Consider the following 57,671-nt stretch of genomic DNA (forward strand, 5'->3'; position numbering starts at 1 on the left):
AGTAACCGACACCCTCGCCATTAATCCCAATACGTTTGATTGTTATAGGAAAGGATTGGCCTACCTCTAATTTATTTGTTAACTGATTGCTCATATATACAACTCCATTATTCTATGCTCTTCCAAAGATAAAGGGCCGCGTAGCTTCCAAACGGAGAAACCTGCTCCTTTACATAATCCATTATTTCTTTTGAAGGCTTTTCATCTAAATTTAAAAGCTTTTGAAGTGCGATTTGAATTCCAACATCACCAACCGGGAAAATATCTTTTCGACCTAGACCAAATAATAAGAAGTTTTCAACTGTCCAAGGACCGACTCCCTTAAGCTTGATTAACTCCTTTGAAATTTCCTCTGATGATAATGTTCGATAATCTTGATGACTTAAAACTCCTTCACTCCAAGCTTTAGCAATTCCAATCATATATTCAGCCTTTCTAGTACTAAGCTGCAAATCTCTTAACTCATCTATTGTTAAATTAGCAATTATTTCAGGAGATGGAAAAAACCACGAATTACCAATTCTTTCACCATACATTCGAACAAATCGTTTTGTTACTTGGATTGCAAATGTACGCTGTATTTGTTGATGAATAATACATGTAATTAAACAGGCAAAAGGATCATTTGAAACGGTAATTGGTGTATGTCCAAAAAGGTCAATTAGAGGAGAAATTGTAGTTTGTCTTAAATGATGATGTAGTTCTTCAAATTCTGTTTGCCATTGCAAAATAGTAGCAACTTCTTCGAGAATTTTCTCTTTATTTTCATGTTCACTAATGACTTCAAACTGAACCGGAGCATCATTTATTTTCTTAACCTTTACAACTGCTTGATCCCCATCAATATACAGTGGAATGCTTAACCGCTTTTCAGCAGAATGCACTGTAAATGTAGGCTCATGCTCTAATCTCTTTAAAACTTCTTCCCATTGATATGGTGTTTCTAAAGCAACCTCTTCCTTCCACATTCACCCGTTCCTCCTTAATTACTCTGAAGTGTATTATAGCATAACAAGTACCGCTTAAGAAAATTTGTATGAAACGCTAAAAAACTAGAGAATAATCTCTAGTTAAGGTGTACAAATAATGTTCCCAAAATTAATTTTCAGACTGATTGTAAGCGCTTGTCTTTCGAGGCGCGAAGCCTGGTGAGGAGCGGAGTTACCTTTGACGGTAATGAGCACCACAGACAGGCGAAGCAACGAAGAAAGCGAGCGTTTGTCAACAGTCTGAAAAACGCAAAAAAAGCTTGGGGACTAGTCAAGCTTTCTTTGACACATAAATTTTAAGGGAATGGGGAAACTTTCAAGTCCAATCAGGTTTCAAAACTTATCAAATATCGCTACGGCGGTGTTGATATTTGCTATACTTAAATGATAACGATTATCATTATCAAAGTCAAGTATTGAATAAAAATAATTTGAATCTTTTTTATCATTAATTTATAGTAGCTACTCTCTTCTCCCTTAAAATCTCTATAAATAATTAGAGATAACAGTGTAAAGACAAATAACTAAAAACTTGATTATCAGACTGATTGCGAGCGCTTGTCAACAGTCTGATATCTCTATTAATAATTGGAGATAATACAAGTACGATACCTACTTACCATTCGTAAATTATGTTCTTTCGAAGACGCATTAGGTTATAATTTATGATAAACTATTTAATTGAAAGTAGAGACTAGTGAGGTAAGACTATTATGGAAAAAGCAAAAGTTAGTGTAGTCGTTGTTGCACATAATCATGAAGATGTCTTAAAAGATTGCCTAAACAGTATTCAAGGTCAATCATTAACTGATATTGAAACGATTATTATAGACAACGGTTCCTCTGATAATAGTAAAGAAATAATTGAGAAGTATTCAAATTCACATAAAAATATTCGCTTCATATCATTAGAGCTAATGGCAAAAAACAAAGCACTAAACATAGGTTTACATGAAGCCACTGGAGAGTTTGTGGCATTTATCGATGCGGATGATATTGTAAATCCATCAGCCTATGAAAATTTATATAACAATGCAATAAAGGATCATACTGATATTGCTTTAGGAAATATACAATTATTCAATGGTACAAGAAAATGGGAGCACCATGAATTAAAATCAATCATAAAAAAAGATTTACCAACATTACGAGAGTTTCATAAACATCCAGAACTTCTGTTAAATCCTTCTATTAAAAATATGATGATTAAGAGAAGTTTAATAATCGATAATCAATTGCAATTCAATGAGCTTTTAACAGAACAACAAGATTTATTATTTACTCAACAATGTTTTATTTGTTCAAATAAAGTTTACGTAACTTCAGATATCGTCATAAAAGTGAGAGATTTAACAAACAGTGATGTTATTAAACAAACTAGTACTTTAGAATTTTTTGATAACCTTCTCGTTACTCAAACTGAATTAATAAACTATTATAATCTGAAAGATATCACCTCTCATTACTCGCATGTTGAGAAAAAATTATGGGATTATTATTTAACGTCTTTACTGACAAAGGCATATTATTTCCCTTCTGAACAGTACAATGAACTTTTAAGGATTTCATCGGATTTTGCTAAAAACTTATCTGAAAATCTAATGGAAAATAATACTTCTAAAATTAGTAAAGTATTTTATACTATTTTTCTTAATCAAAATCCAGAAGAATTTCATTTATTGATGAGTCTATTATCAGATCGTACCCTACAAAAAGGAGCAGTGATGATAGAGGGAAAATATTATCATTATTTTGCAAAGTATTTTCCGAAATATAAAGAATACCTAGAAATTAAGGAATTCAATTTACATCAAAAAATTGAAATCCTTTCGTTACGAGGTGACCGCTTGCAAGTTGGTGGCTTCGCATTTATCGAGGAAATTAATAATTTAGATTCTATTAAGGAATTACAGTTTAAAAATAAATCAAATGGTCAGCTAATTACAGTTACACTCGAAACTCTTGAGCGTTCTGATTTGTCCTATCTTTTCTCAAAAAATAGTATCAATTATAGCGATGGTGGCTATAAAACAACTACAATTGAGCTAAGTAAAATATTACCTGATGGCGATTATGAAGTGTTTATTTCTGTAAAAGTTGGCGATATTTCATTAAAGAAACCACTTCATATTTTCTATTTTTCAACAAAGGCAAATTCAAAACCAGCAACAACTAAAACACATAGTATCGTACCCTATTTTCCAAAGAAAAATTTACACATTCGAATCAAAAAAACGGGTCTTCTTGGAAAATTAAAAACAAAGATCCAAAAATCATTCCGTGATATCGTCTATGAATTTGGGTTACTTGTATTAAGAAGAGAATGGAAATCATTCCTTATTTTTTACCTTTACCGTTTAACCCAAAGATACTATCGAAATAAGCATATTTGGTTAATTGGAGAACGAAAAGATACAGCACAAGATAATTCATACCATTTATTCAAGTACATTCAGCAAAATAAAATAAGAGATAACTGTTACTATTTGATTGATAAAAAGGCAAAGGATTACGAATATATAAAAGAATTCGGAAACATTGTACAATATGGAAGTTTAAAGCACACACTTTACTTATTAACTTGTGATAAAACAATTAATGCCTATTCAGAACGTGCCAACATGTACACACACGAGTATTTACAAGTCTTAAAATGTCATCCTGAGTGGCAGCAAAATCAAAAAATCCTTATTCAACATGGCGTGATTGGAGTTAGTCGTGTAAATCATGTACTGAATAAGAATAGAATGGGCTATTCATTATTTATCGTTTCATCTGATTTTGAAAAAGATCATATTGTTAATGAATTCGGTTATGCTGAAAATGAAGTGGCCGTTACAGGATTAGCTAGATGGGATGCGCTTGAAAATACAGGAAATGGCAAAACCATTTTAATCATGCCGACATGGAGAAACTGGAATAAAAGTACTCAACAATTAATGAACTCTGAATACTTTAACCGTTATTTTTCTTTACTTAGTAATCCCGAGTTACACCAAATCTTAGAAAAAAATGATTTAAATATCATTTTCTATCCGCACTACCAGACTCAAATTTATATGAAGGATGTTCCAGATTTCCATAAAAGGATAAAAGTAATCCGTCAAGGTGAAGAAACCGTTCAATCTCTATTAAAAAGATCAGATTTATTAATCACTGATTATTCAACAGTTTCATTTGATTTCTCATATATGGAAAAACCAGTTATTTTCTATCAATTTGACTATAAGCGATTTTATTATGAGCATTACAACCAAGGACCAATTACACAAGATTTACTTTTTGGAGAAGTTGTATCTGAAGAAGAACAAGTTCTTAACGGAATAAAAAAATTCGCTAATAAAGATAAACAATTCCTAGAAAATACAGTCGAAAATCCATTTGTAATTAAAACACCAAAGCAACATGCTAAACTAAATTACGAAGCAATCGCAAACCGTTAAAGAAAACTCGTCCTTAAAGTGTAAAAAAGCTAATGATTTAAGCAGTTAATAAAACTACTTAATCATTAGCTTTTTATTTTTTAGGTAGATAAAAGCTCGGATCAAATCCGCTTCTCTCCATCATTAAGTCATCTAAACTTTTAAATTGATACCCTCGTTTATGTAAGCCAGTAATAATCGCATCCATCGCTTCTGCATTATCCTTCGATACAGTATGCATTAATATAACTGCTCCAGGATGAATCATTTTCATCACATTATCATAAGCATATTTCCAACCTCTTTGTTGATCAACTTTCCAATCAACATATGCCAATGACCAGAAAATATTTTCATATCCCTGTTTATTAACTAGTTTCAATGTACGTTCGCTAAAAACACCTCTTGCAGGTCTGAAATATTTCATTTCTGTTTTGCCAGTCAATTCCTGGTATGCCATTTTAACTTGTTCCAATTCCTCAATAATCTTTTGATCTCCAATCGTTGTCATATCAGGATGACTCCATGAATGGTTTCCGACTATATGACCCTCATTAACCATTCGTTTCACTAATTCAGGATTTTCCTTAATGTAATGCCCGGTTATAAAAAACGTCCCGTGAACACCATGTTTCTTTAAAACATCCAAAAACTTTGGTGTAAAGCCGTTTTCATAACCATTGTCAAAAGTTAAATAAACATCTTTTTTTGTAGTATCCCCTAAATAAACTGACCCCGTATTTGATAATAATTTATTAAGTTGCTCACCCGCATCAGGTGGAGTCTCATTTTTCGCAGGAACAATCCCCCAGCCGTGTGACGCATTACTATAAGCAAATGTTGTACTAGGAAATACTAAGAAGAAAGTAAGAATATATACAATAATTTTTTTCAATTCATTCACCTCACTTAAAATTAGTATCTGTAAATAAATTAGAAATATGAATAGAATTGGTGTACTTTTGAAATAAAACTAAATTTTTCTAAAAGGATTTTTGATGAAAAGGAATGCTGATGCGTTGTTCGATTTGAACTGAAATTTTTTGAACTCAGGACCATTAATTTACCCTAAAATTAGACTTTTTCTTCATGATTTAACGACTTATTTGTACTCTAGGCGGGGTTTATTTGCAGTTTTCATTTATTTAATTGCAGATATGAATTTTTTATTTTCAGTTTTTGTATTTTTAATTGCAGATATGATAATTTTAATTGCAGTTTTCATAATATTATTTGCTGAATCAGGACGCTCAACCCAAAACAAAAAAAGCAATGCCAAAAAAATGACATTGCCCATAAAGCCCAACTATTAAAATACCTTCTCAGCCATAGTAGCCAATTTCTCAAGTGAACTCTTATCTACATCTTTATGCAATGAATTACCATGAGAATCCATTGTTACTACTGCTTTGAAGTCTTCAACTTGTAAGTGCCACATAGCTTCAGGAATACCAAACTCTAGGTAGTTTACGTCTTTTACTTCTTTAATACATTGTGAGTAGTATTGTGCTGCTCCACCAATTGCATTTAAATAAACACCGCCGTGTTCTTCTAGTGCTTTTAATGTTTTTGCACCCATTCCGCCTTTACCGATTACAGCGCGAATGCCAAATTTTTTCATGATATCGCCTTGGTATGGCTCCTCACGAATACTTGTTGTTGGACCAGCTGCTTTAATGTGATATTTGCCTTCTTCATCTTTTAATACTACAGGTCCACAGTGGTAAATAATTTGACCATTTAAATCGACCGGACAATCGTGGTCTTTTAAATGATGGTGGATTGCGTCGCGTCCAGTGTACATCATGCCACTAATTGAAACTACATCTCCAACTTTTAAATCACGGATTTGTTCTTCTGTAATTGGAGCAACTAATTTCACTTCACGAGGTGCTTCAGTCGTTTCATCAGTTTCATTTGTAAAGCTAATTTCTTCGCCCTCGCGATATAACCATTCTGAAATATCACCAGTTTCAGGATTGATTTTCATTCCTAAACGGCGGAATGCCCAGCAGTTATAAGCTACTGATACGAAGAAGCTCGCAGGTAGACGGTTCATTACACCAATTTTACAGCCAAGTAGAGTTGTTTCTCCACCAAAGCCCATTGTTCCTACGCCAAGCTTGTTAGCATTTTCCATAATATAATCTTCCATTGCTTTAAGCTCTGGAATTGAATTTTCATCATCAGATAAACGGAATAATTGATCTTTCGCAAGCTCATAACCGCTAGTACGGTCGCCACCAATACCAACTCCGATGAAACCTGCGCTACAGCCTTGTCCTTGCGCTTGGTATACGCTGTGTAAAATACATTTACGGATACCATCTAAATCACGACCTGCTTTTCCAAGTCCTTCAAGTTCGCATGGTAAGCTGTATTGGATGTTTTTATTTTCACATCCGCCACCTTTTAAGATTAGGCGAATGTCAATATAGTCACTCTCGTGTTGCTCAAATTTAACAACAGGAGTACCTGGTCCTAAGTTATTTCCGCTGTTTTTACCAAACAAAGAATCTACAGAGTTAGAACGAAGCTTACCATCTTTTGTAGCTTGTTCAATTGCAGCATAAATTGCTTCTTTTATCACAAGTTGGTTTACCCCAACTGGCGTTTTCACTTTAAAAGTTGGCATACCAGTATCTTGGCAAATTGGTGAAACATCGCCTTCAGCCATCATAATATTATTTGTAATCGTTTCCAATGCGATGGCACTTCTTGTACCTGCAGTTTCACTTGCTTTAGCTTGTCTGATTGCTTTACGTACGTCTTTTGGTAGATTTGTTGATGTTTCTACAATTAATTGATAAATACTTTCCTGTATGTGTTGCATTCATGCTCCCCCTTAAAACCCTTTATAAAAATACTGAATGTTCCCCTCTTCATTATAATACAATTTTTAATAAACGGAATAAAAAAAGCCCTCCAGAATTAGTTTCTGATTTGGGCAAATATTTAGCTACTTCTATTGTTAACAATTACTATCCAATAAAAAAAGCCCATTACAATGGACTCAATCTGGGCGATTAACTTCACGACATTTACTTTCTAAGTCATCTAGAACTGATAATAATTGATCTAGCTCTTCTAAGCTTACTTCTTCAGCTTCTAATGATTCGATTGTTTCCATTACTGAATTAAAACGTTCTTTAATATAGGATAATTGTTCTGTGTTTGACATGAAATGATCGTCCTTTCTAATACAATTGCTAATAATATTATACCCTTATTCTCCTATATATCGTAAACTTTCGACATTTTTTTAAATTTTAGGAAGTTATTCCTATACAAGGTTTCACTTTCTTTCTTATAATAGTTGAGGAAAATTAAATTAGTCTAATACTTACGGGTGCAGTTTTGTGCCTAAAGGAGTAATCACATGAAAAAATTATTACAACAAATAACACCTACATATGATCCTTGGGAAGCATATTTAGATGTTGAAGAGTATGGTAAGAACATACTTACAAATGTAGAGTTTACGACAACAACGATTTGTAATATGCGCTGTGAGCATTGTGCTGTCGGTTATACTTTACAACCTAAGGATCCAAATCCACTACCTATTGAGCTAGTTTTAAATCGCTTAGAAGAGATTGAAAAGCTTCGTTGTATAAGTATCACTGGTGGAGAACCGATGCTTTCAAATAAAATGTTGAACGGATATGTTGTGCCTTTATTGAAATATGCACATGAACGTGGCGTACGTACTCAAATTAATTCAAATCTAACATTAGATTTTGAAAGATACGAAAAAATAATTCCTTATTTAGACGTGCTACATATCTCTCATAACTGGGGAACTGTTGATGAATTTGTAGAAGCAGGATTTGCGATGATGGAACGTAAGCCGACATATGCGCAGCGTGCGAAATTATTCGAAAACATGATCGAAAACAGCCGACGACTAGCTGATGCTGGTGTTATGGTATCCGCTGAAACAATGTTAAACAAACGTACTCTTCCATACTTAGAAAAAATCCATCGTCAAATTATAGAAGAAATGAAATGTCAGAGGCACGAAGTTCACCCGATGTATGCCAGCGATTTCGCTAGTACATTAGAAGTCCTAACAAAATCAGAGCTTCGCGAAGCAATTTCAACTTTACTTGATGTACGTGATGAAAATATTTGGATGTTATTTGGTACTTTGCCATTTTATCCATGTAGCGATGATCAAAACGATTTAGACATCATTCAGAGATTATATAATAGTAAAAATGTAACATTACGAAATGACCCTGATGGTCGTTCTCGCTTAAATGTAAATGTATTTGATGGTAGTATCATCGTTACTGACTTTGGTGATGTACCTCATCTAGGAAATATTCAAACCCATACATTACAAGAAGCATATGATACTTGGACATTATCAAAAACTGCAAATGAATTAAGCTGTCATTGTCCAGCAGTAAAATGCTTAGGACCTAATATTCTTGTAAAAAACAGCTATTATCCTGAAACTGATTTTTCGAATAGAAGTACAAAGATTTTAAAGGGAAATTAAATCCTTAAAAAAGAGCATGTCATATTAATGGCATGTTTTTTTGCACATAAAACAAAAAACCACAAGGAAAATGATCTACCTTGTGGGTCTCTCTATTATCTAGGGTGTGGCGAAGCGAAATAACCAAATGAAACATAATCCTGAACAGGAATCCATGCACCTACACCTTGTGATACTACATTTTTAACTTGTAGAGTTCTTTTATTACCTTTTAGGATTAAATACACTTCTCCAAATGTAACTTTTCCTTTTTCATTAACTGCAGGAGCATAAGCATATAAATAGCCGAGTTGCTTTGGTGGTACATTATATACTCTCTCGTTTTTAGTTCCAGCTCCAACTACTGTTTGGAATGCAAGTGGGAGAGTTGTTTTCTCTGATGCATCATGCATCATTAAATTAATCACATCATCCGCATTCCTTACTTTAGCAGTTAATCCACCTTTAACAATCTGTTGCGAATTTTGGTAGTATTTTATTCGTCTGTAAGCTTTTTCTCCTCTATTATCTAAAAAGTTGGTATTAATTTTTTTATATTGCCAATTGATTGTTGTCTCATTTGATTCGTAATTTAACGGCCAAACTCCTAAGAAAATTTTCGCATTATAGCCTACTGCAAATGGTGCTTTACTGACAGAGGATTCATTAAACATACGAATGAGATTTGGATTCTCAATTTTTACATTTGATGAATCTAATAACTGCTTAGCTAATCCGCCTGGTTGAAGTTCTGGCAGGTCCTGAGTTGGATTAGGGTAAGTATTCTCTTTTGTCACATTAGCAGCCGAGCGTGGGACTTTAATATCTGAATTAGCTGCAAAAGTTGTTTGTCCATTATTTAAAGAAATAATTAAAATAGCTATATTAACAAGAACGAATGGCTTAAACCATTTAGACATATTCATGCCCCTTTCACAAATAAGGAAATTATTACTCTTAGCATGAACATTTTATGTAAATATATGTATTCCTTAAAATGAAAAATTTTGCTATGAACTCAACTTAATATATAGTTTCTCAATTGGACCTCTTAATTTCTGTAAAATAGGTCCAATACTGAATGTAATTAAAACGGTTCCGATTCCAATTGGACCTTTTAGAAGAAATGCCAAAACTAAAGCAAACACTTCACCAATCGTTTTTGCCACGCCTAAACTTACTCCGAACCGCTTATTTAGCGAGATCATTAAATCATCTATTGGACTTAACGGAAACTTTGCTTGCAAATAAATCGCAATACCTATAGTCATACTTAAAATAGCTAGTACTAATTGAATATATCTAGTGACTATATTTGAATCAAATAAATGCTCAGACTCTACAGTTAGCCAAAAATCTAGAAATCGTCCAATTAAAATAAACGTAATCACAGCAAGCCAATCCGGTCTTTTCTTTTGTAAAAAAGCATTTACGAACAACAGTATTGATGAGTTAATGATAATCCAATTTCCAACAGATAAGCCAAATGTTTTCGACTCACCAACAGCTAATGCATCCCATGCACTAGCTCCTAGTCCAGCTTTAATCGCTAAACTAATTCCTAAAGTTAAAAATAGTAATCCAATTAAATAAAATAGAATTCTTATTATTATTTTCAAGTATTACCCCTTCAATTTTTGTTTTTATAGTAAGTAGAAACCGATCCCCATAATCAAATAAGCAGCTAATAAGGTTAACCCTTCAAACCAGTTTGTATCTCCGTCATTCATAATCGCAATTGTTAAAAATACGGAAGTGATCATCGAAATTAATTCCGGCATAGAAAATATTAATGGCATTCTTTCTCCAATAAACAATGAACAAATTACTAATACTGGCGCTACGAACATAGCAATTTGTAATGATGAACCAACTGCAATTTCTACCGAAACCCCTACTTTATTTTTATATGCCATCACAATTGCAGACGCATGTTCAGCGGCGTTACCAACGATTGCAACAACGATTATACCGATAAATAATTCAGTCCATCCGAACTTATCGCCTACTGTCGTAAACGTGTGAACTAGCTTTTCTGAAACATATCCAACCGCTACAGTAGCTAACGCTAAAATAATCATGGCCTTCCCCGTTCTCCACTCAGCTTCTTCATGCTCTTCTACAATATCTTGATTTTTAGCTACGTAAACCCCTCGATGTGTAACTAATTTAAAGTAAAGTGCTGCTAAGTATAAAACCATTAAAACAATCGAAACGCCTACACTAAGTGTCATCTTATCATTTGCAGTCATTTTAACTGAAAAAATTTCAGGAATGACAAAGGCTAGTACTACTGCAAAAATCAATAATCCTGAATTATGTCTCGCATCATAAACATTAAAGCTTTGACGTTTATATTTTAATCCTCCAATAAAAAAGGATAGTCCACCTACAAGTAGTAAGTTTCCTATTACAGAACCTGTTAAAGATGCTAACACTACTTCCGATAAGCCATTTTGTAATGCAAAAATCGCGATAATTAACTCTACCGCATTCCCAAATGTCGCATTTAAAAGTCCCCCAATTCTCGGGCCAGCTGCAATCGCTAAACTTTCAGTAGCTCTTCCCATAATGCCAGCTAATGCAATAATCGTTACACAGTAAATGATAAATAATAAAATCTCGCTCCAATGCATCAAGCTCCCAATTACCGATAATGGTACACCGATAAATGTAACAATAAAAAACAAACGATGAGCCATAATTACCTCCTAAATAAATATCCTTATAAATATCATATGCAAAAGACTTAAAAAAATAGGTTTAAATGTAAAACAATTAACAAACACTTAAAGTGTTGATGGCAAAATCATCGATCAGTTTGATAAAAGTTTCGTTTTTGCTTATATTGCTCAAAGGATTATGACCTTGAGAACTAGAATAACTTATGTTGGAGATTCGGTTGGTAGAAAAGATTTCTACCTTCTCTTCTTCTGAACTAGGAGGGAGTTTATAAAAATGATTCAACAAGATATTTTGAAAGTGCTTAAAGCGAAACAATTAGGTCTATTTACAACCATTCGTGAAGACTTTCCGCATAGCTGTTATATGGTATTTTTCTTTAAAGGCTTAACACCTTATATCGCTACAAATAAGAATTCACAAAAGGTAGAAGATATAAAAAAGAATCCAAACGTACATATACTACTTGGTCATGATGGTGACCGATTAGATGATAACTTTGTAGAGATGTTTGCAAGAGCTGAAGTAATTGAAAATGCAGTTCCTGAAGAGAAGGTATGGACTGAGGAATTGTCTAGATGGCTTGAAGGTCCCGAAGATCCTAACTATGTATTGATTCAAATGAATCCAGTTAAAATCGGTTATGTAGAGAAAGCAGGTACAGAACCTACTTTTATAAAGCTTTGAAAAACGAAATCTTATCTAATTTAAATTTAGATAAGATTTTTATATTTTGTTGAAAAAATAACCTTGGCAAATAAGGAAAATAATAACTAAAATTTTCGTAAAAGGAGTTTAGTGTTGTTGATTTCCACTTCGAGATGCTCGCTTTCCATGGGGCGAGATTCTTGAGCCTCCTCGGCTAGCCTGCGGGGTCTCAGCCTTCCCGCTAATCCCATAGGAGTCGAGCATCCCTCCGTTCCAATCAACTTATTCTTCAAAATAAGTCAACATAAAAAAACTATCTTAATATCCTTTACTTAGAGTGATAACAGTTCATTAACCAATTTTTACTTTTTATCGAACATTAACTTATTAACTAATCATTTGAAATTATTTAAAATTAGTTCTTAATATTTAAATATCGTACCCATAAACAATTACTAGAGTTTTTTCCAAAACATACAAATATTTTAAATCATTTACTAATCATCAAAAAAATATTTAGCATCAATAACGTTCACTTAATTTAATTTTTCTAAATTGACCGTTTATTTATTTCATCACTTTGGAAATGGTTTGTCTTTTTATCGACTATCTTGCTACCGTTTATTATTTCATACAAAAAAATCCATTCGATTAAACTCGAATGGATTTTTGAACTTTTGTTTTAAGCTTCTTACTTATTAATAAAAATAAAGATGCCCCTATTAGTGCTCCGATCGAATCGATTACTACGTCTTGAACTAGCGGAGTTCGGTTTGCTGTGAAGGATTGGTGAAATTCATCTGAAGCTGCGTATAGGATTGAAAAAATTACGCCTATTAAAAAGGCTCTGTTTACATAAAGTTTTGCTAATCTTGTAGCAAAAAAGGCAAGTAAAAGATAGATTGTAAAATGGGATAGTTTTCGAATAAAGAATTCTGTAAATCCTGCTACTCCAAGCTCTTTAATACTTACTTCATGTCCAGCATAGTTAAAGTGGACAAAGGTAAAATTCTTCATTAGATCATATAAAAATGTAAAATGACTTATTTCCGGTCTTATATCTTGTTTTTCATACGGGGTTGCTGATGAATAAAAGATAATACCAGCTATAAGGATAACAGGTATCCAGTAGTTAATAAACGTTTTAAAAGTACTAGAATTTTTCATTCTAAGTAGTCTTTTAGTCTAATTCATTAATTTTTTGTTTTAAATAGTCTAATAAGTCATCTTTTAAATCATCACGTTGAAGTGCAAAATCGATTGATGTTGTAATAAATCCTAATTTTTCACCGACATCATAGCGCTTACCTTCAAAGTCGTATGCAAATACTCGTTGAATTTTATTAAGCTTTTGAATTGCGTCAGTTAATTGAATCTCTCCACCAGCTCCAACTTCTTGTTCTTCTAGGAATTCAAAAATTTCAGGAGTTAATAAATAACGGCCCATAATTGCTAAGTTTGATGGTTGAGTTCCTTTTGCTGGTTTTTCAACAAAGTTGCGTACTTGATAAAGTCGACCATCTTTCTCAACTGGATCGACTATGCCATAACGATACGCTTCATCCTCAGGAACTTCCTGTACACCAATTACTGAAGAATGAGTTAACTCGTATTGTTGAATTAATTGTGCAACACCAGGTACGTCTGCTTGAATAATATCATCACCAAGTAGTACAGCAAATGGCTCATCTCCAATAAATTTACGAGCGCACCAAACAGCGTGTCCTAATCCTCTTGGCTCTTTCTGTCTAATATAATGGATCTCTACTTTTGAAGGCTCTTGTACTCTCTCAAGTATTTCATATTTCTTTTTCTCTAATAGATTTTGTTCTAATTCGAAAGAAATATCAAAATGGTCTTCGATTGCTCGTTTACCTTTACCAGTTACGATAATGATGTCTTCAATTCCTGCTTCAATTGCTTCTTCAACAATATATTGAATTGTCGGTTTGTCTACGATTGGCAACATTTCTTTTGGCATTGCTTTTGTAGCCGGTAAGAAACGAGTACCTAATCCCGCTGCTGGGATAATGGCTTTACGTACTTTTTTTATTTTGTTTTCCACAATTTATCACCTAGTATTTTTAATTTATTTATACAATTTCTCTATAGTTTTTAATGTTTTTAATCATTTATAAAAAGTATTATTACATTCAATACAAGGAAACCTAAGTTACATAACTTAGGCATCCTTAAAAGTATAATTAATTATGTTGCATATTTTTTTCACGATCTTTTGCACGTTCTGCAGGTGTTAATTTATTATATTCATTTAGGAAATTTTGATAGTTATCGCATACTTCGTTTATTTCACCATACTCAACTAATTTTCCATAGTGAATCCATAAACCTTTTGTACAGAAGCTTCTAACTTGACCTAATGAGTGACTGATAAAGAAGATAGTTTTACCTTGTTCTTTAAAATCATTCATTTTATCTAAACAACGTTTTGTAAAGGTAGGATCACCAACAGATAATGCTTCATCGATTACCATGATGTCTGGGTCGATATTTACAGAGATGGCAAACCCTAGCCTCGATCTCATACCACTTGAATATGATTTAACTGGTTGATTAATAAATTTTCCAATTTCCGCAAATTCAATAATATCAGGGGTGATTTTTTCAATTTGCTTAATCGTAAGACCCATCATCAGACCTTTAAGTCGAATATTTTCTAAACCAGTCAATCGGTTGTCTAATCCAGCTTGAATGGCAATTAGTGAAGCAACTCCATTTACTTCAACTTCGCCATCATTTGGCATTGTTACACCAGCAATTAAATTAGACATTGTACTTTTACCTGAACCATTTAAACCAATGATCCCTACAATTTCACCTTGTTCAATTTCAAAGGAAATATTTTTTAACGCATGAAAATATTCTCCGCCTCTTCCACCAAAGAATAAATCCTTTAGCTTGTCAGTCGGTTTATTATAAATTTTAAATTTTTTTGTAACATTTTTAAAAACAACTTTTTTTGTCATTCAGTTCACCTTCTATAGGAAATCAACAAACTGCTTCCTGAATTTAACATGAAAAATCGAGCCGATAATGAAAAAGGCTAGCAATACACACCAAAAGTAAATAGTAATTTTAGAAAAAATCAAATTAGAATGTCCATATAATAAGGCGCCACGATATCCTTCTATAATATAGTAGAGTGGATTTAACTTCATTAATTTAGTTAAAATATTTGCACCCTTAGGCTCCCATAAAATAGGTGACAAATATAAAAGCATTCTAGTTAAAGATTGTATTAATAAATGAACATCCCTAACCATTGTTGATAAAGTAGATGTCAGTAATGCAAGTGCGATATTAAATAGTAAGCCCACAAGCATAAAATAAATTAGTGCAAAAATATTTATATGTTCGATTCCTCGATTTATAATTACACCGATTATTAAGACTGCCATCATAAATAAATGCGTATTGAACCTAGATAAAACTACATAGGATGGAATGATACTTAATGGAAAATTCATTTTTGATACTGTACCGATTCGGTTAAAAATAGAACTTGAACCTTGCATGATTGCTGCACTAATAAAGAACCACGGAATTATACCACAAAGCATCCAAATAAGAAACGGTATACCATTTACTGGTGCTCCATTTCTTATCCCCGTTCCGAATGTTATCCAGTAAACAGCAATTTGAAATAATGGGTTTAAAAATACCCAAATTACGCCAAGTTGGCTATCTGCATACTCTTTACGTGTTTCATAAGATGAAAGACGAAAAATTAATGATAAGTTTTTAGCATGTTCCTGTAAAACTGTCTTTATACTGTTCATAGATTTACCACATTCTCTTTAATTACTTGGTTTAAATTACCATAGTTTACATATATTATTTTTGAATCTTTATTAGGATTAACACAGTTTCTAGTATCAAAAACGATTGGATTTTTCATTAATGGTGCAAATTCTTCAAAATCCATCACTTTAAATTCGTTATGGTCAGTTAATATTAAAATTAAATGAGCATCTTTTACAGCTTCTTTTGCAGGAAGGAGTGTGAATTTTTCTGAACTAGCAACATGTGGATCATGAGCAGCAACATTAATTCCTTCATTACGTAATAATTTAATAATATCCATTGCTGGACTTTCACGCATATCATCAACGTTACCTTTATAAGTCACACCAAAAGCTGCAACTTTAGGATCCTCAACATCGCCTATTAATTTTTTTACATTCTCAACGACATAACTCGGCATAGAAGAATTTGTTTCGCGAGATAGATTTATAATATTTGCAAGGTCAGGTGTTTTTGCAACAATAAAATAAGGATCTACCGCTAGACAGTGTCCCCCTACTCCTGGGCCTGGCGAATGAATATTAACTCGTGGGTGCTTATTAGCCATTTCAATTACATCTAATACATTAATATCAAGAGTATTACAAATCTTAGTTAATTCATTTGCTAATGCAATGTTTACATCACGGAACGTATTTTCCATCAGCTTTGACATTTCAGCTGTTTTTGCATCCGTACGTATGATTTCACCTTTTACAAATGTACTATAAACTTTTGCACCCGCTTCTGAACACATTGGAGTGATTCCACCAACAATACGGTTATTATTAATTAATTCAAACATAATTTGTCCCGGTAATACTCGTTCTGGACAATGAACTAAAAATAAATCTTCACCAACTGTAAAGCCACATTCTTCTACTAAAGGTTTAACAAAATCATCCATGCTGCGAGGCGCAATAGTAGATTCTACAATTAAGACATTTCCTTTTTGTAAGAAAGGAATCGTTGATTTAACAGCATTTAATACGTATGTTAAATCACAAGATTTGTATTCATCGTCATTATTCGGTGTAGGTACAGCGATAATAAACGCATCTGCTTCTTCCGGCGTTAATGACGCTTTAAATAACCCCTTTGAAACCACATCTTTTACAACTTCAGCTAAACCAGGCTCTTCTATATGAATTTCCCCAGCATTCAATTTATCAACAACACTTTGATGGATATCTACACCTACTACTTCGACACCATGTTTTGCAAACATTGCTGATGTAGGTAAACCAATATATCCTAGTCCGATTGTACAAATTTTCATTTAGAAACTACCTCTTTCAGTATTTTAGTTGATTTTAAAATCAAGAATCAACTGTCAGATAAGCACTCACTATTGTAAATGATTATGCAAATAGTTACAACTTTCTTGATGAGTGTTAATTAATTTTCCATATTTTTGCTCAAGCTCTGATGTAATTTTAAAGTTAGATTTTATTGAACTAACGATTGATTCAACTACTTCTTCTTCATTTTGATAGAATACTTCTGGTAACATTTCATTTATATCTTTTTCATTAACAGCATAATCACCAATAAAATAATCAAAACCATACATTACAATTGGTTTCTTTAGAAAAATGAAATCAAATAATATACTCGAATAATCTGTTATTATCATACTACTGCTTTCAATGTAATCTTTTACATTTATTTCAGTGAATTTTTTTAGAATTATATTTGGGTGTTCAGCCTCAAGTAAATCTACATATTCTACCATTCTCGGGTGTAATAAAATAGTTAAAGTTACATTGTTTTCCATTAAAGCCGTTAATAATTTTTGATTATTAAAAAGACTCTTCAAACGATGATAATATTCGCTTGATAAAAATTCATTTCGACTTCCAATTGATGGTCTCCATGTAAATGTTAACAGTATATTTTTGTCCTTAACGTTATTATTTAAAATTTGAGTTCTAGGCAAACCCGTAATAAATAACTGATCTTCGTTAAAACCAAAATGATTCATAAATATTTCTTTTTCTAACTCAGAAGCACAAGCAATTGAATCAACAACATCTATTCTAGCATGATAAACATGTTCTACCTTTTTAAAAAGTGTAACCCCATGTCCTACAAAAATTCGTTTTGCATTTCTTAGTGGACGAATATTGGAAGGTAATAGCATATTTACATTATCAGTACTTACAATATATTTTGCGTTCATACTATAAAACAAATGTTTAAGGCTATAAAACGGAATGACATTTCCAAGTTTCTTTACTTCCTCATAATCTTTTGAACTTTTCTTAATTAAATAATATACATCTTCATTTGGATGGTTTTGACGACAATATCTAAAATAAGCTGCACCATTATCATTAAAAGTGTCGCCTAATTTTTCACCAACTAAAATCACTTTTCTACCTTTAAAAAATGGTCTAGATAATTCCTTACAAACCGTTGCAATAGACAATCTGATTTTTTTACCTTTATCTATTCCACGATTTTTATTTATCTCTTTAATAGTAGATAATTTCTTGCGAATATTATGTTTAACTTTTGAAATTCGTAATTTCAACTTACTTCCTGAATTTAGCCTAAATGCAAATAAATTCTTAGGTGCTAAAATTAGTTCATAGTTTTTATGATTCATTTCAAAATAATAATTTCTACATTTCAACTTAAATGTTCTCGTTGGACCAGTAATTTTTCTAGTTTTTACTTTTCCAAAACAAGTTGTTTCAAGAAACAAATCGTATCTTCCTAAATCGTTTATTTCTAATAAATTTATACTGAAAGAAAAACCACCATTATGATAATCAGAGATTGCAGTATTATATCTATTTGTATATTTTCTTTCAGCTTTAATAATGAAACGATTTTTAGTATTACGATTAACTAGTACTAATTGATGAGAAATATCTTTGTTTGAGGATAAATTAATATTTTGAAAAAATCCTATGCCATCAAGTTTAAGGGTAAAATTTTCAAATGAGAAATTCGTTAAATGTGTGATTAATGGTATATGCTCAAAACATTCTGTGATATCGACAGAGACACTTTTTTCATTATAATAGAACGAAAAAATGATCTGATCGTTTTCATTTGAAATATTAATATCTTTTTTACTAACAGCAGATTTGTATCGCTTAATTTCTTCAGTTAAATTCGAGAAGGCTATCGCTTCATCAAACTTATTCTGTATTGCTAGATCAATTAAAATAAAATTAAATAAATTTAATTTAGAATAATTTTCTATACTTAAATTTCTAAAATAAGATTCATTTAATAATTCAATTACTCTTTTTTTCTCAGCATCTGGAAATAAGCGTAACTGTTCAATAAATGTCTTTCCTATTTTCATTCGATAAATGGCGATTTTTTGATAAAAATCATCTAAATCATCTATATTACCTTCATACTTTTTAATTACTTTATCGATTGCGTATACACTTTCATACGCATCTTGGACTATTTTTAAGCTTCTTTCACGTGTTGTCGAATTAGTTCGACCTCTGTAAAAATACACAAATTTATCTAAAACAACCGTTTTTTTAGATTTGAAGAATGAATCAATAGAAAATAAGTGGTCTTCGCCATATTTTATTGATTCATCAAATGTAATATCTTTAATTAAATCAGTAAGATATAATTTTGCACAACAATTTGGCATTTGGTATAATACTGGATTCTCTGAAATATGCGTTACATCATAATGATTTATTGACTTAAAATATGCTGCTCTCTCCGAATAGTTAGGATTTCTAGTAAATGTTTCAAAAAACCTATTACCAATAAAACTCATCATATTGGCTGCTACAATATCACTATTTTCTTTTTCAGCAATATTGAACATCATCTCACATGCGTTTTCGTCTAGATAATCATCACCATCTAAGAAAGTAATGTATTTTGCATTTGCCATTTGAATGCCAATATTTCTCGGCCTTGATGGACTTCCACTATTCTCTGAAAATTGATAATAAATATTTTCATTGTTTGTTGCCATTTGCTCCACAACATTTTTTGTTCCATCAGTTGATCCATCATCTACTACTATAACTTGAATATTTTTCATTGACTGATTAATAATCGAATTTATAGCTTCTTCAATATATTCAACCACATTATATGTGACAATCACTACTGCTATATCGTAAAATTTTATTCCCACTTTTTCCATGATTAACCCTAGTATCTCCTTTTTGTTATCTATAAGGTAATAGATCGTTTAACTATCTTGATATAGTGCATTATAGATTTCTTCTGAGTGTTTTTGATTTGTTCGAATCATGAACTTATTACTTTTTTCTAAATACACTGGTGCGATTTGCATCTTCTGATCAATAATTTGAACTAATTCTGAAAATAATGTTTCAGTTGTTTCACAAACTTTGCCAAATAAATCTGAATTATGGTTAATCGGCCCTTCATTATAGTGCCTTGAATAAAATTCTTCATAATCAAATTGATAAAATATTACAGGCTTTTTCATATAGACAAAATCAAAAGAAACTGTCGAGTAATCAGTGATCAGAAGTGTATGTCTTTTTAAAAGGTCTTGTACTGTTTCTGATCCTTGACGAATAACTCTAATTCTATTATGAAAATTAGGCATATCTTCTAATAATAGTTGTGTCTGATAATGTGGATAAAAATTCAGATATAAATCATTTTTTTCTAATATTTGATGTAAGCTACTATTATTAAGTAAATTAATGTAAGTTCTTAAATACCTTGATTTTGATAATTCCTCTGCTGTCTTTATCCAATTTCTCCATGTTGGCATTAAAAGTATTTCATTACCTTTACTAGTATCTATTAAATTATCCCATCTAGCTAATCCAGTCACAATTACTTCATCATCTGAATAACCAAACTCTTTAACAATATGGTCTTTTTCAAATTGAGATGAAACAACAAAAACAGCAAAATCATATTGGTTTTTATTTAGTGCCTGATTTACTCTACTGACTCCTATTACCCCGTGTTGAATAAAAATTTTATCATTTTTTTGCCACTCAGGATAATATTTTACTACTTCTTTATAAGCCCTGGTATACATATTTGCCTGTTCAGCATAACTATTAATAGACTTTTTACAAAGTAACAAATAAAGCGTATGCTTGAAACTTCCATATTCAATAATATTTCCTAAGTCTTTTATGCGAAGATAATCAGAAGACTTTTTATCAATTACATAGTAAATATTGTTTTCGGCGTGATTTTCTCTTGCATATTTAAATAAATGATACGAATTATCTTGTGCAGTATCTTTTCTTTCGCCGATTATTGTAATATTTTTATTACTATAAAATTTATCTAAAAGCACCTTACATATGATTGTTAGCAATACGTCTTTTTCTTTTTTTAATATGAACCTACCTAAGGTACGAGTATGAAATTTTAACTTATTTAAAAATAATTTCGAACGGTTCTTTACCGATGCTTTTCTAACTGTTACTGACAACGCATTGTGTTTATAAGTTGTTATAAACTGTGTTCCCTTTATTTGAGTGGGTTTTGTATTATTTTGCAATTGTATTAAACTTACATTTAATTTCCCTATAACACTTAGTCCTTCTTGTTCAACTTTCAAGAATACGGACCAATTTCCATCGGATAAGATAGACTTTAAATCAATCGTTAGTTTTTCAAAGCCAGAATGATCATAATTTACTTGATTCTTATCAAATGTATAAGTTAGATCTGTTCGAAGCATTGGCTTAAGAACAATTGTCTTTTCTTCTTTATTTTGGTTATTTTTAAAAACTAATGTTCTAATAATTTTTTCGGTAGATAAGTAGCGAATAAATGCAAAACCCTTTATGGTTAGGATAGATTCTCTAAGTGAAATTTGCTCAACTTTGTGACATAGCTCAAATTTTTCTACCTTTAATAAATTCATATCCTCTTTAAATAGCTTTGCTAAATAATGATAGTAAACCCCATTTTCATATAAATACTCTTTAGAAAAATCAACTGAATGTTGACTCTCAATTACTTTTTGAAGCTTTTCTCCACTATTATTTTCTAATAAATATACAATATATCGTTTATAAAGATTAAGTGAAGGAACCGCGTCTTTTATAGTTATATAAGAAAGAAATTGTTGGCCAATTAAAGCAAGTTTAATTTGCTCATCATAAGTTAACTTTGCTGCTTTTAACTCGATTGAATCTAAGAAAAAATTCAATTGTCTTTCTTGAATAAATTTTAATTCTTCCGTACGGTTTTTCTTATAGTAGAGATCCAATAGTTCTTTTTGCAAGCTTACTAGTTGCTCAAAAAAATTAATATTACCTTGTCTTATTAAGCTCTCACTAGAGTTAATAATTCTATATCTAATAATATCAATTTCCTTTACGACAACTTTATTTGAACTAAGTAAGCTTGTCTGTGTGAAAAGTAGATCTTCACCAACTCTTAAATTTTCATCAAACTTAATATTCTCACTAATTAATAATTCTCTTTTAAAAATTTTATTGCTTGCAGATGGAGTATAATGCAACTCAGGATTATTTTTTAAACTTCTGACTACAGGCAAATTCCTCTTAAATATTTTCTTCATATAAGATAATCGCCATGTTCTCATATCATTAAAGCAAAGAATATCTCCTATACCTATATCTGCATTGTGTTTTTTTGCTAAGTTATAAAGCCCTTCATATCCTTTAGGAGTTGCTAAATCATCTCCATCTAAAAACGCTACATATTCGCCTTTAGCGTATTCTAAACCTTTATTTCGGGCAGCGCTAGGACCACTGTTAGATTGAGATATGAATAAACCATCCTGGAGTTTTTCAATCATATTTTGTGCCATTTGACTACTTTGATCAGTTGAGCCATCATCTACTACTATCAACTGGATATCTTTTAACGTAGATTTTTTGATTGACTCAATACAGGCCTCAATATATTTTTCTTTATTATAATTAATTACGACTACACTTAATTTATAGGCTTTCAATTACGCTCACCTCAAGCATACAAGCAGATAATACTGAATATCGAAGTAACATATTCTTTCTTATCTTATTGACTTTTAATTATTGAATTTCAACAAAAAACATACCTTTATGTTTTGATTAACTAGCATAAAGTTTTTCTGCTGAAAATAACTTATCATAGATGGCTAGGAAGATTTGTTTTTCATTTTCCCAATTATATTTATGTCTAGCGACTAGACAATTTTTGCTTAATTCATTTCTTAATTTAGAATCCTCTAATAGTGTATTAACTCCATCAGCAATTGATTGAATGTCATGTGAGTCAACACATATACCTGTGTGTTCACCATCTACAACTTTTATAATTTCTGGGAAACTACAAGCTACTACAGGAACCCCACTCATTAAGTATTCAAACAACTTATTAGAAGATGCTGAATAATGATTAAAATTTATATTATTTAGAATTTGAAATCCTAAATACGCATTTCGAGTGTAATTTAATAAATCAGCGACTGGAACTTTATCAATAAACTTTATTCGATCGTGAAGGTTCATTTCATTTACCATTTCTAATAATATCGGTTTAATTTTCCCGTCACCAATAAAAACGACAGTTCCTCGTTTAAACAAAGGAGTAGCTTTGACGATTAATTCTAATCCTCTACCTTTTTGAATTCCACCTTGATAAAGTAAAATTGGCTCATCAGCTGGTAAATTTAATTTTTCATGTAAATTAATTGATTTACTTTTTTCAGGATATGATACAAAAGGATAGTTATGTATAACCTCAGGATATGGAATATCATATAGCTCTTGAGTATACTTAGCTCGTGTATCATTTTCATGAATCATTATGTCAATATATTTAATCAAAAACTTTTCTATTTTACCGAAGATTGGATTTTCATACCCTGAACGACTTGATTGAACTTCGTGAGAATCATATATTAGTTTACTTTTTTTAAATAATTTTGCACAAATAATTCCTTGTGGTAAAGTATTTAAATCATTAGCATGATAAATATCATAATTCTTTTTCAACCCATGATAAATCATTTGAAGAATATTATATCCTCTAGTACAAGCTACTCGAACAATACGATTTCCAAATATACCTATAATCGCTATTATTAGTAAAGAGAAAATAGGTAAAAAATAAATCGCAATGATTGCAATAAATGCTGCGAGTATTTTAGTAAAGAAATTTCTCATACATATTTTCATTATACTATTTGAGTACTTAAATAATAGATTAATACCAAATGGTAATGAATTATTAACACGAATGACTTGGAACCCTTCCACCATTTCTTTTTTAGGAAGTGTCTTTGAGTCATCATGTAAACAGATTAAATCTACCTCGTATCCAACCTCGGCAAGTGCCGAACATTCTCTTAAAACACGTGCATCATTTGTAAAATGATTAAATACAAATGCACAAACTTTTTTATTCATGGATTTCCTCCATTACATTAATTAATTTGAATATATTTGTTTTCCATCTTAAATTTTTATATGCATATTGGTACCCATTTTCCCCCAACATTTTTCGTTCGATTTTGTCAGCAGCCAAATGCTTTATATGACGAACAAGTTCCTCTTCAGTTCCTTCTTCTAATACTGTACCACAATTTGCATCCTTAATAATTTGTGCAGCGTATCCAGCGACATTCCCAATAATTGGCTTTTTAAGACACATATAATCTATAATTTTACCTGGTAAAACAGTCTTAAAGACTTCTTGATCAACTAGACTGACATAAGTAATATCAGAATTTGAAACAAGTGAAAGTGTCTCAAGTCTTGATTTAGCAGAATATAATGTTACATTTGTCAATTGATGCTCTTTAATGTAATTATCAACTTCATTAACGTTCTTTCCATAACCAACAATAATAAAATGAAACTCTTTATATTCTTTCATTTGTATACTAGCTTTTAAAAACTTATCCAAATCTTGCGCTAGTCCTAAATTTCCAGTATAAATTATATTTATTTTCTCATCATGAATCTCTTCATTTATTGGTGTAAAATTCAATTCATCTTCTGTTAATGAATTTGGTAAAAATGAAATTTTACTTTCTTTAACACCCTTTTTAACCATATATTCCTTAAAACTTCTGCTATTAATAATGATTTTATTTGCCTTTTTGTACAATAGAGATTCAACTTTATAAGCAATCGATAAGATTAACTTGTTAGAAAATATATTCACACCTCTTAGTGACTCTGGCCATAAATCACGTATATCTAAAATAAGTGGTGCTCGTAAACGCCACTTTGAAATCAAACCCGCAATTCCAACAAAAATCGGTGGAGAGGTTACAAAAACTATATCGAACTCCCGTTTATATTTAAAAATTTCAATAATAAAACGAACCATGACTTCTAAATATAAATAAAGTCTTTTAATAATACTTCCAGAATGATTTTTAATTGAAGGATCAATCCTTTTTACATCTTTTTCATCAATTAATGATTCATTCCAGAATGCTTGATCATTATAAAGTTCTCGAGAAGGATATCTTGGATGTAATGTTAATACTTTTACTTCATAACCTTTTTCCTTCAACTCAAGATAAATATTTTTAAGACGATTTGCCGCGCTACCTATTTCAGGATAAAAATGCTGCGTTATTAATAATATTTTTATTTTCTTATTCATAAAATACACCTCTTCTTTTAATAGAAGATTAATTCCTTATTTATTTTTATTAAGTTTATGTAAAATTATATATTTTGCGTTATATATCTGAGGAAAACGAATATATATATAGTTTGTACATCCTTATAACTATTAATAAAAATAAAAACTTAATAGTATTAATATCCCATATCTCATTCAAGTATAATCTTATAACTAATTATCATTTTTAAATCAAAAAACAATAGTAATTTTAACACAATACGACAGTATATTCCATAAAGTGACCAAACTGTAACATAAACAAAGACTGCCCTTAAACATCTTATACTTAAGGACAGTCTTTCTATTTTGTACGTTAATAAGAATAAATTGGATGCAACGTAGTTACCAATTCTAATAGAAAGTTACTACGCCTCCTCTATCTAAATGAATATCTATTAAGGAGATTTCTTTATTTTTCGAACCCATTTGGATGGGATTGATGCCAATTCCACGCAGTCTGAATTATTTCTTCTAATTTGTATTTTGTTTTCCATCCAAGTTCACTATAAATTTTTTGTGATGATGCAACTAGATTTGCTGGATCACCAGCTCGACGCTCACCAATTAATACATTTGCTTTTAAACCAGCCACTTTTTCGCACATTTCAATTACTTCTTTAACCGAGTAACCTAATCCATTACCTAAATTATATGTTCGAGTAAAATTATCTTGTTCTAGCATTTTCTTTAAGGATGCAATATGAGCTCCTGCTAAATCTGTTATATGAATATAATCTCTTATACATGTTCCATCTGCAGTAGGATAATCTTCACCAAAAACTGTAATACTATCTCTTTGACCTAATAAATGCTGTAAAATTAGTGGTATTAAATGGCTTTCAGGAGTATGGTCTTCACCAATTTCACCAGTAACATGAGCTCCTGCAGCATTAAAATAACGTAATACAACATAGTCCAAGCCATAAGCAGAACGAAAATCATTTAATACGTTTTCGATCATCAATTTAGTTCGACCATATGGATTAATCGGATTTGTTGGTGTTTCTTCTGTTATTAAGTCAACATCAGGAATACCATAAGTTGCAGCTGTTGATGAGAAAATAAATTTCTTAACGCCAAACTCTAACATACTGCCCAACAATGTAATCGTTGCTGAGACATTATTTTGGTAATATTTTAATGGATTTACAACAGATTCACCAACGAGACTATTTGCAGCAAAGTGCATAACAGCATCAATGGACTTTTCTGTAAAAATTTCTGATAATAAATCAGCATCACCAAGATTTCCTTCAATAAATTCAGCACGAGGATCAACCGCTGATTTGTGTCCCGTCGATAAGTTATCTAATACAAGTACTTCAAAATTTTCATCTAATAGTTCTTTTACAGTATGGCTACCAATGTAACCGGCCCCACCAACTACTAATATCATAAGATTCGCTCCTAATGAAAAAAATATATATTCACCATTACACTACTTTAAACTAATATTTTCTTGATAGTAGAGATCAACTAACAATATTATTTCGACTCTCTTCAATCTTCCTTAAACGGAAATTCCAATCGGATCTAATAATATCTTCTAAGCTATTTTCCACTTTCCAGCCCAATTGTTCAATTGCCTTATTATTTGAAGCAATAATTGCAGCAGGATCTCCAGGTCGTCGACCACTATATTCAACAGGCACCTCAAGACAACTAACTTTCTCAACCATATTAATTATTTCTTGAACCGTAAATCCAAAATTAGAACCAAGGTTAAATATGCCACTTTGGCAATTGATAGTGAAATTAGCTCCTAATATATGGGCTTTTGCTACATCTGATACATGAATATAATCGCGTATACACGTACCATCTTTTGTTTGGTAGTTTGTTCCATATACAACTAATTTATCATTCAAACCTAAAGCAGTTTGGATTGTAACTGGAATCAAATGTGTTAGATTTTCCTTATACAATCCTATTTCTCCTGTATAATCTGCTCCGGCAACATTAAAGTACCTTAAAATACAGTAATTAATACCTTTTGCTTGTGCAGTCCAATGAATTAATCTTTCCGCTGCTAATTTTGTTTCGCCGTATGGATTAATTGGTAAACAATAATCATCTTCCGTACAAAGAGAATTAACTGGCTCACCATATACGGCTGCAGTAGAAGAAAATACAATATTATTAACTTTATTTTCAATCATGGCATCTAAAAGAGTTTTAATTCCAATAACGTTATTATCATAATACTCAAGTGGTTTTTCAACACTTTCTGGAACAATAAGCTTTGCAGCAAAGTGCATGACACAATCAATATTTTTCTCTACTTTAAATATTTCATTAAGAGATTTAAAATCTCTAACGTCAGCATTATAAAACGTTGCTAGTTCATGTATGTCTTCTTCTCTACCTGTTGATAAATTGTCTACTACTACTACTTCGTGATTTTCGCGAATTAATTCATATACAGTGTGAGATCCAATATATCCCGCCCCACCAATTACCAATACTTTCACATGAACCCTCCTATTATGTAGAATAGAGAAATTTAATATATTTTTTAAAAACTAATTATATCATATATTTAAAAAGAAGGCTGAATTCATACTAAGTTCTATCTAAATCCGTGAAACAACCTTATCTCATTTTCATAGATGCTTCTATTCATTTATTGTTTTTATTATTAGTAAGTTTTATTATATATCATTCACTTTTATATTGGATTCAGAACATATAAATAAAGAAACCACAAGATATTTTAACTATCTTGTGGTTAGTTGTTTTTTCTTAAATTTGAAGTTGTAATCTACTAGAAAACAAATTCATTGTTATTGATTTTCACCTTGACCAGGATGCTCATAATTCGTTAATGTCGGCGTCACGTAAATTGAATTAACATTATGAATAATGACTACATCATCTACTTTATACTTTTTAATATAATCAATGACGGGCATATTATTGTAAAATCTTAAGTCAAGTACTCTTGTTTCCTTATAATGGTTTACAAAGAATTGTATACTTGCATTTGCATAAGAATCTTTAATAATTAATAGTTTTCGATTCTTAACTTTGTCGTTATAAATGACTGTTTCAGGGTGATCCCCACCCATGTAAGAAACATATCGATTAGTATAGAGACTGACATTTTCCAATGGTTCTTCTGCATATAAACCTCTATTACATGTACTATTATAACAAACATTTAGATCCTGTTTTTTCTTACTTTCTACTACTGTTATTGTATCTGTTTTCGTTACATTTGCTTTCGTCGTTTTACGAGCATCCGAACCGTAAAACGGTAATCCTTCTTCTTTCCAAATGAAATCATCCGCACTTAATGCTTTTCCAACTTCATTTGAATTTTGATAAATCGTATTTATGATTGTTTGATACGAGTAAAATGCAGCCTTTGCCTTCCAATGGTGATCAGTATAATGATATAAATTAGGTTCATTTTTATGTTTATTCATTGTAATTCTTAGGTCTAAAGGATGTGCAATTGGATCAATATCACTCAAAATATAATCAGATGCCTCATTCCCATAACTAGGAAAGTATGAAGGGAATTGATCTTCAAAAGTAACTGATTTATTTGGTACTAAACTAAAATAAGTGTTCACTCCAAGCTTTGAAGCTTGTAACGCGAATTGATTAATTCTGTTTGCAATGACTTTTGCATTTGCTTTCGTTTCCTTAGGAACAGTTGATAATAATAAACCATTATCAGCAACATATACATCCTTTACAACATTTTGACCTAATAAATCTTTATTAATTGTTGCATTCGCTTCAATTAACTTTAATCTACCAGGAAATTGATCATTAAAATAAAGCTCAAATTCTTTTGAAAATTCTCCAGAGGCTAACTTATCTATACTCATTTTGGGCATTTGAGCGAGTGTTCGATTTTCAATCGTAGAATACTTCAAATCACCTTTTACCCAAACATAAATAGCTCCTGCAAAAATAATAAATAAAAAACATATAACTAAGAAATAATTAACTTGAAATCGGTTGCTTTGCATAATAAACCTCCAACTTACTAGAAACGGAAATAGATAAATGGATTAAACGTGTTAGAAACAACACAAATAATTGAAATACCAAAAACGATTAAATAGAAACCTGTTAACCCAATATTACGACCGAAAATTCTTACAGCAAAGCTGGATTCTGATTGAACCATGATTTTATCTGCAAAGATTTTCATTAAAGGAGTTGCACCAATGATAGCTAGTCCTATTAGAACACCATATTCAGCAAAATAATATCCCGCGCTTGAATCCCAAACAACTGTATTATTTAAACCGAACATAGTCTTAATATAATCAAATGCATAACTAAATGTTTCTGCACGGAAAAATACCCATCCAATTACGACAAGGAATGTAGCATAGATATGCTGAATTACATTAGGCAACTTTCTCAATATATTACCTAAGAAAGCTTTTTCAAGCATGATTAGTATTCCGTAATAAATACCCCATGCGATAAATGTCCAACTTGCACCATGCCAAAAACCGGTAGCAAACCACACAATAAAAAGATTAATATACGTACGTACAGGAGAAACACGATTTCCACCTAACGGGATATATAGATAGTCTCTGAACCACGTTCCTAAAGAAATATGCCATCTTCTCCAAAATTCTGTTACTGATTTAGATATATATGGATAGTTAAAATTCTCTAAAAAGTCAAATCCAAACATTTTTCCTAAACCAATTGCCATATCCGAATAACCTGAAAAATCAAAATAAATTTGTAAAGAATAGGCAATTATACCAATCCAGGCTAAACCAATAGACATATCATGCGGATTTTGCGCAAAAATCTGATCAGCAACCCAACCACAATTATTTGCTAAAAACATTTTCTTACCTAGACCAATAATAAATCTCTTAGTTCCATAAGCAAATTTCTCTAAAGTTTCTTTTCGATCCGTAATTTGATGTGAAACAGTTTGATAACGAACAATAGGTCCAGCAATTAATTGTGGAAATAATGTTTTATAAGTAGCCATGTTCAATGGGTTTCTTTGTAATGCACCATCTTTTCTATAAACATCAACTACATAACTAATTCCTTGGAAAGTAAAAAATGAAATTCCCAATGGTAATGGAATCTGAGGAATCGTAATATTTGTGTTCAATAATAAATTTATATTATCGACAAAGAAGTTTGAGTATTTGAAGAAACATAGTAACCCCAAATTGGCTACAAGCATTGCTGCCATAATCCATTTTATTGTAGTTTTCTTATTTCGATTTGCATCTACAATTAAAGCAAACACATAATTGATTATAATAGAAAGGAACATAACCAGTACAAATCTTGGCTCTCCCCATGCATAAAAAACTAAACTAGTTAATAATAACCATGCGTTTCGAAACATACGTGGTAATACAAAATAAACTAGTAATACGATCGGTAAAAATACAAACAAAAATACAGTTGAACTGAAAAGCATAATCTAGTCCTTTCTTTTCATGAATTTATCATTAATAACCTAAATTTTTCCCAACAGACAAAATTATCACATATAAATTGATAAATTTCTACAATATACTTACTTTAACTTTAGAGATTTAATTTAATTTTATTAAAAATGAAACAAAATTAATAAATGATTAATACTAGTTTTAAGTTAATAAGTTAAAAACTTATATAAATAAACAAAAAATCCCTTTTAATAGTATCTATTACCATTTAGGATAGATACCTTATTAAAAGGGTTTTATTTTAAATTTCTAAAAGTTAAATCCAAAAAGACTACCTATGAATAATTTACAAAGATAGTCTTTCCTTATTTTTGGATTACTTAATTTTATGATTAAAATGTTGAATAATCACTTCAACAATTCTTCTAGAAGCTTCGCCATCTCCATACGGATTAGATGCCTTAGACATTTTTGCATGTGCCTCATCATCTGACAACAGTTCATCGGCTAACGAGAAAATAACTTCTTCGTTAGTTCCAGCAAGCTTTAAAGTACCAGCATCAATTCCCTCGGGGCGTTCTGTCGTATCACGTAAAACAAGAACTGGTACGCCTAATGAAGGTGCCTCTTCTTGTACACCACCAGAATCAGTTAGGATTAAATGCGATCTTGCCGCAAAGTTGTGGAAATCAATGACATCTAGTGGTTCAATTAAATGGATTCGATTGTCATTTCCTAAAACTTCATTTGCAATTTCACGAACAACAGGATTCATGTGTACAGGATACACAACTTGAATATCGTTATGTTTTTCGACTAAGCGCTTAATCGCTTTAAACATATTTCTCATTGGTTCTCCTAAATTTTCACGACGATGAGCAGTCATTAAGACTAATCTGTCATTACCAATTTGATCAAGAACAGGATGAGCATACTCTTCTTTTACTGTTGTTTTAAGTGCATCGATCGCAGTATTACCAGTAATAAAAATTGTTTCTTCCTTTTTATTTTCAGCTAATAAATTTTGTGCTGATTTTGTCGTAGGAGAAAAATGTAAATCCGTCATGACACCAGTTAATTGACGGTTCATTTCTTCTGGGTATGGTGAATACTTGTCCCAAGTACGTAAACCAGCTTCAACATGCCCAATTGCAATTTGATTATAAAAAGCTGCAAGACTAGCAATAAAAGTAGTTGTCGTATCACCATGAACTAATACAATGTCCGGTTTTACTTCTTGCATAATCTTATTTAAACCTTCCAAACCTCGAGTTGTTACATCAATTAAAGTTTGGCGATCCTTCATTATATTTAAATCATAATCAGGTGTGATTTCAAAAATTTCGAGAACTTGATCCAACATTTGACGATGCTGAGCTGTAACCGTCACAATGGATTCTATTTGATCAGGATGTTTAGCTAGCTCAAGCACTAGTGGCGCCATCTTAATCGCTTCTGGTCTTGTTCCAAAAATTGTCATTACTTTAACAGTCAAAATTCTTTCCCCTTTCAAAACAAATCGGCTTATTGAAATATGTATCTATCTATTGTATCTTAACTGAGGAAATAAAGACATTTTTTACCATGAAAAATAATGTTTATTCCTCTATATACATGACTAATTGTAAAAATTAATCGTCTTAATTCCTAATAAGTTCTTTAACTAGTAATTATTCGATTCTATACACTTAGTTTCCCACATTTTGAAATCATTCATACTCGATGTAAATATTAATAGAAGAAAAAAGCACAGTTCCTTCTACTCAAGAATTCACTGTGCCCTCCGAAATACTTAATGAACTAATTTTACTTGTAACTCATCAATTAGACTCAAAATCTCTGAACACATTTTATCCATACAGTAATTTTCCTTCACAAATTCAACTAGTTCTTTCCTAGATCCTTTTCTACTATCCGCAATGTATTGCGCTGCTTCATCGAGTGATTCGAAAATATACTCATCAGGGAATATCGTTCGAGCTCCTTCACGATTTAAAACAATCGGCACAGCGCAAGAAGCCATCCCTTCAACGGGTGCTAAGTGAAAACTTTCATAATCGCTAACTGATAAGACAAAACCAATCGACTCGAGCCATTCCGCTGAATCTCCCCACTCTTCAAACTGAACTTGATTACGATAGTGGGATTTATCAATTTTTCGAAATAAACTTGTATAATAATCCTGCTCTTGTTGATTATTCCAAACCCACGGAAACTCTTTCGGATGTTTTCCTTTTATCGAAAGAGTATATCGGCTATCTTTTGCGTATAACTTTTCAAATATCTCAAGCGCTCGATCTAACCGTTTTAACTTCGGTACATAACCAAGTAATCCAATTCGAAAATCTGCATCATATTGCTTAGGTAAATGGAATCGATCTACATCAACACCATTTTGAATGACAATCATCTTTTCTCTGGGAATCCTTGCAACACGATGGAATTCTTCAAATATATAGGAAGAAATTGCAATAATCTTATCGATCTTCGTAAAATCAAATTGTTCTGGAAAAGGTGTATTCATTTCAAAACGATGCATTCTAACGATTAATACTTGATGATCTTTTTTATGCTCTTGATACCAAATCACATTTCCAAGTCCCCACTCGCAAAAAAGAACATCCGCCCAATTAACGATCTCTAAGCTTTTGCTAACTTGATGAATTGTATGGCCTTCCCATAAATCTATTTTTATTTCAATGTCACTTCTAGCTTCAAACCTCTTAATAGCTTCGTTAATAAATTTTAAATCATGCCCTATAATCGCCAGTTTCATAAAAACAGCTCCTTATACTAAAATACTCTCAATTTTGTCTCTGCTAATGGCTTGTTCATAGGCATCTCGATAAAAATTAAACTCATCAATTTCAAAAAATTGAATGCCAGCTTTTGAGAAATGGCCAATTGTTGATTTGTTATCTAAAAGACTGATAAATTCACTTGGACGAATAAATCTTGTCGCCTTTTTACAAATCAATGCTTCATCAATATGGCAATCATTTACGTAGTTATAGCTATTTCCATTGCCTTTCGCAATAATCGTATCATTCGTATACTTAGTAGCTAACATCATGTCTCTTAAATAATTCTCTCCATAATAATGATTTAGGTTAATTGGAGCAATATAATTCGAATCAACAAGATCATTCAAACTAAAATAATGATGACAGTAATCAATAAGGTAAGTTTTTATATCCCCGTGATTGTTTTGATTAAAAATGTCTAAATAGCCATCAAATAAATCGAGTAAGATTACTAGCTTTTTTTGTTTAATTCCTTGTCTATTGTAAATCGCGATTAACTTTTCATAATCAGCTTTACTTCTAACAATCCCTACTAACGTAGCATTTTCTGCATATTTCTCATATGGCAGATTGATAATATTTAATAAATCTTCCACTCGATTCGTATAAGTGTGTTCTTCTAATACTTTTCGCAATGTGAGTAAACGATTTTTCTTATAGAAGGTCTCATCTGCATAATAGTTTGAAAGTCGTTGCTTCATCAGTTTTTCATCATCTGTAGCTGTTACAATGTCTCCAAACATTCTATGCATCCCCTCTGAATGAGAACTAATGATTGGGGTATTACTTGCCAGTAACTCAAATACTCTCCGGGCAAACATTGTCGGAGATTTCGTAATACTATTTACGTTTAGTGCTACTTTATATCCTTTATAGGCAATATCGATTTCATTTTGTTTTAAGTTTCCAACAATAAATGGTTTATACTCATCTGGAAATTGATTAGGACTTGATGGATTATGATAGTTTCGGTCATAAATATCTAGTCCATATTCCTTCGAAGAGTTTACTAGCTTCTCCATCGCACTCGTACGCTCTGGAAACTTTTTACCGTAATATGCTCCAGCGAAAACTACTTTCTCTTTACGTGGAATATATTCAATTGGATTGTGAATTTTTGGTTGAGCTGCAAAAGGTAAGCAATAAACATTTTCACAGCCTTCATCTAAATAGTTCTGAACTGATTCAAAATCAGTCGTGAATACATAATCAAAGTGCTTAGCTGTATCAATAAAAGCTTGGTAATGAAACGGATCTTCTTTATTCCAAAAAACAGTCGGGATATTGTGTTCTTTACACCAATAAACTAGTTTTAATAGTTTCGTATGATTTCTGTGATTTTTTGTACCGATTTTATCCTTCCAAGCTCCATCGTTTCCAAGCCACGCAGACTCACAAAAGAATAAATCAATTCGGTGCTTTTTAAATTCAGTCAACCAATTCTCAGGCGTAATTTTTACTAGTTGAAATTCATAATCGAAGCATCGTGTCGTAAATTCATCGGCAATAAACCCAACTCGAAAGTCCTTAATTTCTTTCTTCTGTTTAATTAGGTGAATATTTTCGCTTTCATTCTTTTTATATGAACCCATTAATTTAGCATGGAATAGATGAAGCGTGGCAGCACCTGTCATGTAAATCGAAAAAGAAACCGTTTGAATCCCTTTTTGACTAAATTCAGATAGATCAATTACCTCGTCTATATGAAAGCTTAATGTACTTGAATTGTTCTCGTAATCTATTAGTCGTAACTCACAAACAACCTCACATTTACCGCTGACAAAGCCTGTGATCCCAAATCTAGTAAATAATTTACTTCTACCTTCATTAAAAAGTAAATCCTTTAATTTTGTTTCATCTATATAATCAATTACGGCAGTCTGCCTTACTAGTTTGTTATTAAGTAGAACTTCCTTTTCCTTCTGAAATTTTTGAACGCCCTTACTAACTGCAAAATCATCCGCTGAAAAAGAAAGTAACTCATGGTTTCTAAAATAGAAGGGTTCATCCACATTCATTAATTTTTGCAGCATCATTTTTGTATCATACTTTTCATTACGTAATCGAGTAATTTGTTTTTCTATTGATTCTTTTAGCATGAATGTCCCCTCATTTTCTTTTTAAATACTTCAACAACTTCCAATACTTCCTTGCCAACTTTCCAAACTTTGAGTTCCTAAACGTTTCATAATTTAATTGCAGCTTTTGATATTCCTCCTGCAATTTTTCATATTCATACGAACCAAATGATTGCTTTACTTCGTTTACAAGAACATAATCATCGAGTCCCATCATAAACTCCTCATGCTCTACGATTAAATCCAACTGACGAAATAATTGCTCTTCCATTCTTTTTTCCAATTCCATTACCTTATCAGATAGGAACTGGTTTTGTTTCATTAATAATTCATTTTGTCGTTCAAAATTCGCATCGAAATCCTCATTCGAAACCTCTATTAAATTTGGTTTAAAATTTACAGTTGTTGAATCTACATGACTACTATTCAATAATTCACTATTCTTCATTTCAAACCTCCAGATCAGGATAAACACTCTATTCAATAAAGACGTGTTTATAAAAAAAAGAAAATATTATTAATTAAAGATTAACGATTTTTTGTGAATCTTAATGAGTATCCTTGTTAAAAAATGTTAAAAATATGTAAAAAAAATAACCGCCACTGCAAAGTTTGCAATGGCGGTTATTTTAAATAATTTTATATTATTCGACTTGATTCATGTGATCCTTTATTGGTTATTTCCCATACTGTTTTTCAAAATAATGTTTATATTCACCAGAAATAATCGTTTCCCACCATTCCTTATTATCTACGTACCATTGAACCGTTTGAACAATCCCTGTATTAAAATTATAAGTTGGTTTCCAGCCTAGTCTTTCTAGTTTAGTTGGATCAATCGCATATCTTTTGTCATGACCTAAGCGATCTTGTACAAATTGGATTAAGTCTTCAGATTTTCCAAGAGTAGAAATGATTTGTTTTACGACTTCTAAATTTGAACGTTCGTTATGCCCACCTACATTGTAAACTTCTCCATTTTCTCCTTTATGCAATACTAGATCAATTGCTGAGCAATGGTCAAGAACATGTAACCAGTCTCTAATATTTTCACCAGTACCATAAACAGGAACTTTTTGTTCATTTAAAACTCGAGAAATTGTTAATGGAATTAGTTTCTCTGGAAAGTGATATGGTCCGTAATTATTTGAACAACGTGTAATATTCATAGGAAATCCATACGTTTCGTGATATGCACGAACTAATAAGTCAGATGATGCTTTACTTGCAGAGTACGGGCTATTCGGTTGTAAAGGTGTATCTTCTGTAAAAAAGGTTGTCGGGTCAAAATCTAGATCACCGTACACTTCATCTGTAGATACATGTACAAATTTCTTAACGTTTATCGCCTTTGAAGCATCTAGTAAAACTTGAGTTCCTAATACATTTGTTGTCACGAATATACCCGGGTCTGTTATTGAGCGATCAACATGACTTTCCGCTGCGAAGTGGATGACATAATCGAACTTTTCTTTTTTAAATAATGTCATGATATCTTCACGATTTGAAATATCAATTTTAATAAAATGATATTTTTCATTTTGTTCGATGTTTTTATGTTTTGTTAAGTCACCTGCATAAGTTAAAGCATCCAGATTGTATATTGAATAGGACGGGTATTTATTGATCATGTATTGAACAAAGTTTCCACCGATAAATCCGGCACCACCTGTAACAGCTACTTTCATGTTATTACTGTACCTCATCTCTTTTATTTAATAGAACTAAATATCTAGCTAGTGCATCTTGCCATGAAGGTAAAGATTGAAAGCCATTTTCTACTAGCTTTTGTGTTGATAATCTCGAATTTTTCGGTCTAGCTGCACGAGTAGGATACTCTTCGGATGCAATTGATTTTACTATAGTTTTACTGTGGGTTTGTTTGAATATTTCTTTTGCAAAATCAGCCCAACTAGTAAAGCCTTCATTTGTTGCGTGATATATTCCATATTTATCAGAATTAATTAATTCTACTATTAATCTAGCTAAATCAACTGTATAGGTTGGTGAACCGATTTGATCTCCGACTATATTTAATTCATCTCTAGTTTCTGATAATCTTAACATTGTTTTAATAAAGTTATTCCCATTAACACCAAATACCCACGATATACGAATGATAAAATAGTTTTCGATGAGTGATTGAACAACTTTTTCACCTTCATACTTTGTTAATCCATAATAACCGATTGGGTCCGGATGGTCATCTTCATTAAAAGGACTTTCACCTTTCCCGTTAAATACATAGTCCGAACTAATATAAATGAACTTTGAATGATGCTTTTTCGCTGCTTCAACTAAATATCTCGTTCCTTCAACATTCACATTCCAGCAATTCTCTTTATCATCTTCAGCTTTGTCTACCGCTGTATAAGCAGCGCAGTGGATAATTGCATCCGGTTTATATGAATCTACTAAAGAAAATACAGATTCCCTATTAGTAATGTCAAGCTTTTGTCGACCGCAGCCTTTAACATATATACCATGCAGCTCGCATTCCTGAACGACATCATAACCTAGTTGCCCACCGTAACCAGTTACTAAAACCTTCATATCTATTACTCCTTATAGAAAAAATTATTTTCAGCATCCGTTAATAATGGTGCGAATTTATCCTTTGCAGATAATAATGGAGAAATATTGATTGGCCATTGCACTTGAATAACCGGCTCATTCCAAGCAATGCCTCGATCACATTCAGGTGAATATAGCTCATCAACTTTATATTGGACTTCCACATCATCTGTTAAAGTCATAAAACCGTGAGCAAACCCTTTTGGAATAAATAATTGTTTTTTATTTTCGGCACTTAACTCGATACCGAACCACTTCCCGTATGTTGGACTTCCTTTTCGAATATCGACAGCCACATCAAAAATAGAACCCCTTGTACAACGAACTAATTTTGATTGCGCTTTTGGAGGCAATTGATAGTGTAATCCACGCAATGTTCCCTTCAATGCAGAAAATGATTGATTATCTTGAACAAAATTTAAATCCATTCCAAAATCCTTCATTTTAGAATCATTATATGTTTCCATAAACCAACCACGGTGATCACCAAAAACAGTCGGTTCAATAACTACAATTCCTTTTATAAAAGTTTCTGTAATTTTCATTAATAATGACCCCTTAAGCTAATATTTAATCTCGCCATTTGCAACTTTTCGTAAATAGTTACCATAACTTGTTTTACTAAGCGATTCGCTTAAACGTAATAATTGTTCTTTATCGATCCACCCATTAATATAAGCGACCTCTTCTGGAGCAGATATTTTTATTCCTTGATGCTCTTCAATTGTTTTTACAAAATTAGTTGCAGAAACTAAGCTTTCATGTGTTCCTGTATCCAACCATGTATAGCCACGACCCAATAGCTCCACTTCTAATTCACCCAAACTTAAATAAGCTTCATTTATAGAAGTAATCTCTAATTCCCCACGACTTGATGGCTTTACGTTTTTAGCAATTTCAACGACACGATTATCATAAAAATACAATCCAGTAACGGCATAATTTGATTTTGGCGCTACAGGCTTTTCTTCAATACTCAAGACTTTTCCAGTCGCATCAAATTCTACAACTCCAAATCGCTCAGGATCCTGAACATGATAACCGAACACTGTTGCTCCGCTTTCTTTTGCCGCTGCTTTCTTAAAAATACTACGCAAACCACTGCCATAATAAATATTGTCGCCTAGTATCATCGCAACAGAATCGTTTCCGATAAACTCTTCACCAATAATAAATGCTTGAGCCAATCCCTCAGGACAAGGCTGTACTTTATACTTCAAAGAAATACCAAACTGAGAACCATCACCTAACAATGCTTCAAAGCGTGGTAAATCCTCTGGAGTCGATATAATTAAAATCTCTTTAATACCAGATAGCATTAAAGTAGATAGTGGATAGTAAATCATTGGTCTATCATACACAGGTAATAGCTGCTTACTAGTCACCATTGTTAATGGATAAAGTCGAGTACCGCTACCGCCTGCAAGTATAATGCCTTTTATTGTTAAGACCTCCTAAATTTTACTCATGATCTTAGGAATATATATATTATTATGATGATGGGGATGTGTAGGTTAAATTCTTAGAAAGGAGAATGGTTGGGTAATTCTGATTGGAAGATATTTTTAATTGATTAAGTAGGGAATAAGCTGGAGGGTTATTATTGAAGTAAATGTGGGTAGTTTCTTAAAAATAAACACTGTTAAAAATTTAACAGTGTTTATTTAGAAATACAAAATAAGCATTAAACAATCTGCATGAAACAAATCAAAGTTTTCTAGTTTTAGATTTTTTTTTACTAGATTTTCTTACTTATCAAAACGACTTAATACATCTTTTTTAATTGCATCTAATTTTTCATTACTATTTGCCAATGATTTTCCTTTTACACCGAAATAGAATTTAATCTTCGGCTCAGTACCTGATGGTCGTAGTGCACACCATGATTCATCTGATAAAATGTATTTTAAAACATTTGATTTTGGTAAATCAATCTCATTTGATGTGCTATCTTTAAGTATTGTTTTGGTACTTTCCTTATAGTCTTCAATGACTGCAACGGCAAGACTAGCAAATTCTTTTGGAGGGTTCGTACGAAACTCATTCATCATTTGTTGGATTTGTTCCGCGCCATCTTTTCCTTTTAACGTCATTGAAACTAAATCTTCTTTAAAGTAACCATATTTTTCAAAGATTTCTAGTAATCCATCATACAATGTTTTACCTTGGGATTTATAATAAGCTGCTACTTCACATGCTAAAAGAACAGATTGAACAGCATCTTTATCGCGCACAAAATCACGAATTAAATAGCCATAACTTTCCTCATAGCCAAATTGGAACTTATATTCACCTGTCTGTTCATACTCTTTAATTTTCTCACCAATAAACTTAAATCCGGTAAGTGTATCAATTGTATCAACACCATAACTTTGTGCAATCACTCGTCCAATTTCAGATGTAACGATTGTTTTTAAAACTACACCATCCCCAGGTAAAGTACCAAGTGTTTTCTTTTGTGATAATAAATACTCAAGCATTAATGCACCAGTTTGGTTACCTGTTAAAATCGTAAACTCACCTTCAGGATTACGAACAGCAACACCTAAACGGTCCGCATCAGGATCAGTTGTAATTAATACGTCTGCATTTTCTCTCTCACCATACTGAATACTTAACTCGAATGCAGCTTGTTCTTCCGGATTTGGTGACTTTACAGTCGTAAAATTTGGATCTGGAAGCTCCTGTTCTTTGACTACAGTTACATTTGTATAACCTAACATTCTTAATCCATTACGGACAGGAATATTGGATGTTCCATGTAATGGTGAAAAGACAATCTTTAAATTCTTCGCATGCCTATTAACAATATCAGCATTCACAACTACCGTTTTTAGCTCTTCTAAATAAGCAGAGTCTACTTTTTCGCCAATCATTTCTAGTAAACCACTAGTCAGTAACTCATCTTTCGAAGCTACTTTAATTGTTAATTCATCTTCTACTTGATCTACAAAATTAGTTAATGTATCTGCTTCTTTAGGGGGTAGTTGCCCACCATCAGGACCATATACTTTGTAACCGTTATACTCAGGTGGGTTATGACTTGCCGTTAGTACGATCCCACTAAATGCGCCCAAATGACGAACAGCAAATGATAAAACAGGTGTTGGTCGTAAGCTTTCGAATACATATGTCTTAATTCCATGTGCTCCTAGTGTTGTCGCTGCTTCCATTGCAAACTCAGGCGACTTATGTCTAGAATCGTAAGCAATTACAACTCCTTGACCTTTTGATTCTTCTCCTTGTTGCTCGATGAAACGTGCAAGTCCTTCAGATGCTTTTCGTACAGTGTATATGTTCAAACGATTTGTTCCAGCACCGAGTTCCCCTCTCATTCCACCTGTTCCGAATTCTAGATTTTTGTAGAAGCTGTCTTCTATTAATTTTTCATTTGATTTCATTTGCTCTAATTGAGTTTTTAATTCATCATCCATTGTCGGATGTTCGTACCATTTTTTGAATTGACTTTTATAATTCATATGTATTTTCCTCTTATTTTTATAAAAAAACAATCAATTGCCAATTTATTTCTATACTGACAATTGATTTGATATTTTTGAATCATTATTTAATTTTTTAAAAATTTTATTTTGTTTCCAAAGGTAATTCTAAATGCTGACGTAAATCTTTAGATATAGAATCTTGTTCTTCTTTCGGTACTAATAAATAATAGATTCCATCAATTTTCTTTCCTTCACCGGTAACTTGTGATTCTTTAATATTTTTTGCAGCAGTACGATAGTCTTTCTGAATAGAAATCATATCTTCTAAAGTTATATTGGTCACAACATTTTTTTGAATCGCTTGTAAAATTGATTGATAATTAGTTAAAGAAGAGAATGTTGCACCTTCCTTAATAACTTCTTCCATTATTTGTCTTTGTCTCATTTCACGTCCAAAGTCACCACGAGGATCTAACTTACGCATACGTGAATACTTTAACGCATCAGTACCATTCAAATGAAGTGGACCTTTTTTAAAGTGGACACCTTCGTAAGTAAAGTCTAAATCATTATTTACATCGACTCCACCTACAGCCTCAACAATATCTTTAAAGCCTTCCATGTTTACTTCAAGATAATAATCGATCGGGATATTTAAGAAGTTTTCAACTGTATCAATTGACATTTGAATTCCACCAAATGCATAAGCATGGTTAATCTTGTCTTGCTTACCTTTTCCAACAATCTCAGTTCTTGTATCACGAGGAATACTAACCATTTTCGTTGTATTGTCTTTTGGATTAACGGTTAATACTATCATCGAATCTGAACGACCTCGATCACCAGGGCGATGGTCAACACCTAAAAGTAAAATTGAAAAAGGCTCTTTCTTTCCTACATTTACTGCTTCTTCTCGCTTGTCTGTTTTCTTTATATCTTTATGCATTGCCTCTGTTGCTTTATTTACATTATTATAAATTGAATACGCATAGGCACCTATCCCAGCAGCAATAACAACTAATGCTATCAGGACACTTAGTAATATCTTTTTTGTTGTGGACATTTTCTTTTTTGCTATTTTTTCTTTTCTAGACACAAAAATTCTCCTTTAAATTAAATAGTCGGATTTAGTTTAAACATATAAAACTAGTTTACTTAAAAAAACGTAATATATATATTCGTACTACTAATTACACTGTTCCACAAATACTTTTTATTACTTTTACCATTTAAATAATTTTAATCAAAAAAATAGCACCTCCAAATTATTAGTTGTGTACAACAACTGAGGTGCATATTTGTACAAATTTGTACATTGAGTTTTTTAATTTGCGATAAAATATTGAGATAAGTAATTACCCCATAATTCTTGACCTTTTTCGTTTAAATTTTTATTTTCACCAACGTATTCAGTAAATGCTTGTGTCTTATAATCAGGCCAAGCATTCCAATTATCCAAATAAGTTATATCCCTTTTTTCGATCGCTTTCTTAAATGCGGCAACTTCTTTTGGGTAGAATTCAGATTGATAGATTGGTTCATTTGGTTGCACTACTACAACAGAGGTCTTTCCGATCTTATCAATTACTTTTTGTAAATTTGCAATTGAATCCTCACTTCGAACGACACCATTATCATTCATTAACGGTACTTCAAAAAGAATCATGTCTGCTTTCTTTCCATTGACTTGTTTTGCAAAATCTCCTTCGATTAAATCTTTTGAAGTTTGATCTTCATATGAAAGTACAGATACAGACCAGATACCATCACCGTAATTGTCATTTAATCGCTCCTTTAATAATGATGAATAATCGTTATTATGCTGTTTATCTTCTTGGACAATTAACAGATTCACGTGTTTTTTTTCTTTTAGTAACGTAACAATTTTTTTGGGTAGATTTTTAGATAATAACTGATATTGACTTGTCTTAATCTTTTGTTCTACCTCTTTAATATTATCAGTAGTTTCTGTAGTTTTAGCAGAAATCCTATTTACTCTGCCTTTATAATGATAAGATCCATAAATTAGAACCGAAATTGCTAAAATAACAACAAATAAATTTAATTTTCGTAGCATTCTATTCTCCTTTACTAACTTCAATAAATATTTACAATCACTATGATAATGCAATAATAGGAAGTGTCAATATATTAGTTATTAAACCACATTAACAACTTTTAAAAAATAAATTGTTTCCCATAAAGTTTTTATTAAATAACACTAAAGAATCTTGTAGAAGTATATCACCTTAGAAAGACGAATTAAGTTTGTTGAATAAAAATATCTACAAAAAATCAAACACATGGTCATCTTTACAAATTTCCGTGTGCTTGATTTTTTGTTGTTCATTTCAACTTAAAATTGATCTTTTATTTCAAATTTTTCTATGACTCTTTTATAGTTTAATCAATATTTTTATTGGAATAATATAGATTTTCAAATAATTGAAAACATCCTACTTTTTATACATAGTAAACTATTTTATTTTAAGATAGTTTCTTTAGTAGAACGTATCGCTTGATAAAGATTTCCAAAATTTAGAATTTGTATCTTGCCGTTTTCTTTTACTTTTACACAATTACGTGTATCAAATACAACAGGCTTAATCATAAGTTCTGCCAGCTTGTCATAGTCCATTTCTTTGAATTCGTTATGATCTGTTAATACTAAAATCATATGTGCATCGGAGGCTGCTTCCTCTGCTGATAATAACTGAAGGATATCAGATTCAACATGTGGGTCATGAACGGCCACTGTTAATCCTTCATTACGAAGAAGATCAATAATATCCATAGCCGGACTTTCACGCATATCATCTACGTTACCTTTATAGGTAACTCCGAATGCTGCAATTTTTGGGTTTTCAATACCGTTTAGTATTGTTTTTACATTGTCTACAACATATTTAGGCATAGATACATTTGTATCACGTGATAATTGAATTATTTTTGCTAATTCTGGCGCTTTTGCTACGATAAAATAAGGATCAACTGCTAAGCAGTGTCCACCAACTCCAGGACCGGGTTGGTGCAAGTTTACACGAGGATGTTTATTTGCCATTTCTATTACATCTAATGTATTTATTTCGAGTGAATTACAAATTTTCGTTAACTCATTCGCCAGTGCAATATTTACATCACGGAATGTGTTTTCCATCAACTTAGACATTTCCGCTGTTTTCGAATTTGTCTTAATAATTTCCCCTTTAACAAATAAACTATATACTTCCGCACCTGCTTCAGTACATGCTGGAGTTACACCGCCAACAATTCTATTGTTGTAAATTAGTTCATGCATAATTTGTCCTGGAAGAACACGCTCTGGACAATGCACAAGGAAGATATCTTCTCCCACTTTGAAACCCGCTACTTCTACAAGAGGTTTTACATAATCATCCATACTTCGAGGTGCAATGGTTGATTCTACAATTATAACATTACCTTTTTTTACATATGGCAAAACTTGCTTTGTAGCTGTTAATACATAAGTTAAATCACAAGACTTATACTCATCATTATTGTTAGGGGTAGGAACAGCTATGATGAAGGCATCCGCTTCTTCTGGTGTAAGAGAAGCCCGAAATAATCTTTTCTCTACTACTTCTTTGACTACTTCACCAAGACCGGGCTCTTCAATATGAATTTCTCCATTATTAAGCATTTCCACTACAGTTGGATGTATATCTACCCCAATAACTTCTGCTCCATATTTTGCAAACATTGCAGAAGTTGGTAATCCGATATATCCTAATCCCATTGTACAGATTTTCATTTTGTTTCCACCTTTTTAAATATTAATAAATTACAAAGTTAATTTTTAATTAATTTTTTCAAGAAATTTACTATAGATACTTACCGTTCAACAATCACATTATTCACAACATCAGATTATTTTTTAAAATGTTGAACAATCGCTTCGGTAATTCTTTTAGAAGCTTCACCATCACCATATGGATTAGAAGCTTTTGCCATTTTTGCATGAGCTTCTTCATTAGATAATAACTCATCCGCTAATGAAAAAATCACTTCTTCGTCAGTACCTGCAAGCTTTAATGTACCAGCGTCAATTCCTTCAGGACGTTCAGTCGTGTCACGCAAAACAAGAACTGGTACGCCTAATGAAGGTGCCTCTTCTTGAACACCTCCAGAATCTGTTAGAATCAAATGAGATCTTGCAGCAAAGTTATGGAAATCAATTACATCCAGTGGTTCGATTAACTGAATTCGAGTGTCATTTCCTAAGACTTCATTTGCAATTTCTCGAACAACAGGATTCATGTGTACAGGATACACAACTTGAATATCGCTATGTTTCTCGACCAATCGCTTAATCGCTTTAAACATGTTTCTCATTGGTTCCCCTAAATTTTCACGACGATGTGCAGTCATTAAGACTAATCGGTCATTTCCAATCTGATCAAGAACAGGATGAGTATACTCTTCTTTTACTGTTGTTTTAAGTGCATCAATTGCAGTATTACCAGTAATAAAAATTGTTTCTTCTTTTTTATTTTCAGCCAATAAATTTTGTGCAGCTTTTGTCGTCGGTGCAAAATGTAAATCAGTCATTACACCAGTTAATTGACGGTTCATCTCTTCTGGATATGGTGAATACTTGTCCCAAGTACGTAAACCTGCTTCAACATGCCCGATTGAAATTTGATTATAAAAAGCTGCTAGACTAGCAATAAAGGTAGTTGTCGTATCACCATGAACTAATACAATATCTGGCTTTACTTCTTGCATAATCTTATTTAGCCCTTCTAAACCGCGAGTTGTTACTTCGATTAAAGTTTGGCGATCCTTCATTATATTTAAATCATAATCAGGCGTGATCTCAAAAATTCCGAGCACTTGATCTAGCATTTGTCTATGCTGAGCGGTAACCGTCACAATTGATTCGATCTGATCTGGATATTTAGCTAATTCAAGCACAAGTGGCGCCATTTTAATTGCTTCAGGTCTTGTTCCAAAAATTGTCATTACTTTAATTGTCATGCTTATTTCTCCTTATACAAATATAAGTAGTATAGTTAGGTCCACTTATTTCACATTTACATTTGGACTTTGTTGATGCCATCTTCATGGCTATTTCAATAATTGATTCTGAAGAAAATTTCGTTTTCTAAGCAATTTGGCCTATGCTCAAAAATAATATTAAATAAAATTAAGGTATAACTTTTTAAGTTACACCTTAATTTTTTACATTTGATAATGCTCTTCAAAATACTGTTGGTAATCACCAGAAATAATAGTTTCCCACCATTCCTTGTTATCTAAGTACCATTGAATTGTTTGGACAATACCTTTTTCAAAATTGTACGTTGGCTTCCAACCTAACTTCTCTAATTTGCTAGGATCAATCGCGTAACGTTTATCATGACCTAATCGATCTTGAACATATTCAATTAAATCTTCAGATCTACCTAATGCTTTAATAATCGTTTTAACAACTTCTAAATTTGTTCGTTCATTATGGCCACCTACGTTATAAACTTCTCCATTAGCACCTTCATGCATTACTAAATCAATGGCAGCGCAATGATCAATTACGTGTAACCAATCTCTAATATTTTCTCCAGTTCCATAAACTGGTACCTTTTGGTTATTTAGTACACGTGAAATGGTTAATGGGATTAACTTCTCTGGGAAATGGAACGGTCCATAGTTATTTGAACATCGTGTAATATTCACTGGTAACCCGTAAGTTTCATTATATGCACGCACTAATAAGTCAGATGATGCTTTACTTGCAGAATATGGACTATTCGGTTGTAAAGGCGTTTGTTCAGTAAAGAATGTGGTTGGGTCAAAGTCTAATTCACCATATACTTCGTCTGTAGATACATGGACAAATTTTGTCACATTAATACTTTTTGCAGCATCTAATAACACTTGTGTCCCTAAAACGTTTGTTTTAACAAATATACCTGGATCAGTAATTGAACGATCCACATGACTTTCAGCTGCAAAGTGGACAACAAAATCAAATTTCTCTTCTTCAAATAATGTCATCATTGCTTCACGATCAGCTATATCAGCTTTTATGAAGTGGTAATTTTCACTGTTTTCGATACTTTTATGTTTTGTTAAATCACCAGCATACGTTAATAAATCTAAATTATAGATATCATATTGTGGATATTTCGAAACTATGTATTGAACAAAGTTTCCACCAATAAATCCAGCCCCACCTGTTACTAGAATTTTTTTCTTTATCATATTTTTACACCTCTTGTGATAATTCTTCTAAATATTTTTTCAAAGCCTCCTGCCAAGCCGGAAGTGGTGAGAATCCGTTCACTACAAGTTTTTCTTTTGACAATCTTGAGTTTATTGGACGGGTAGCTTTTGTAGGATATTCTGCAGTTGTGATTGAATTAACTTTAACCTCTCTACCAGATTCCTTGAAAATAGCTTTAGCAAATTCCGCCCAAGAACAATATCCCTCATTTGTAGAATGATAGATTCCGTATTTTTCGCTCATTATCATTTCTATTAAAAGTTTTGCCAAATCATAAGTATATGTCGGTGAGCCAATTTGATCTCCTACTACATTTAATTCATTTCGAGTTTCGGATAGATTTAACATTGTACGAATAAAATTATTTCCATTTATCCCAAACACCCAGGAGATTCTAACGACGAACCATTTATTTATTAGACCTCGTACAATTTTTTCGCCTTCATATTTAGTTAAACCATAATAATTAATTGGATTAGGAGAATCATTTTCTGTAAAAGGTGTTTCACCTTGTCCGTTAAAAACATAATCAGTACTAATATACATAAATTTTGAATTGTGCTTTTTTGCAGCTCTAGCTAAATATTTAGTACCTTCTACGTTAACATTCCAGCAATTTTCTTTATCATCCTCGGCTTTGTCAACAGCAGTGTATGCTGCACAATGTATGATTGCATCCGGTTTTAATTCATTGATAAGATGATTCACATCTAATTCTTTAGTTATGTCTAGTTCTTCTCTTCCAACTCCGTACATGTTTAATCCAACCAGATTACCTACTTTAACTACATCGTAGCCTAATTGGCCGTTATAACCAGTAACTAAAATCTTCATTTTATTTAATCCTCATATTTAAAATTCATTTCAGCATCTTTCAATAAAGGCGCTATCTCATCCTTCTCTGATAAAACAGGTTTTATGTCTATAGGCCATTCAATTCCAATAGATGGATCATTCCAAATAATACCACGGTCACATTCTGGAGCGTACAATTCATCCACTTTATACTGTACCTCAACATCATCAGTAATGGTCATAAAACCATGTGCAAATCCTTTTGGAATAAGTAATTGTTTTTTATTTTCTGCAGATAACTCGATTCCAAACCATTGACCAAATGTTGGACTATCTTTACGTATATCAACTGCAACATCAAAAATTGCACCTCTTGTACAGCGTACTAATTTTGTTTGAGCCTTAGGATTTAGTTGATAATGTAATCCGCGTAATGTTCCTTTTATAGCGGAAAAAGATTGATTATCCTGTACAAAGATTAAATCGATGTCTAATTCTTTGAATTTAGAATCACTATATGTTTCCATAAACCAGCCACGGTGATCACCAAAAACCGTAGGCTCAATAATGTATAAATCTTTTATTAGCGTAGTTGTTTTCTTCATTAAATAGTTCCTCGCTTATTTGCATTAATATTTAATTTTTCCGCTGGCAACCTTCATTAAATATTGTCCATAACCTGTTTTACTTAAAGCTTCCCCAGCATCCCATAATTGCTCTTTACTAATCCATCCATTGATATAAGCAATTTCTTCTAGGGCTGCAATTTTAATACCTTGATGCTCTTCTACAGTTTGTACAAAGTTTGTAGCACCTACTAGACTTTGATGTGTTCCAGTATCTAACCATGTAAATCCTCTTCCAAGTAACGAAACTTCCAATTCACCCATTTTTAAGTATGCTTCATTAATAGAGGTAATTTCTAATTCTCCTCGCTTAGATGGCTTAACATTTTTTGCAATTTCAACAACTCGATTATCATAAAAATATAAACCAGTAATGGCGTAATTTGATTTTGGTTCACTTGGTTTTTCTTCTACGCTTAATACTTTTCCATTCTCATCGAATTCTACAACACCGAATCGCTCAGGATCATTTACATGATAACCAAATACAGTTGAACCACTTTCCTTATTTGCAGCATTTTGAAGAATTTTTCTCATGCCACTGCCGTAATAAATATTATCTCCTAGTATCATGGCTATTGATTCATTACCTATAAAATCTTCTCCTATAATAAAAGCTTGAGCTAAACCATCCGGGCTCGGTTGAACTTTATATTGTAAAGAAAGACCAAATTGTGATCCATCCCCTAAAAGAGCTTCAAAACGTGGTGTATCTTCTGGCGTAGAGATTATTAATATTTCTCTAATCCCTGCTAGCATTAATGTTGATAATGGATAATATATCATTGGTTTGTCATAAATTGGCAGTAATTGTTTACTTGTTACCATAGTAAGTGGATATAAACGAGTACCGCTCCCACCTGCTAAAATTATTCCTTTCATAAAAAAGCTCTCCTTATTCCTGTTCAAGTTTTTGATTATATCCAACCTTATATGCGATTAATCTGCTTGGTATATCTAAAAATAAAAATATAAATAATTCTTTAAACTTAATTTCTTTAAATAGTTTTGTTGCTACGAATTTAAGAAGCTTAATACCTTCACCGCTAGAACTATATTGGGATAATCTATCTTGAAATAACTTTTCGTATTTTCCTATTAATTTATATCTTGCAATATTCTCTTTTAAACTGAAATTGTGACTGTGGTATACGACACTTTTAGAGTTATATAGAATCGACTTCCCACTTTCAATTACGTTTAAAGCATAAGTAACATCTTCATTTGTTATGACATCAAAGTTATATCCACCTAATTGAAAAAAAACATCTCTTTTGGTTGCAGAAGATGCATCAGAGTAAAATATATTTTTTCTACCCCATTTTTTAATCGTCGAATCATTACAAAGTCGATCATTTTTTGGATAATTAAATTCTCTAATATAAGATTCCGTACTCGTTGCATTTGGGTAAGCAGTTTGTCGAGAATATGTTGCAACTATTGTATTATTTTTAGTTAATGGTTCAATTAAATTAGTTAACCACGTTTCATCAAACGGAAGTATATCTTGAGTAATAAATACAAGATATTCACCTTTCGATAATAATGCAGCTTCATGCCTTGTTCTACCATGGTTAAAATTATTAACTTCAAAAACAACGTCACATAATTCTTTCGCTAAACTTAAACTATTATCTTTTGATCTACTAACTGCAGCAATTATTTCAACTTCCATCACTGAACTCTGTGCTCGTAAAGATTTTATTAAATTTTTTAAATATTTTTCACCATTATAAATTGGAATAATAATAGAAATCCTCATCTAAATTCCACCTAATTATTATCAATTACTTTATTAAGTGCTTCTAAGTAGCCATATTCATTTTCATTATCTGGCTCTAGATACGTTCCTTCAGCCCATTCATTCCAAGCATTGATAAAAATGAATTCACTTTCAATGCTCTTAGCTCGTTCAACTTGAAGGTGATTAAACTTTCTAAATTTTTCTGTGGAAAAACCAGTCAGTACTAATCCTTTGTCCTTTTTTCGTGCTGTATTATCCCAATTCACAAAAGAGCCCAAGAAATGGTTTTCTCTTCTTTTTATTATTGGACGATTTATTATTGCATTCCAGACATCATCATAATTTACTTTATCTAAAAATAATTTCTTACCCATACCTAATTTAGTGAAAATATTTTTTCCGAGTTTATTATATACTCTCTTTACATTGGTTTTGACGTCCATATGATGTTTAAGTGTATACATAGGTTCAAATTCGATACTTGCATTGAATCCATTTACATACTTATTATCAAAAGATGTTAATGTTTCAACAAAGTAAATGCCCTCAAACCCTTTACTTAATGCCAATTCATTCCAATATTCAAGCATTTCCTCACAATGTTCTATTCCGCTTGGCCTATAAATTACAAAGACAGGTTTATTATCAATTCTTATATACCTATCATCAATAAAATAATCAAACAAACAATCAAAATGTTGTTTCCAATCTTGTTTATTACCATATTCTTGAGGCATTAATACTTCATTTAATTTTCCATCCCAACTTCTCGTCCAAGGTTCATTTGCCCAAGAAAGGCAAAAAGGAAAATCAATTTGTTTATTCTCTAAAAAGTTTATTATTGGTTTCTCTAATAGTCTCTTCCCATTAAACCAATAATGATAGAAACAAAAACCATATATTCCATATTTTTTAGCCAGCTCAACTTGCCATTCCATAGTTTCTACTTCACTTAAATCATAATAGTTTTCATCTAAAGGTGTTTTCGGTTGTTTGTGATTTTTAAAAAATGGTTCGGCTTTTTTTGTATTTACCCACTCAGTAAATCCTTTTCCCCACCAATTATTATTCTCTGGAATTTCGTGGAATTGAGGAAGATAAAAACTAATATACTTCATTTAATTTACATCCTTTATTATTTAATAAATAAAAATTAACTTTTCATTATCCCTTTTTCATTTTTAAGATATGCTTGTATTCCTCTTATTTTTAAAAATATTTTAGTAAGCTTTTCACTCTCAAATAGCAGTATTTTAAAAGTATCAAGAATTTCCCCAATGAAAAATTTTAAAATTTGCTTAGGAAATTTACGGTAATAAAACCTAGTTAGGTATAATAAATTTCTAACTGAATAATAATGTCGAACATTACTATAGTTATTTACATATAAGGATTTCCCAAAAATCCTTATTTTAATTTTGTTACCGTCATTGTGGTACAAATACACATTATTTAACTTTATTATTTCGTAATTTTGTTCAAGTACTCTAAAACAAAAGTCCGAATCAACATGATAAATAAAAAATTCTTCATTAAAAAAACCTATATCCTCAAAAACATTTATTTCAACAAAAGAACCTGATGTAATTAGAAAAGAAACATTTGAAATATCTTCAATAATGTGCTGGGTGCAATCCTTATATTTTTCTTCAATAGCAGTAGGTCCAATAATTCCAACTCTCCGAAACTTTGATAACTCTAAGTACTTGTCTTGAATATTTTTTAACATATTTATTGGTGCCTTACTATCTTGATCAAAGGTAATAATAAAATCCATTTTCATCTCTATTGCTTTTTTAATACCAATGTTAAGTGCTTTTGAAATCCCAAAATTACTGTTATTTTTAATTACTATTAAATTCAAGAATATTTTTTTTAATTCTTTAAAATAAATATCCGTTTCAAAGTTGGAGCCGTTATCTACAATAATTACTAGTTCCACTTGATTTGCATAAGTTCTAATATTTTCAAATAATTCACCATTAGGATTATAGGTTATAACAATCGCAGCTATTTTTTTCATATTTACTCCTTCATGCTTATAAATAATTTCTTAAAGAAGAAGTTAATTGAACACTTATATTAAATAATCTAATAAAGTATTATTTATAATTACTCATTAATTTATTGTGAATTAATTCAATCTTTTTAATACTTCCTTCATTTGTGAGCTCCATGTATATTCATTCATTGCAAACTTTCTAATAACTAACGAATTTGTTTTCTTTTTGTCAAGAAATTCTAAAACTTTACATATATCTAATGGAGTTTCATCTGGAGGAATTAACATAATAAAATCGGTATCTCTTGGATAGTATGAGTAATAATCCTCAATTACAACGGGTAATCCAGCAGCAAGATACTCTTTTGTTTTTAGTGGATCACCTTTTTCAATCCTATGAAGACCTAAACTGGATATTGCAATATCACATTCATTATAAATTTTTTGCAAATCATTAGTAGTTTTACTCCCGTGAAAAACTACATATTTTTCTAATTTATTTTCATTAATATATTTTACAAATTTTTCTTTCTCTTTACCTTCACCAACCAAATGCAATCTTATATCATTCATATAAGTTTCTTTATTACTATAATAATTCTTTAAGCCGATTAATATTCTATCAATACCATGCCAATGAAGCATTGTAGATACGCTTAATAAATTTACTTTACCGTTAAAAACTTTTTTCTTAACTAAATCAATTTGAGTTGGATCAATCCCATTAACCAAATTAATTGTATCAATGTTAAATACTCTGCCTTCGGGATAATTAAAAGTAATAACTTTATCAACATATTTTTTAATTAATTTAGAAAAATATAAACGGTCCAATAATAAATATGCTTTCATTTTTAAACTTTTTTCATTTTTAAATTCTGAATAATATGGAAAAGTTGGTATTTCTAATAAAACATGCTTATTTCTGTTCATTCGTTTTAATTTTTTTATAAATTTAAAACTAAAAGGTGAAAAAGGAGGATTATGTCTAATATAAAAACCGTCATAATCTGAAAATAAGTTAGAAGCAATTAATTTCTGATATACTTCAATATAATTCCTAGCATCACTTACAATTTTATTACCTAAATATACTTTATTTCCATCTAGGTATAATAAATCTATACTAATACCATTCTCTCTTAATCCAACAAGTTGTCCTTCGATTTTTTTTTTTATCCCCAGGTATTCTTTTGTTTTTAAATTAACTAATGCTATATACAAAAATTTCAATAAGTACTACTTCCTTTCAAATTCTTATTATTAGTAGGACTAATGAATATTTTATAAACTATTAGTACTGTGACAAACACTGGATATGCATATAAAATCTGAGCATTTATCCAACTTATATAATAATAATAAATAGGTGAAACAACTAGTAACATAAATAAGAAGCTTTTATGATTTCCATTCGATTTTTTAAATGCATTAAATATTTTCAAAAATACAATTACAGTTAGTATTACTAATATTAAAATACCAAATATACCTGCTTTGGCTCCAAACGTATAGAAAATATTATCAACATACCACCCTGTACTAACAACAAAACCTTGTGGATGATATAAGTCTAATCCTTTACCTAATCCATATCCAAATGGTTTTTTTTGTATTAACGTTAGGACTTGTTGATTCGTAACTTCTCTCATATTTATAGTTAAATTACCTTCTGAAAAAAAGCGATATTTCAACCTGTTTATTAATTCGAAATTTGAATTCCACAACATTATCCCAATAATAATAAAAGTAAAAATTGAAGACATTACAATTAAAATTCTTTTGTAAAACATCCTCTTAGATACTTTCAATGATGTTAGTTCTAACAAGATTACACCTATTAAAAATAGATAAACAACTATCAAAGATCTGCTCTGACTTATAAAAATTGCACAAGTTCCTAGTATGATACTAGATAAACTTAGAAGCATATCCATCTTATTTTTTAGCAAATAAATACTCATAATAACCGTAAGTACTATTGCAGTCGTGTTGTTAAACGTAACCCTGCCATCAAATTGTCCATTATATAGCACTGATAGTAGGCTTTTACCAAAAAGTTGCAAAGTTATTACTAATATCGAGTAAATTATTACAGATTTATTGAAAATAAATATAATTTCTTCCATAATCAATTTATTTTTCAACACCATTATAGATATAAATACTATTAGAAGATTAAAATAAAGTATTCCTTCTCCTAATATAAAAGAGGCAGAATTATTATTTAGTATTCCTTTTACTAAAATTACGATAAATAGAATAGAAAAGAAAAAAATGATTAAAAGTTCTCTATTAAAAACCACTTTCTTTTTAGTTAATACTATATAAAGTAATCTATGAATAATTAAAAGATACAAAGGAATAAAACTTGTATCTACCCGTCCTAATTGAATAAATAAAAATTGCTTAATTTCTACCTTATTAGGAATGGAAATAATTAATATCAAGAATAATGTAAATAATTCTTTAGTCTTTGACTTAAAGAAAAAGTAAATACTAAGTAAAGTTATAAATAGAAACATTTTTACCATCCCTTAAAATAATTAACCATTATTTCAACTAAAAATATCTAAATGTAAATGGTAGTAATTAACCATATATATTCAAATATGATTTTTTATATTAGCTGGTACTTAATCTACTACCGCATATGTTAAGATATCTCACTTATATTTTGTGCACCAGTTCAATCATCATGTCCAATTATTACTTCCTTCTCATAATGACCTCATTGATTAATTAGTTTACCAGTACTACTATATTTGGAGATTTCATTAAAATATGAACTTTGTATAAAACACAACAAATACCCCAAATAAATATTTGTGTAATGTGTTGAGGACTTAGATCCTAAGTTACTTGGTATATAATAAAATTTTATATATTTTTTTATTTCTTGAAACTCTAAATTTATTCATAATTGGGGAATTGTGACAAACTTCCATATTATCTATAAATTTCTTCATTAATTTCTTTCCATACGTTTATAAAACTAAACGATTCTATTTTTTTTAAGTTTGATAATAGAATTTTTTATTATTTCTTTATAGAGAATTATCAAAGTCATCAAATTTATCGACCCTAAAATAAAAAATATCCAATTAAAAGTATTAAAACTCGCATATAATGCAAATACACAAGTTAATAAAGTCATTGTGTACATTTTAGTTAACTGATAATTTAACTTATATAGATTTTTTGAGATTAAGGTTCTAACTGTGAAAAAAACTATATAAGCTATACCGGTTGAAATTGCAGCACCCACTGCACCGTATATTGGTACTAAAATTAAATTTCCTAAAACATTTATAATAGCTGAAGATAAAGCCACCCATATATGATAATTAGTTTTTTTCATAAAATTAATTCCGTTGACAGTAGTTTCTGAAATTGTATACATTAAAGGCATAAATACTAGAAAAGGCATAATGAAACTGGCTTGCCTATACTCTGTTCCTAAAAGATATACTACAAAATCTTTAATAAATATCAGACCAATACTTATTAAAAACATTATGACTATTACGATTTGACTTGCATCTTCGAAAAATTTTTTATCATTAGGATCAATTTTATATCTTTCATAAGCTACAGGAACCCAAAAAGTAGTAAATGCAGTCTGCAATGCATTCAATAGTGCGATTATCGAAAAAGCTGCAGAATAAACTCCTAATTCTGTCGATCCTTTATAATAATTAATAAATAATCTATCTGTAGATTGAAATAACCATGTAAGCAAGAAAGTAAATACTAAAGGTATCCCGTATTTTAGTAATTCATCATTAGTTATTTTCAGTTCAATTTTTTTTATATTCTTAAAATCCCAATATTCACGTTCTTTCCAAATAGCTATAATAGTAACGAAAATATTCGATAAAACACTTGCATTAATTAAAGTCAAAAATCCTTTATTTAAGGGAATAAATAGAATTACAATCAATACAATATTAGATAGTTTTTGGTAAATTTGTAATAAAGAAAATAATTTACCCTTTTGTTGCATTCTTACTACCAACAAAGCATATCTGTTTAAAAGCATAAATAAATTATTCAATACCATTAATATTAGTATTTGGTAATTAAAAATCCCGAATAGCCTTATCGAAATAAAATTTGAAAATATTATAATTAAAATTGAAAAAACAGAACATGCTGCTATTGAAATTTTCAAGATATTAAAAAGTAATTTTTTTCTGTTTCCAGGAGTTTCTTCATAAAAATATCGCACAAATGAATTGTCAAGTCCTAGTAAAATAATGAGATTACTAACATTTGCGAATAATGTAAACATAGAAAATTTACCAAAATTTTCAGGGTTAATTAATCGT

The 57,671-nt window shown here is 31.1% G+C and carries 47 protein-coding genes and 1 pseudogene (2 of these 48 only partly in view); 3 read left to right on the plus strand and 45 right to left on the minus strand.

Features of this window, described 5'->3' with window-relative positions; translation table 11 throughout:
• Together rlmD and ABEY15_RS03770 are read right to left on the minus strand one after the other, a co-directional pair.
• Positions 1 to 94 carry the 5' end (the start) of a 23S rRNA (uracil(1939)-C(5))-methyltransferase RlmD gene (gene rlmD / locus ABEY15_RS03765; RefSeq protein WP_429888548.1) on the minus strand. Its footprint begins 1,295 nt before the window's first position, so only the first 94 of its 1,389 coding nucleotides appear in the window; its start codon is at positions 92 to 94; its stop codon lies off the left edge, out of view.
• Between the two features lie 13 nt (positions 95 to 107).
• The gene (locus ABEY15_RS03770; RefSeq protein ID WP_429888549.1) at positions 108 to 968 is read right to left on the minus strand and encodes a DNA-3-methyladenine glycosylase family protein; all 861 of its coding nucleotides are present in this window, start codon (positions 966 to 968) and stop codon (positions 108 to 110) included.
• 734 nt (positions 969 to 1,702) lie between these two features.
• On the opposite strand from ABEY15_RS03770, the gene ABEY15_RS03775 reads away from it, so the two are divergent.
• The gene (locus tag ABEY15_RS03775; protein WP_429888551.1) at positions 1,703 to 4,432 is read left to right on the plus strand and encodes a bifunctional glycosyltransferase/CDP-glycerol:glycerophosphate glycerophosphotransferase; all 2,730 of its coding nucleotides are present in this window, start codon (positions 1,703 to 1,705) and stop codon (positions 4,430 to 4,432) included.
• Positions 4,433 to 4,505: 73 nt separating this feature from the next.
• Here ABEY15_RS03775 and pdaA read toward each other — a convergent pair whose 3' ends face one another.
• From pdaA to ABEY15_RS03795, 4 genes are all read right to left on the minus strand, one after another.
• Positions 4,506 to 5,306 (minus strand): delta-lactam-biosynthetic de-N-acetylase, encoded by an 801-nt coding sequence (gene pdaA / locus ABEY15_RS03780; RefSeq protein ID WP_429888552.1) that lies wholly within the window; start codon positions 5,304 to 5,306, stop codon positions 4,506 to 4,508.
• Between the two features lie 246 nt (positions 5,307 to 5,552).
• The gene (locus tag ABEY15_RS03785; protein WP_429888554.1) at positions 5,553 to 5,708 is read right to left on the minus strand and encodes a hypothetical protein; all 156 of its coding nucleotides are present in this window, start codon (positions 5,706 to 5,708) and stop codon (positions 5,553 to 5,555) included.
• Positions 5,709 to 5,720: 12 nt separating this feature from the next.
• Positions 5,721 to 7,244, minus strand: a complete 1,524-nt coding sequence (locus ABEY15_RS03790) for a fumarate hydratase (RefSeq protein WP_248267864.1) — start codon at positions 7,242 to 7,244, stop codon at positions 5,721 to 5,723.
• A gap of 180 nt (positions 7,245 to 7,424) precedes the next feature.
• Positions 7,425 to 7,592, minus strand: coding sequence for an SE1561 family protein (locus tag ABEY15_RS03795; RefSeq protein ID WP_098230791.1), 168 nt, complete (start codon positions 7,590 to 7,592; stop codon positions 7,425 to 7,427).
• A gap of 198 nt (positions 7,593 to 7,790) precedes the next feature.
• On the opposite strand from ABEY15_RS03795, the gene yfkAB reads away from it, so the two are divergent.
• The gene (gene yfkAB, locus ABEY15_RS03800; protein ID WP_429888555.1) at positions 7,791 to 8,918 is read left to right on the plus strand and encodes a radical SAM/CxCxxxxC motif protein YfkAB; all 1,128 of its coding nucleotides are present in this window, start codon (positions 7,791 to 7,793) and stop codon (positions 8,916 to 8,918) included.
• Between the two features lie 95 nt (positions 8,919 to 9,013).
• Here yfkAB and ABEY15_RS03805 read toward each other — a convergent pair whose 3' ends face one another.
• The 3 genes from ABEY15_RS03805 to cax form a co-directional block, all read right to left on the minus strand.
• Positions 9,014 to 9,817 carry a YfkD family protein gene (locus ABEY15_RS03805; protein ID WP_429888557.1) on the minus strand — a complete coding sequence of 268 codons (804 nt, stop codon included), beginning with the start codon at positions 9,815 to 9,817 and terminating at the stop codon, positions 9,014 to 9,016.
• 90 nt (positions 9,818 to 9,907) lie between these two features.
• Positions 9,908 to 10,516 carry a YczE/YyaS/YitT family protein gene (locus ABEY15_RS03810; protein ID WP_429888559.1) on the minus strand — a complete coding sequence of 203 codons (609 nt, stop codon included), beginning with the start codon at positions 10,514 to 10,516 and terminating at the stop codon, positions 9,908 to 9,910.
• A gap of 24 nt (positions 10,517 to 10,540) precedes the next feature.
• Positions 10,541 to 11,599, minus strand: coding sequence for a calcium/proton exchanger (cax, locus tag ABEY15_RS03815; RefSeq protein WP_429888560.1), 1,059 nt, complete (start codon positions 11,597 to 11,599; stop codon positions 10,541 to 10,543).
• Between the two features lie 256 nt (positions 11,600 to 11,855).
• Between cax and ABEY15_RS03820 the strand changes: the two genes are divergently transcribed.
• Positions 11,856 to 12,266, plus strand: coding sequence for a pyridoxamine 5'-phosphate oxidase family protein (locus ABEY15_RS03820; RefSeq protein WP_429888561.1), 411 nt, complete (start codon positions 11,856 to 11,858; stop codon positions 12,264 to 12,266).
• Positions 12,267 to 12,878: 612 nt separating this feature from the next.
• Here the strand turns inward: ABEY15_RS03820 and ABEY15_RS03825 are convergent.
• The 36 genes and pseudogenes from ABEY15_RS03825 to ABEY15_RS04000 form a co-directional block, all read right to left on the minus strand.
• Positions 12,879 to 13,394, minus strand: coding sequence for a VanZ family protein (locus ABEY15_RS03825; RefSeq protein ID WP_429888563.1), 516 nt, complete (start codon positions 13,392 to 13,394; stop codon positions 12,879 to 12,881).
• Positions 13,395 to 13,407: 13 nt separating this feature from the next.
• Positions 13,408 to 14,280: a UTP--glucose-1-phosphate uridylyltransferase GalU gene (gene galU, locus ABEY15_RS03830; RefSeq protein ID WP_429888836.1), complete on the minus strand. Its 873-nt coding sequence runs from the start codon at positions 14,278 to 14,280 to the stop codon at positions 13,408 to 13,410.
• Positions 14,281 to 14,437: 157 nt separating this feature from the next.
• A pseudogene (gene tagH, locus ABEY15_RS03835) lies at positions 14,438 to 15,214 on the minus strand (teichoic acids export ABC transporter ATP-binding subunit TagH); the annotation flags it as partial.
• 12 nt (positions 15,215 to 15,226) lie between these two features.
• On the minus strand, positions 15,227 to 16,027 hold the full coding sequence (locus ABEY15_RS03840) for an ABC transporter permease (RefSeq protein ID WP_429888565.1): 801 nt from the start codon (positions 16,025 to 16,027) through the stop codon (positions 15,227 to 15,229).
• The gene (locus tag ABEY15_RS03845) at positions 16,024 to 17,310 is read right to left on the minus strand and encodes a nucleotide sugar dehydrogenase (protein WP_429888566.1); all 1,287 of its coding nucleotides are present in this window, start codon (positions 17,308 to 17,310) and stop codon (positions 16,024 to 16,026) included. Before ABEY15_RS03845 ends, ABEY15_RS03840 begins: the two co-directional genes overlap by 4 nt.
• Positions 17,311 to 17,379: 69 nt before the next feature.
• Entirely contained in the window at positions 17,380 to 20,172 is a 2,793-nt protein-coding gene (locus ABEY15_RS03850; RefSeq protein ID WP_429888567.1) for a bifunctional glycosyltransferase/CDP-glycerol:glycerophosphate glycerophosphotransferase, read from the minus strand.
• A gap of 48 nt (positions 20,173 to 20,220) precedes the next feature.
• Positions 20,221 to 22,959, minus strand: a complete 2,739-nt coding sequence (locus ABEY15_RS03855; protein WP_429888568.1) for a bifunctional glycosyltransferase/CDP-glycerol:glycerophosphate glycerophosphotransferase — start codon at positions 22,957 to 22,959, stop codon at positions 20,221 to 20,223.
• A gap of 118 nt (positions 22,960 to 23,077) precedes the next feature.
• Positions 23,078 to 24,397, minus strand: a complete 1,320-nt coding sequence (locus ABEY15_RS03860; protein ID WP_429888569.1) for a glycosyltransferase — start codon at positions 24,395 to 24,397, stop codon at positions 23,078 to 23,080.
• The gene (locus ABEY15_RS03865) at positions 24,390 to 25,607 is read right to left on the minus strand and encodes a glycosyltransferase family 4 protein (protein ID WP_429888571.1); all 1,218 of its coding nucleotides are present in this window, start codon (positions 25,605 to 25,607) and stop codon (positions 24,390 to 24,392) included. The genes ABEY15_RS03860 and ABEY15_RS03865 overlap by 8 nt, the downstream gene beginning before the upstream one ends.
• A gap of 433 nt (positions 25,608 to 26,040) precedes the next feature.
• Positions 26,041 to 27,027, minus strand: a complete 987-nt coding sequence (galE, locus tag ABEY15_RS03870) for a UDP-glucose 4-epimerase GalE (RefSeq protein WP_429888572.1) — start codon at positions 27,025 to 27,027, stop codon at positions 26,041 to 26,043.
• Between the two features lie 76 nt (positions 27,028 to 27,103).
• A complete protein-coding gene (gene galE, locus ABEY15_RS03875) occupies positions 27,104 to 28,102 on the minus strand; it encodes a UDP-glucose 4-epimerase GalE (protein ID WP_429888573.1) in 999 nt (332 codons plus the stop codon).
• 312 nt (positions 28,103 to 28,414) lie between these two features.
• Complete coding sequence (locus ABEY15_RS03880; protein WP_429888574.1) at positions 28,415 to 29,614, minus strand: DHHW family protein; 1,200 nt, start codon at positions 29,612 to 29,614, stop codon at positions 28,415 to 28,417.
• A 17-nt stretch (positions 29,615 to 29,631) separates the two neighbouring features.
• The gene (locus tag ABEY15_RS03885; protein ID WP_429888575.1) at positions 29,632 to 31,059 is read right to left on the minus strand and encodes an MBOAT family O-acyltransferase; all 1,428 of its coding nucleotides are present in this window, start codon (positions 31,057 to 31,059) and stop codon (positions 29,632 to 29,634) included.
• 347 nt (positions 31,060 to 31,406) lie between these two features.
• Entirely contained in the window at positions 31,407 to 32,510 is a 1,104-nt protein-coding gene (gene wecB / locus ABEY15_RS03890) for a non-hydrolyzing UDP-N-acetylglucosamine 2-epimerase (RefSeq protein WP_429888838.1), read from the minus strand.
• A gap of 312 nt (positions 32,511 to 32,822) precedes the next feature.
• Positions 32,823 to 33,806: a glycosyltransferase gene (locus tag ABEY15_RS03895; protein ID WP_429888576.1), complete on the minus strand. Its 984-nt coding sequence runs from the start codon at positions 33,804 to 33,806 to the stop codon at positions 32,823 to 32,825.
• A gap of 12 nt (positions 33,807 to 33,818) precedes the next feature.
• Positions 33,819 to 35,933 carry a CgeB family protein gene (locus tag ABEY15_RS03900; RefSeq protein ID WP_429888577.1) on the minus strand — a complete coding sequence of 705 codons (2,115 nt, stop codon included), beginning with the start codon at positions 35,931 to 35,933 and terminating at the stop codon, positions 33,819 to 33,821.
• Positions 35,934 to 35,943: 10 nt separating this feature from the next.
• Positions 35,944 to 36,360: a hypothetical protein gene (locus ABEY15_RS03905; RefSeq protein WP_429888578.1), complete on the minus strand. Its 417-nt coding sequence runs from the start codon at positions 36,358 to 36,360 to the stop codon at positions 35,944 to 35,946.
• 229 nt (positions 36,361 to 36,589) lie between these two features.
• Entirely contained in the window at positions 36,590 to 37,600 is a 1,011-nt protein-coding gene (gene rfbB, locus ABEY15_RS03910; RefSeq protein ID WP_429888579.1) for a dTDP-glucose 4,6-dehydratase, read from the minus strand.
• 4 nt (positions 37,601 to 37,604) lie between these two features.
• Entirely contained in the window at positions 37,605 to 38,465 is an 861-nt protein-coding gene (rfbD, locus tag ABEY15_RS03915) for a dTDP-4-dehydrorhamnose reductase (protein WP_429888580.1), read from the minus strand.
• Positions 38,466 to 38,470: 5 nt separating this feature from the next.
• Entirely contained in the window at positions 38,471 to 39,031 is a 561-nt protein-coding gene (gene rfbC, locus ABEY15_RS03920) for a dTDP-4-dehydrorhamnose 3,5-epimerase (RefSeq protein ID WP_429888581.1), read from the minus strand.
• Between the two features lie 18 nt (positions 39,032 to 39,049).
• Positions 39,050 to 39,928 carry a glucose-1-phosphate thymidylyltransferase RfbA gene (gene rfbA / locus ABEY15_RS03925; RefSeq protein ID WP_429888840.1) on the minus strand — a complete coding sequence of 293 codons (879 nt, stop codon included), beginning with the start codon at positions 39,926 to 39,928 and terminating at the stop codon, positions 39,050 to 39,052.
• A 306-nt stretch (positions 39,929 to 40,234) separates the two neighbouring features.
• Positions 40,235 to 41,965, minus strand: a complete 1,731-nt coding sequence (locus ABEY15_RS03930; RefSeq protein WP_429888582.1) for a phospho-sugar mutase — start codon at positions 41,963 to 41,965, stop codon at positions 40,235 to 40,237.
• A 106-nt stretch (positions 41,966 to 42,071) separates the two neighbouring features.
• Complete coding sequence (locus ABEY15_RS03935) at positions 42,072 to 43,025, minus strand: LytR family transcriptional regulator (RefSeq protein ID WP_429888583.1); 954 nt, start codon at positions 43,023 to 43,025, stop codon at positions 42,072 to 42,074.
• Between the two features lie 228 nt (positions 43,026 to 43,253).
• Positions 43,254 to 44,006, minus strand: a complete 753-nt coding sequence (locus ABEY15_RS03940; protein ID WP_429888585.1) for a hypothetical protein — start codon at positions 44,004 to 44,006, stop codon at positions 43,254 to 43,256.
• 405 nt (positions 44,007 to 44,411) lie between these two features.
• Positions 44,412 to 45,701 carry a nucleotide sugar dehydrogenase gene (locus tag ABEY15_RS03945; protein ID WP_429888587.1) on the minus strand — a complete coding sequence of 430 codons (1,290 nt, stop codon included), beginning with the start codon at positions 45,699 to 45,701 and terminating at the stop codon, positions 44,412 to 44,414.
• A gap of 116 nt (positions 45,702 to 45,817) precedes the next feature.
• Positions 45,818 to 46,927 carry a non-hydrolyzing UDP-N-acetylglucosamine 2-epimerase gene (gene wecB, locus ABEY15_RS03950; RefSeq protein WP_429888588.1) on the minus strand — a complete coding sequence of 370 codons (1,110 nt, stop codon included), beginning with the start codon at positions 46,925 to 46,927 and terminating at the stop codon, positions 45,818 to 45,820.
• 204 nt (positions 46,928 to 47,131) lie between these two features.
• The gene (gene rfbB, locus ABEY15_RS03955; RefSeq protein ID WP_429888590.1) at positions 47,132 to 48,151 is read right to left on the minus strand and encodes a dTDP-glucose 4,6-dehydratase; all 1,020 of its coding nucleotides are present in this window, start codon (positions 48,149 to 48,151) and stop codon (positions 47,132 to 47,134) included.
• Between the two features lie 4 nt (positions 48,152 to 48,155).
• Complete coding sequence (gene rfbD, locus ABEY15_RS03960; protein ID WP_429888591.1) at positions 48,156 to 49,007, minus strand: dTDP-4-dehydrorhamnose reductase; 852 nt, start codon at positions 49,005 to 49,007, stop codon at positions 48,156 to 48,158.
• Positions 49,008 to 49,012: 5 nt separating this feature from the next.
• Entirely contained in the window at positions 49,013 to 49,573 is a 561-nt protein-coding gene (rfbC, locus tag ABEY15_RS03965; protein WP_429888593.1) for a dTDP-4-dehydrorhamnose 3,5-epimerase, read from the minus strand.
• A 24-nt stretch (positions 49,574 to 49,597) separates the two neighbouring features.
• Positions 49,598 to 50,476 (minus strand): glucose-1-phosphate thymidylyltransferase RfbA, encoded by an 879-nt coding sequence (gene rfbA, locus ABEY15_RS03970; RefSeq protein ID WP_429888594.1) that lies wholly within the window; start codon positions 50,474 to 50,476, stop codon positions 49,598 to 49,600.
• Positions 50,477 to 50,489: 13 nt separating this feature from the next.
• Positions 50,490 to 51,356 carry a glycosyltransferase family 2 protein gene (locus tag ABEY15_RS03975; RefSeq protein WP_429888595.1) on the minus strand — a complete coding sequence of 289 codons (867 nt, stop codon included), beginning with the start codon at positions 51,354 to 51,356 and terminating at the stop codon, positions 50,490 to 50,492.
• Between the two features lie 11 nt (positions 51,357 to 51,367).
• The gene (locus tag ABEY15_RS03980; protein ID WP_429888597.1) at positions 51,368 to 52,456 is read right to left on the minus strand and encodes a glycosyltransferase WbsX family protein; all 1,089 of its coding nucleotides are present in this window, start codon (positions 52,454 to 52,456) and stop codon (positions 51,368 to 51,370) included.
• A 35-nt stretch (positions 52,457 to 52,491) separates the two neighbouring features.
• Positions 52,492 to 53,361 carry a glycosyltransferase family 2 protein gene (locus tag ABEY15_RS03985; protein ID WP_429888599.1) on the minus strand — a complete coding sequence of 290 codons (870 nt, stop codon included), beginning with the start codon at positions 53,359 to 53,361 and terminating at the stop codon, positions 52,492 to 52,494.
• Positions 53,362 to 53,472: 111 nt separating this feature from the next.
• A complete protein-coding gene (locus ABEY15_RS03990; protein ID WP_429888600.1) occupies positions 53,473 to 54,573 on the minus strand; it encodes a glycosyltransferase in 1,101 nt (366 codons plus the stop codon).
• Entirely contained in the window at positions 54,570 to 55,865 is a 1,296-nt protein-coding gene (locus ABEY15_RS03995; protein WP_429888602.1) for an O-antigen ligase family protein, read from the minus strand. The genes ABEY15_RS03990 and ABEY15_RS03995 overlap by 4 nt, the downstream gene beginning before the upstream one ends.
• Before the next feature lie 470 nt (positions 55,866 to 56,335).
• Positions 56,336 to 57,671 carry the 3' portion of a lipopolysaccharide biosynthesis protein gene (locus tag ABEY15_RS04000; RefSeq protein ID WP_429888604.1) on the minus strand. The gene runs 98 nt beyond the window's last position, so 1,336 of the gene's 1,434 nt are visible here — the last part of the coding sequence; its start codon lies off the right edge, out of view; its stop codon occupies positions 56,336 to 56,338.

Source organism: Gottfriedia acidiceleris, from assembly GCF_050457485.1.
In the GTDB taxonomy this organism is placed as follows: Bacteria; Bacillota; Bacilli; order Bacillales; family Bacillaceae_G; genus Gottfriedia; species Gottfriedia acidiceleris_D.

Coding starts and splice junctions, on each gene's coding strand:
- ABEY15_RS03770 (WP_429888549.1), bottom strand. CDS start 968: ATGTGGAAGGAAGAGGTTGCTTTAGAAACACCATATCAATGGGAAGAA.
- ABEY15_RS03775 (WP_429888551.1), top strand. CDS start 1,703: ATGGAAAAAGCAAAAGTTAGTGTAGTCGTTGTTGCACATAATCATGAA.
- ABEY15_RS03785 (WP_429888554.1), bottom strand. CDS start 5,708: ATGGGCAATGTCATTTTTTTGGCATTGCTTTTTTTGTTTTGGGTTGAG.
- ABEY15_RS03790 (WP_248267864.1), bottom strand. CDS start 7,244: ATGCAACACATACAGGAAAGTATTTATCAATTAATTGTAGAAACATCA.
- ABEY15_RS03795 (WP_098230791.1), bottom strand. CDS start 7,592: ATGTCAAACACAGAACAATTATCCTATATTAAAGAACGTTTTAATTCA.
- yfkAB (WP_429888555.1), top strand. CDS start 7,791: ATGAAAAAATTATTACAACAAATAACACCTACATATGATCCTTGGGAA.
- ABEY15_RS03805 (WP_429888557.1), bottom strand. CDS start 9,817: ATGTCTAAATGGTTTAAGCCATTCGTTCTTGTTAATATAGCTATTTTA.
- cax (WP_429888560.1), bottom strand. CDS start 11,599: ATGGCTCATCGTTTGTTTTTTATTGTTACATTTATCGGTGTACCATTA.
- ABEY15_RS03820 (WP_429888561.1), top strand. CDS start 11,856: ATGATTCAACAAGATATTTTGAAAGTGCTTAAAGCGAAACAATTAGGT.
- ABEY15_RS03825 (WP_429888563.1), bottom strand. CDS start 13,394: ATGAAAAATTCTAGTACTTTTAAAACGTTTATTAACTACTGGATACCT.
- ABEY15_RS03840 (WP_429888565.1), bottom strand. CDS start 16,027: ATGAACAGTATAAAGACAGTTTTACAGGAACATGCTAAAAACTTATCA.
- ABEY15_RS03845 (WP_429888566.1), bottom strand. CDS start 17,310: ATGAAAATTTGTACAATCGGACTAGGATATATTGGTTTACCTACATCA.
- ABEY15_RS03850 (WP_429888567.1), bottom strand. CDS start 20,172: ATGGAAAAAGTGGGAATAAAATTTTACGATATAGCAGTAGTGATTGTC.
- ABEY15_RS03860 (WP_429888569.1), bottom strand. CDS start 24,397: ATGAATAAAAAAGTTTGTGCATTTGTATTTAATCATTTTACAAATGAT.
- ABEY15_RS03865 (WP_429888571.1), bottom strand. CDS start 25,607: ATGAATAAGAAAATAAAAATATTATTAATAACGCAGCATTTTTATCCT.
- galE (WP_429888572.1), bottom strand. CDS start 27,027: ATGATATTAGTAGTTGGTGGGGCCGGTTACATTGGTAGCCATACTGTA.
- ABEY15_RS03880 (WP_429888574.1), bottom strand. CDS start 29,614: ATGCAAAGCAACCGATTTCAAGTTAATTATTTCTTAGTTATATGTTTT.
- ABEY15_RS03885 (WP_429888575.1), bottom strand. CDS start 31,059: ATGCTTTTCAGTTCAACTGTATTTTTGTTTGTATTTTTACCGATCGTA.
- wecB (WP_429888838.1), bottom strand. CDS start 32,510: ATGACAATTTTTGGAACAAGACCAGAAGCGATTAAGATGGCGCCACTA.
- ABEY15_RS03895 (WP_429888576.1), bottom strand. CDS start 33,806: ATGAAACTGGCGATTATAGGGCATGATTTAAAATTTATTAACGAAGCT.
- ABEY15_RS03900 (WP_429888577.1), bottom strand. CDS start 35,933: ATGCTAAAAGAATCAATAGAAAAACAAATTACTCGATTACGTAATGAA.
- ABEY15_RS03905 (WP_429888578.1), bottom strand. CDS start 36,360: ATGAAGAATAGTGAATTATTGAATAGTAGTCATGTAGATTCAACAACT.
- rfbB (WP_429888579.1), bottom strand. CDS start 37,600: ATGAAAGTAGCTGTTACAGGTGGTGCCGGATTTATCGGTGGAAACTTT.
- rfbD (WP_429888580.1), bottom strand. CDS start 38,465: ATGAAGGTTTTAGTAACTGGTTACGGTGGGCAACTAGGTTATGATGTC.
- rfbC (WP_429888581.1), bottom strand. CDS start 39,031: ATGAAAATTACAGAAACTTTTATAAAAGGAATTGTAGTTATTGAACCG.
- ABEY15_RS03930 (WP_429888582.1), bottom strand. CDS start 41,965: ATGAATTATAAAAGTCAATTCAAAAAATGGTACGAACATCCGACAATG.
- ABEY15_RS03940 (WP_429888585.1), bottom strand. CDS start 44,006: ATGCTACGAAAATTAAATTTATTTGTTGTTATTTTAGCAATTTCGGTT.
- ABEY15_RS03945 (WP_429888587.1), bottom strand. CDS start 45,701: ATGAAAATCTGTACAATGGGATTAGGATATATCGGATTACCAACTTCT.
- wecB (WP_429888588.1), bottom strand. CDS start 46,927: ATGACAATTAAAGTAATGACAATTTTTGGAACAAGACCTGAAGCAATT.
- rfbB (WP_429888590.1), bottom strand. CDS start 48,151: ATGATAAAGAAAAAAATTCTAGTAACAGGTGGGGCTGGATTTATTGGT.
- rfbD (WP_429888591.1), bottom strand. CDS start 49,007: ATGAAGATTTTAGTTACTGGTTATAACGGCCAATTAGGCTACGATGTA.
- rfbC (WP_429888593.1), bottom strand. CDS start 49,573: ATGAAGAAAACAACTACGCTAATAAAAGATTTATACATTATTGAGCCT.
- rfbA (WP_429888594.1), bottom strand. CDS start 50,476: ATGAAAGGAATAATTTTAGCAGGTGGGAGCGGTACTCGTTTATATCCA.
- ABEY15_RS03975 (WP_429888595.1), bottom strand. CDS start 51,356: ATGAGGATTTCTATTATTATTCCAATTTATAATGGTGAAAAATATTTA.
- ABEY15_RS03980 (WP_429888597.1), bottom strand. CDS start 52,456: ATGAAGTATATTAGTTTTTATCTTCCTCAATTCCACGAAATTCCAGAG.
- ABEY15_RS03985 (WP_429888599.1), bottom strand. CDS start 53,361: ATGAAAAAAATAGCTGCGATTGTTATAACCTATAATCCTAATGGTGAA.
- ABEY15_RS03995 (WP_429888602.1), bottom strand. CDS start 55,865: ATGTTTCTATTTATAACTTTACTTAGTATTTACTTTTTCTTTAAGTCA.